Raw genomic sequence first — 54,829 nt, 5'->3', positions numbered from 1 at the left:
CGTCTGTACCAAAATAAGTAGTAGGAATGATGTTCTGAATTTGCGGTGTACCCGGCAAAGCATCCATTGTGTACGTGAATGCACCGAGTGCAATCGTTCCCGGGATCAGACGTTTTGGGATGTTCGCTTCACGGAAAATCGCTGCGGCAAACGGGTAGACAGCAAAGGCAACGACGAACAGCGAAACCCCGCCATACGTCAAAATCGAACATGCCAGCACGACAGCCAAAATCGCACGGTTGGAGCCCAGCGCCTTCACGATCGTATGGGCGATCGACGAAGCTGCTCCACTCAACTCCATGACTTTTCCGAAAATGGCACCCAGCAGAAAAATAGGGAAAAATGATTTCACATAGTTTGCTGCATTGGTCATGAACGTTTCCGTATAGCTTGGCAGAAGCGCGATTCCCGACAAAACGACCGCGAGCAGCGTAAAGATCGGGGCAAAGACGATAACAGGGTAGCCCCGGTACGCAAAAAACATCAAAAGGCCGAGCGCGATCACGATAGACAACACTTCAATGATCATAGGATTCTCCTTTCAGATTGCCCTCCAGCTTGGAGGCGCAGTGTTTATAATCACCGCAAAAGAAACCGCTTACAACCGTTTCTGAATTGCATGGATCGTGCCAACTCTGTCACCTTTTCGACAAATCCAGCATTCGCGCCACTTTGTAGTCACCGGGCACCGACACCCGAATGATAGCGCTTGCAAAATTTTCCGGATTTCCGGAATTATGCGTCCGCTTTTTTGGAATCTAGCAAAAAACCAGCCAAAAACAGCTCCGGCAAAATGTCAAAACCTTCTGCCGTCGACACCTTTCTCCTTTTTTCTATTCCGGAAACGCGGAATCTGGCAAAAATAATAGCCGGGAACTCGGCCTTGTCGCCCTGTCCCGGCTTTCAGTACGCATCCATTATTTCCGTTGGGAATACTTCTCCCACTTTTCATAAAAGCTGGACTTGCTGATTTGCAGCAACTTGGCTGCCTCCAGCTTGTTTCCGCCCGTTTGCTGCATCGCAAGCGCAAGCGCCTCCTGCTCCGTCTGTTCCATGAGCTGCTTTAAAGGCATAAGCTCTCTGAACGGCGCATCCGCCACAGGAACAACTGCCGTCTCGTCCGATGCCGGCAGCCAAATGTGCTCTTTTTTCAGCACATCGTCCTCCATCAGATGCAATGCTCTCTCCAGCACATTCCGCAGCTCGCGTACGTTCCCCGGCCAAGCATAGCCCCGCAGCACATTCCAGACCTCTTCGTCGATCACTTTGACCGTGATGCCTGTAGACTCGCCCAGTTGCTTGAGCAGGTTGGATACCAGCTCCGGCAAATCTTCCAGCCGCTCTCTCAGCGGAGGGATCGACAAGGTGACTACGTTCAGACGGTAGTAAAGGTCGGCGCGGAACTTCCCTTCCTTGATGCTCTGCAACAGATCGAGGTTCGTGGAAGCAATCACCCGCACGTCGATTGGCGTCGTCCGGACAGCGCCAACCCGCTCCACTTCCTTTTCCTGCAAAACGCGCAAAAGCTTGGCCTGCAAAGGCAGCGGCATATCCCCGATCTCATCGAGCAGAATCGTCCCGTGATTGGCCAGCTCGAACTTGCCCTTTTTCCCGCGGCGAACCGCTCCGGTGAACGCTCCTTCTTCATAGCCAAACAGCTCCGATTCCAGCAAAGTATCCGGGATCGCCGCACAGTTCACGCGAATGAACGGCCCCATCTTCCGTTTGCTCTGCGCGTGAATCGCGTGGGCAAACAGCTCCTTGCCTGTCCCGCTCTCCCCGGTAATCAATACCGTCGAATCGCTGGTCGCCACCTTTTGGGCAAATTTTTTCAGTTCCTGCAGCTTTTGGCTGTATCCGACGATCTGGTCAAAATGATAGGTCGCCCCCATCCTGCGCCGCAGTTCTTTCTTATAGTAAGTCAGCTCGTCCTTCAGCTGATCGACCATCGCAGCCAGGGCAGTCAGCTCCTGCACATCCTGAAACAGCACCGTTCCGAGTACAGCGATCACGTTGCCCTCGTCCATGATCGGAATGCGGTGGGCGATCATCTTTTGTCCCTTGATTTGCTGGATATCCGCAATCTCCGCTACACCTGCCTGGCCGACAATGTGCATCCGCGTATTTTCGATCACATCTGTAACGGGTTTGCCGATGACATCCTGCACGTTCAAAAATTCCCGATAGCTCCGGTTCATCAAAAGGATTTTGCCGTCCCTGTCCGTCACGATCATCGGCTCATGGGCATTCTCGAAGACGACCTCAAGCAACTTGCTGATTTGTTGGAGATTCCAATCCAACTGGGGCTCCCCCTTTGTCTGGTAGATCGCTTGAATGACAGCTCCTCATGATTCCATGAGCGACGGAAGCTGCGCCTGCATTTGTTTTGCCAAACGCTTGGGAGCTGCACACAAGTAACCCTCCAGCAAATAGTCCGCAAGCAGGCTGTAATCCGCAACGTTTTGGGCGCGAATGGAAACCCAGCCGTGGTGACCGATATACGGCGTCTTGTAAAAGTGCTCCTGGGCGAGCAACAGCTCTTGTGTCGTCTTGAGCACTTTGAAGGAGAGGGCGGGGCCTTCTGCGCCCCCCTCTCCCATAATGACAAACGGCTTGTCGCTTACCCGAAACGACGTATGCCCGAAGCCATCGACCTTTTCCGTCACTTCAGGCCAGCGGATCGCAAGCTCCCTGACCGCCGCTTCCATTTCCAGCCCTTCCTTGGACGTAATCCGCTCATGCGTCATCTGATCGCAACCCCCATCCTCTATCACCAATTTTCCTTGCCGCTTTTCCGCCGTTACGGCTGTTTCCTCATGATCCAATCTGTTCTGCGCTTGGCATCGGCTTTCCTTCTTTTACGCGATACAGCGGCAGTATAAAGCTCAGGCCAATCAAAAACAGAATCGCCGCGATTTCATACACAAGCATGAGGGAAAGATGCAGCTTCAGCACCCCTGCCACGCTCATCATGATCACCATGGAACCTGTAAACAGCGGGGTCAAAATGCCGTTTACCCGTCCGATAAAGGAGCTTTCCGTATATTTGAGCAGCATCGTATTGATCCCGATCTGAATGCACGGCAACAGCAATCCGGCCAAAAGCTGGGCGAGCAGCGTCAGCCACAAGTGAGTAGACACCCCGCATACGCCAAGGGCAACGGCATTGCCCAGCATTCCGAGAACGAGCAGCCTTTGCGGAGGCACATTTTTCGCCAGCGCCATCGTCAGCGCCCCTCCTACAATCATGCCCACACCTTGAACCATCAACAGCCATTGCAGGCTCTCCTTAGGCAGCTGGAGCTGTTCGGTCACCAGGAATATCGCCAGAGGCTGCACCATTCCTATACCTAGCCCCGCTGCCATGAAACAGATGCCCAACAAGGATAACACGCGACTTCTGAGCACATAGCGAATCCCGCTCGCCATCTCTTCCAGCAAGGCAGATTCCTGCCTTTCTCCCTCTTCCACCCGATCAGGCGGCAGCATGTACAGCACCCCGGCAGAAGCCAGAAAAGCAACGGCCGTAATCAGCATGGACACTTCCATCCCCCATTGCTGGAACACAAATGTACCCAAGATCGGCCCCAGAACCATAAAGATGGCAAAAAGCGTCTGATAGGCGGACATCCCTGCTTGCATCTGCTCCGCCGGAACGTGCAGCTTGAACAGCTTCATGCCCGATGGTTGGGAAAACTGCGAGAGCACGGCCGAAATCAGCGTTGCGAAAAAGATCGCCTTCCACGTTCCGAAGACAAACGTGACCAGTACGGCAATCACGGACAAGGCACTGAGCACATCGCACCAGACCATCGTTCGTTTCGGCCGCCAACGGTCAGCAAACGTTCCCGCGAGAAAAGAAAACAGAAAGATCGGCGCGTATTCCGCGACAGAAATCATGGAAACGGCGAACGGATCGCCTCCGGTATGGTCCATGACATACAGCAGTATGGCAAAATTGCGTACCCATATCCCGATTTGCAAGAACAAGCCCGACAACAAAATCGCCCGGACGTACCGGTTTTTAAGCATATTTGACATAAAAAAGCCTCCTTATCCATTTGCGATCTGGACAGGAGGCGTAGCATATCATCGTCAAAAAGACATAGAAACCCTCTGCAAAGAAACATCAAAGGCTCTACCATCGATTTGCCAATATGCACATACTACTCCCATCCAAAAAACGCATCGTCTTATCCGATTGTTTTTGTGGAAACAGGAGTTAGTAAATCATTGGCTTGATGGTCACCCTTTCTTGTAGAGTGTCCCAAGAGTACCACAAAAAGTAACTGCCTGACAAGAAAAAATGTTCCCCTCTTGTCCTGCGCTACGCTTTATCCACAAACGTGATCCGCTCGGCTGCCGGAACGCGCGGCTGCGGGCTTGGAATCGCTGCCGGATAGCCGATGTGCAGGTTACCCAGCACTTTTTCTCCCGGAGCAATGCCCATCGCCTCACGAAATTCCGGCTCGTGAATCCAAGGGTAAGTCTCCCAGGTCAGACCGATGCCTTTTTCCCACGCCAGCAAGCTGAAATTGTGGATGACGATGCTGGTGGACGCGAAATCATCCTGACGCTCGATCAGGTTGGGGCTTTCCTTCATAATAACTGTCATCAGCATCGGAATCGCCATGATTTTGTTGTAGAACTTTTCCCCTACTTCTTTCTTTTTGGCAGGGTCCACTTCGCGTTTTTCCTTCATGATCCGCACCGCTTCCGCGATTCTTCTGCGGCCTTCGCCATGCGTCACAATAAAACGCCACGGCTGGGTCATATGGTAGTTAGGCGCCCAGACCGCTGTATCCAACAGCTCGGCCACCAGAGCCGGGTCTACCTCGCGATTTTCAAAACGGTGAATCGAGCGGCGTTCTCTGATCAATTTTGCCAGTTCCATTTTCGTTCCTCCCTTTTTGCTTTCTCTCCCAAAATCAGAGGAGCGCCCCTTGCTCAAAGTGGCGCCCTCCTCCCGACTCTATCCAAATGGACTGCTTTTCTCTATTTTTTGGCTCTGCTAAGCAGATAGAAGAAATACGGCACCCCGATGATCGAGATGACAATGCCAACCGGCAGTTCAACCGGAGTGAATACGGTCTTGGCGATAAAGTCCGCCGCAATCACCATCAACATCCCGATTGTGCCGGATAGCGGCAAAACATGTCTGTGAGCAATACCCGTCAGGCGCTTGGCTATATGCGGAGCCATCAGACCGACAAAACCAATGCTGCCGGAAACGGAAACGCACGCGCTTACGATCCCGATACTGGACAGCAAGAGCCGATTGCGTTCTTTTTCCACCGACACCCCAAGGCTTTTCACCGATTCCTCGTTTAGCTGCATCAAGTCGAGAATATGCCCTTTGCGCAACAAGACAGGAACAAGCAGGATCAACCAGGGGAGCATTCCGCTAATATGCGTCCAGTTGGCGTTCCAGATGCTTCCGGTCAGCCAGACAGTAGCCATTTCAAAATCGTTCGGGTTCATTTTCAGCGACAAGTACAAAGCTACTGCTCCCAGCCCTGATCCGATCGCGATCCCGACCAGGATCAGCCTTTGCGGGTCAAGTGTTCCGTTGCGCCAGGCAAACATGTAAATCAACGCGGCGGCCAACAAGCCCCCGGCCAGACCAAACAGCGGCATTGCCATGATGGAGAACCAACTGGCATCCGTAAACTGTCCCTGGAAGAAAAACATGAATGCTACGACAGACGCACCTGCCCCGGCGTTGATCCCCAAAATCCCCGGATCAGCCAGACCATTGCGGGTAATGCCTTGAATGACAGCACCTGCAACACCCAAGCCATAGCCGACCAACGCTGCAATGACAATCCGCGGCAACCGAAATTCAAAAATAACGAGGTCCTGCTCAGGAGACGACCCGAGCCGCAACAAAGTGCGAACCACATCCATCACGGACATGTCGAACACGCCGTTTGTGATGCTAATGTAAGTTGCCAGTACAATCAGGATTATCTTGACTGTCAGAACCAGACGAAATCTGCTTCTGTTATCACGCATGCTTGCCTCCCCCTCTCTTGTAAATCAGATAGAGGAAGAACGGCACACCGATAAATGCGGTAACAACTCCAATTGGCGTCTCAAACGGGCTGTTCATGAAGCGGCTGAAGACGTCAGACAAGCCAAGGAAAACGGCTCCCATCACGCCTGCGCACGGAACAATCCAGCGATAGTCCAGGCCGACCAGGAAACGGGTCATATGGGGAATAATTAGCCCGACAAATCCGATTTTTCCGGCTAATGCTACCGAAATGCCTGTAAGAATAACGACAGCCGTCGTTGCCAGCACTTTGACCAAGACCGTCTTTTGTCCCAGACTGAGCGAGATTTCCTCCCCCAACGACAAAATCGTAATGGACTTGGACAAGAACAGAGCCATGATAATGCCGACGACAGCAAAAGGAACCGCCAGCCAAATCAGCCCCGGTTCAAGCTGATGCAACCGCGCGTTATACCAGAAGCTTACATTTTGCGAGACTTGAAAATAAGAAGCGATAGCCGCAGAGACACCGCTCAAAAACGTTCCCGTAATCGTCCCGATTACCGCCAAAGCGACAGGCGAAAATCCATTGGGCAACAGCCTGGACAATCCGAGTACCATCACAACTGCCAGCGCCGAACCAGCCAACGACATGAAAATCATTGTCGTATTCGACGAAGCAGGCATCAGCACCATGCACAAGGTAATGGCAAAGGCCGAACCATCGGATACCCCCATAATAGAGGGGGACGCGAGGTAGTTCCTCGTCATCCCCTGCATCAATGCTCCTGATATTGCCAAAAACGCTCCGATCATGAGTGCGCCCAACACTCGTGGCAAACGGGAATGCATAATGATTTGATGATTCACATTCCCTTCGTCAAACTGGAAGAGAGCTTGATAGACGGTGTATGCGTCAATCTGCTTAGCCCCGTACAGAATAGACAACACGATCACTAGCGCAATCGCTACGGGCGAAATCGCAAGTATGAGGATAGGTACTGCTTTTTTTGATTGCATGCGATTAACCTCGCCTACTATTACTTGGCAGACAATTTTTCAACAGCAGCTTTCAGGAAGTGTACTTTACTCCAAGCTGTTCCGCCTTGTGCGAGCGGATCAACCACGTTTACGAATACTTTGCCGTTTTTCACAGCGTTGATGCTCTTCCAGATCGGGTTGTTTTCCAAATCTTCCAGTGCTTTTGGATTGTCTTTGTTCTCATCCGCAGAGAATTGGACGAAAATGTAATCCGGGTTCATTTCGCTGAATTTCTCCAGCGAAACCACTTCTTGTGCCTTCGCTGCTTTTACTTCTGCTGGTGCTGTGAAACCCAATTCAGAGTAGAGGGATGGGTTGAAGAACACTTTTTCCGGATAAATGTTGATACTACCTTGGCGCAAACGGATTGCTACCACTTTCTTGTCTTTCACGCCCTCACCCAATTGAGTTTTTGCTGCCTCGACTTCTTTTTTGTAGTCGTCGATCACTTTTTGAGCCTCAGCTTGTTTGCCAGTCAATTCACCCAGCAAGAGCAGGTTTGCTTCCCAGTTGGTGGAAATGTGGGAAACCGGGAACGCTGTAGTGATTTTGGTCAATTTCTCAAAAGTTTCAGGCGGGAACTTGCTGCTGCCCAGAATGACTTCTGGTTTCATGGACACGATGCTTTCCAGGTTCAGCTGGATTTTCTCGCCAGTGGATTTTGCTTCTCCGGTGATCGGAGCAAACATCTCAGGGAACTTGCCACCGATGGAAATGGCCCCAACCGGTTTTACGCCGAGCACGAGCGCATCTTCCATGGACTCCATGCTGCCTGTGATAGCGATCCGTTCTACTTTGCTTGGGACAGTGTATTCTTTATCGAGGTATTTGATCGTGCGTGTCTCTTGTTTGGCACCCTCTTCAGCAGGTTTTTCCGCTGTTGTCGTAGTCGCAGCAGGTGTGGTGCTGTTGTTCGTGGCTGTGGAGTTTGCAGCCTGGTTGCCGCCGCACGCAGTCAGTGCAATTGCCAGCATGGCGATGCTAAGACCCAGATATACCTTTTTCATTACTTGAAAAGCCCCTCTCATATGTTTGTATATGATCTTTATTGATAACGATTATCATTCGTGATTATAATGCATCTGCTTATCCGCGACCATGGACGATATCCAGAATCGTCATGGACGATCTCCTGAAAATAGACGCAAGCATTGGTCAAGAACCCGATTATGGGCAAGGGCTGAATACTCTCGCCACGGATCGGAAGTAATCAGGTACGCCCGGTTGTTTCGCACCGCTTTCAAATCCCGCCACTGCGCAGACAGCTTCAACTGTTTGAAGGTTTCCAAAGTCTCGGCTTCCTGGCAAACGAGCATCAGCACCCTGTCAGGATTAAGCGCAGCCACATCGGCAAGCGATACGGTCTGATCGTAAACATCCTCTGTCGTAACAAAAGCCGGCTTCACTTGCAGCCCTTTGTAAAAAACCTCGTTCATGCTGCGATTGCAGTGCACAGTCAGCTCATTTTTGAACACGCGCAAAATGAGAAACGTTTCTTCCTCAAGCGTTTTTCGCAGCCCTTCCCGTCCTCTGGCCATTTTCTCGTCATAGGCAGCCAGCCAGTGTCTGGCCTCCACCGACTCTCCCAAAAAATCGCCGATCATCAGCAACTGCTCTCTCCATCCTTGCGCTTCGTATGGCACGAACAAAGTTGGCGCAATGCGAGCAAGCTGCTCGGTCTCCTGTTCATTGGCCTTGTCCAGCGAAATGATTACATCGGGCTTGGCTTCTTGCAGCATTTCGATGTTTGCCTTCCAGTTTTCATTCTGGCGAAACGCGCTCAGATGGACGGGGATGTCGTTTCGGTAGTTTTGGTAGTAATAGGCCGTCCATTTCGGATGCAGTGGAGCTGCGAACGGCATCATTTTCAATGCCAGCATCTGCCCAATGATCGGGGCGCGATAGGCGGCGATTTTGCGCTGGCGGCTTTTCATATAAAAGGTAGGCGAAACTCCCACCTCTTTTTTGAATTTGCGGCTGAAGTAAAACTCGTCGTTGTATCCTACCTGGTGAGCGATTTCACGCAGCTTTACGTGGGATTGCGCCATGAGCTGCTTCGCCCGGCTAATGCGCAGCTCCGTGACGTAATCCATCGCGGATACACCGTATGTTTTCTTGTACAAATCCACGAAGTATTTCGGGCTGACTTCGGCAATCCGGGCGAGCTGCTCAATCGTGATATTTTGCGAGTAATGCTCTTCCATGTAGGCACGTGCTCGTTCCAGCGCTGTAGCTGAATCTTGCGCCGTGAAATCGACGTTCTTCACGATGTGGTACCACATTTCTTGAAACATGGTCTGGCTGCGAAAACGGTCGATCCCGCCTGCCTGCTGCCATAGCTCTGCAATCGAATCGCAGTACAGCACAAGCTGCCCCGCGGAGCGGACAGATACTTCCCCCATTAATGGAAACTCGTGCTCTTCCCGCAATACGCGAAGACGTCTCCTTCTCTGCTTGGACTCGCTAAACGCGTCGAAGCGCATGACGTACATCTGCAATTCGTCAACCGAGTCTGGATCGATCCCGAACGTGCTCATCGGGGGGCATATATAAATCGCATCCTGACGCAACTGATGCTCGACATTTTCCAATCGCAAACGACCTCTCCCGCCGGTTACGATCAGCAATATGTGTGAATTTGTAAACTGTTGGCGCAGACGTTCATGCTCGTCTCCTTTTATCCAGGCAATATCGCGGAGCTTGAACATGACATCGGCCATCACATGCTCGGTAAACTCCTGGAACATCGCTTGTCTGTCATTCATCTTGGTCACACCTTCAGTCTTGCAGAATATTTCTTCACGGCTCTCTATGTACAAACAAATGGATCGATTGGTTTTTTGATAACAATTCTCATTTCTGTGCTAAAAGTATATCAAACTCATCCATCTCTTCCTATCTTCAATTATTAGCAGCGCCAACAGCGCCAAAAAAGCCCCACCTCCACAAAGCCGGGCTTTCTGACGCTGTATCATGCACCTGCGGGCCTTGTCATACGCTGCCCGCTTCGCTCATATATTTTACTATTTTGGCGACGTAGTGCTGCGTTTCTTCGGGAGCCAGCAACAGCCACTGTTTGTCCGCTTGCTGAGCGGCCATCCGAACGTGGTTTTTCCCCCAGTTGTACGCCCCTAGAGCCATGGGCAGATCGCCTGCAAATTCATGCAACAGCTCCTTGATGTACATGGCTCCGCCTACGATGTTTTGCCACGGATCGTTCCGATCCACGCCCAGCCCCTGCGCTGTCTTCTGCTTGAGCTGCATGATTCCGAACGCTCCTGCTGTACTCATGCCCGCATTTTGGCCGAAATCGGACTCTGCATAGGCGATTCCGTAGAGCAGACACGGATCGAGTTGAAACAGGCGCGCTGCTTTGTCCAGCCACTTTTTCACTCGCCTGCACTGCTCGTCATCTTCTGCGATTCGCTGCGGAATGCGCAAAAACTGGCCGATCTGGATCAGATCAGAGACGAGTCGGTTCGCCTCGCGCAGCCTCTCGATACTTATCCCGTAAGTCTGGGCAATTCCCCACAAACTCTCTCCTGGCTTGACCGCATGCACCATGTCTCTGCTGCAAATCGGCTGGCCCAGCCGCAAGAACTTTTCTTCTCGCTTCATAGATGCTGTCCTGTCGTTAGCGACAATCCCTTCCTCTACAAGCGTGCGTATGATAGATTGGGCGCGCTGTTCGTACGTATGGGCTTGAACCGTCCGCATCGCCTGTGCCTGAAGTTCCCTTCGCTCGCCGCTTTTTTCCATATAATATGAAAGCAATTCTGCTGTCTGTAGCGGAGACGAAGATGCCAGCATATCATGGCCGGGAGTAAAAATCCGCCTTAAACCGGAAGCTTCGCGCGCGAGCAACAAACTGCCGCACGCTGCGGCTTCCAGCATGCGTTGCGAAATATGCTGTTCGGACGATTGCAATTCGATCACGATGTCCGCTTCCTGATAGACCCGTCTTGCTTCCAGAGGACTTGGCTTAGACATCGTCCCGTTCTGCGGAATGCTCCAGCCAAAAAACGGCTGCATCTGCCCCCACTCTTTTCCATAAAAGCGAGCCGGGATGCGCTTCGCAAGCAGAGGCCAGATGAGCGTATGCAAAGCGTCAGCGAGCTCATGGCCCCACTGATGCCGATACATATAAGGAAACGGAGAAAATACAACTGCCACAGGTGTGCGCGATTTGTCGGGGGTTGGGCTTTCGCCTGAGCCATACCACTTGGGGTCGTAGCCAACATCCATGTGCGCCGCCCGGATTCCAGCCGCTTCGTAGCTCGGAATACTTTCTGGCGAGACGGTAAAAACAAAATCTGCCTGCATCCGCAAAGCTACAGGCAGTGACCACATATCCAAGAAAGCAGGATCTTGCTCTGCCCAGTAAATCAGAGGTACTCGCGCCTTTTTGGCTTGCTCGCCCGCATACGCTTGCTGCGTGGGAGTCAGCTCCGGCCCCCAGCCTGTCATCATGATGAAATCCGGTTGGAAGCGCTGGAGCAGCGCAGGCAGATTGGACTCCGTCAACAGCCCGGAAATCATCACTTGATGTCCGGCATCGCAAAAACCGTGCGGCAATCCGTGAAGGAGCGCCTGATTTTTTTCCAGAAACAAAATTCTCATGTGCTCCCTCCGCCGCTTTCGTTTGCTTCGCGGCTGCGCTCCCTGATTTTCAAGTATTGGTCGATGTAAATATCATAGGAAGTAAGCCCGTTCTCCTTCATGATGTGTTCGATCGTCACCCCGTAGGTTTGGGCAATTTTCCAGAGCGTATCTCCCCGGCGGACATCGTGCACTTCATAGCGTTCCCGGATTCGCTCCGGGTAGGAGATCAGCTCGCCTGGTCCAGTCGCAGTCTCGCTATCGGTGGACAAAATTCCTTGCGCTTGCAGCACCTGCACCATGTAATCTGCGCGGTGTTGATAGGACGCATGGCGAACAGCCCGTCTTCCTTGCTCCTGAATTTGTTTGCGTTCCTCCGGATGCTGCAAATAGTGCTCGATGATTTGCCGCGTCTCGTGAGATGTGGAAGCCGCGAGCAGGTCTTTTCCTGACGTGAACATGCTGCGGACTGCCAGTGTATCCTGTGTAACAAGGAAGCCTCCCGATCCCAAAATCTCATACGTCCGCTGTGTCAGCTGCGTCTCGTAGTTTTGCAGGCCAATGACGATGTCTGCCGAGCTGTACACCTTGTGGGCATCCGGGTAAGACAAATAACCGTGAATCCACTCTTGCGGGATGTCCAGCCCCAGATATGGTTTCATTTTGTCCCAGTCGCGGCCGTAAAAGTCGATGCGCATGTTGGCATGAAGCAGCGGACGAATGAGCGTAAACAGGGACACCAGCCGAAAATGGTCAGCATGCTGCTTGAAGACGTGCGGATACGCATTGGCAACAACGGCGATCGATGTACGATACGCATCCTCTGCCGGAACGGGACAATGAATGCTGGAATGGAATCCAAAATCCATGTGTGCCGCCTTGATCCCTCGTTGTGCGTAATAATCTACCCGCTCGGAGCAAATCGTAAAGACAAAGTCAGGTTGCACCCTTTGAATCAGCGGCATCGTAAAGCTCTCTGTAAACGTAGGGTCTTCTGTCGCCCAGTAAATGAGCGGAACATTCGCCTCATGCACATACCGATTAATCCAGTCCAGTTTGACAGCCGTTTGCTCAGGCCCCCAGCCGATGGCGATCACCAAATCTGGCTGAAACTCCCCGAGCATCTCGGGAATGTTTTGCTCCGTCAACGGCCCTGAAATCATCACATCGTGTCCTGAATCGCGAAATCCGTTTGGCAGCCCGTGAATCCACATGGGGTGGCTTTCCAAGAACAATACTCGCATTTTCTCACCTCGCCGTCCTTCCTTCCTGTTTCCGTTCCCTCAGGTTCCCTTGGCTCGGGCAAATGCCTGCAATTTTCCAAGCGCATACTGAATGAGTTTTTGATTTTGGCAGTCAATTCCGTAAAATAGTGTCCAAAAGCTGATCGTCTTGACGTAAAATGATGTTATGCGGTCAAAAAACACCGGGTCAGTCTCCCTGGTGTAATAGCTCAATACTTTGTGGGCAAAGGCTGCGCCGTACGCCCTGTAAATCCCGACAAAATCGTAGGCGGGGTCTCCTACTCCCATTGCGCCGAAGTCGATAATCCCGTTCAGCCGCCTTTTCTCGAAGTCGTAGAGCAGGTGCTCAGGCTTCAAATCGTTGTGCAACAGCGCCGGCTTGAACGCGAAGTAGTCCGGATTCGCCACAAACGCCTGAAAGGTCTGCCTGGTCCACTGTTGCAGCTCAAGAGGCATATAAGAAAAAGCCTTCCGTTCAATTCGCTTCAGAAGATTTTCGTAAAAAGCTTTGGTCAACGCCGGGTCAATCGCCTTGTCGAACGACTTTTCCAGCGGATAGGAATGCAGCCCGCTCAAAAATCCCCCAATCGCTTTGGCTACTTGCTCTTGTTCCTTGTCAGACAGTCCGCTCATCTCTTCACGAAAAAGCGGCTTCCCGTAAATCATCGGGTATCCGACGTACTTGATGTCGTCTGTCTGCGTGGAGGAATAGACAAACTGGGGAATCGCTACTGGTACCATTGGCCCTAGCAGCGGTAAAATTTGCATCTCCCGGCTGATGATCGCTTTCGCCTCCTCTGTCTTGGGGAAGCGGAAAATCATCTTTTCTCCTACGATGACGACAAAATTGCTCCAGCCTGTATCGTCCACGCGAAATGTTTCGTTTCGCAGCTCCGGATATCGGTCTTGCAGCAGCTTGCGCAAAGGCTCGAGTTGCACACGAAATACGCCCCTTTCCAGACCGCATTCATACTCAATTGATGTATTGTATGACTTGGCTTACGAAAGGCAACGATAAAAAAGCCCCTAATGAAGCCTGCCTAGCAACATTTGGGGTTTTGCCGATAGGTATGTGCTGAATAGAAAAAAATTTTTTAACAATACTCAGCAAATATAGTATAATGGTGATAATGATTTTCATTTTCGTAAAAATTCATACTAGAGAGATTGTTACACATAAATGGCGGGTTGTTTGATCACATCATCACGTTGGAAAGGGAGGATTCTATGGAAAAAGTTTTGGAAGTAAAGGACTTACACGTTTCATTTGACACGTATGCAGGTGAGGTAAAAGCAGTGCGGGGGGTTTCTTTCGACCTGCACAAAGGGGAAACGCTGGCTATCGTAGGTGAGTCCGGCTCCGGTAAATCCGTTACGTCTCAAGCACTTATGCGCCTTATTCCTTCTCCTCCGGGCCGTATTCCCAAAGGACAAGTCCTGTTTGAAGGCAGAGACTTGGTTACTTTGACAGAAAAAGAAATGCAGGATGTTCGCGGACGCGACATCTCGATGATTTTCCAAGATCCGATGACGTCGCTCAATCCGACGATGACGATCGGAAACCAAATTATGGAGAGCTTCATCAAACACCAGAAGCTGAGCCGCGCTGAAGCTCGCACACGCGCTGTCGAGCTGCTGGAGCTGGTTGGCATTCCGTTTGCCAAAGAGCGTGTCGATCAATATCCGCACCAATTCTCTGGAGGTATGCGTCAACGGATCGTCATTGCGATCGCGCTGGCCTGCAATCCGAAGCTGATCATTGCGGACGAGCCAACAACCGCGCTGGACGTGTCCATTCAGGCGCAAATTTTGGAGCTGCTGAAAGATATCCAGAAAAAAATGGGTACTTCCATCATCTTCATTACCCACGACCTCGGTGTCGTAGCGAATATGGCTGACCGTGTAGCGGTTATGTACGCTGGAAAAATTGTCGAGATCGGAAATGTCGATGAGATTTTCTACGATCCGAAGCATCCGTATACATGGGGGCTGCTTGGCTCCATGCCTAACCTCGATACGAGCGACGAAGAGCTGATGTCCATTCCTGGCTCCCCGCCAGACATGTTCAAGCCTCCTGTCGGCGATGCGTTCGCAGCACGCAACCCGTATGCGCTGCAAGTCGATCTGGAATTTGAGCCACCGATGTTCAAAATCTCGGAGACGCACTATGCTGCAACCTGGTTGTTGCATGAGATGGCTCCGCAAATCGATCCTCCTGCATCCGCAGTGAGACGCAAAACAGACAGCGACGAAAAGAAAGTCGAAGTGCAACGCCCGCAAGCAGCGAAATCGTATGACCAGCGCGAAAAGCTTGTAGAGGTCAAAGACCTGAAACAGCATTTCGATCTTGGCGGCGGCCATATTTTGAAAGCGGTTGACGGAATCAATTTTGACATCTACAAAGGCGAGATTTTCGGACTGGTAGGAGAATCCGGGTGTGGCAAGTCCACAACTGGCCGCACCATCCTCCGCCTGTACGATGCGACAGACGGCGAAGTGCTGTTCAAAGGCAAGAGTGTTCACGGCAAAAAAACAGGCGACGAGAAGAAATGGCTGAACCGCAAAATCCAGATGATTTTCCAGGACCCGTATTCGTCTCTGAATCCTCGCCTGACTGTATCCGATATTATTGCAGAAGGTCTGGATATTCACAAACTGGCTACCAAAGAGCAGCGCATCGCGAAAGTACACGAGCTGCTGGAAACAGTCGGTCTGAACCGCGAGCACGCCAACCGCTATCCGCATGAGTTCAGCGGTGGACAACGCCAACGCATTGGAATTGCCCGCGCTTTGGCTGTCGATCCCGAGTTCATTATCGCGGACGAGCCGATCTCTGCTCTGGACGTATCCATCCAGGCTCAGGTTATCAACCTGCTCAAACGTCTGCAAAAAGAAAAGGGCCTGACCTATTTGTTCATCGCCCATGACCTGTCGATGGTGAAATACATCAGTGACCGGATCGGCGTGATGTATCGCGGCAAAATCGTGGAGCTGGCGGAGAGCAACCGCTTGTACGAAAACCCGATTCACCCGTATACCAAGTCTCTGCTTTCGGCTATCCCTCTGCCAGACCCGGATTACGAGCGCAACCGCAAACGGATTGTTTTCGACGATCAGGAATACTTGCAGAACCAGACCGAAGAAAGAGTGCTGCGGGAAATCGAGCCAGGTCACTATGTCGCTTGCACGCAAAAAGAATTTGAGCGTTACGGCGGCGGCGTCCTGGTCTAAACGAGAACAAGCCTGCACCAACAAACGAAAAAGGGAGACGAGCCTTGATGGCTCTCTCCCTTTTCTTTTTGCCGTTCAGCGCATTACGGTTTCATTCTGAGCAAGCGCATGCTGTTTAAAATCACGATCAAAGCAGCGCCTGTATCGCTCAGTACAGCCAGCCACAAGGTCAACCAGCCCGGGAAAATCAGCACGAGTGCAACCAGCTTCACCACGATGGAAAACCAGATGTTTTGCTTGATGATCACAAGCGCTTTGCGACTGATTCTCACCGTATGCGGCAGCTTCTCCAGATTGTCGGCCATCAGCACGATATCTGCCGTTTCCATCGCGGTATCCGTGCCTGCCCCGCCCATGGCGATACCCAAGTCGGCGGTTGCCAGCGCAGGGGCGTCGTTGATTCCGTCGCCGACCATGGCGACGACTTTGCCCTCTTGTTGCAGCTTTTTCACTGCTTCGACCTTGTCCTGCGGAAGCAGCTCGGCAAAATAGCGATCGACTCCCGTCTGGGCCGCTACCTTTTTCGCTGTCCCGGCATTGTCGCCTGTCAGCATGATGATTTCGCTGATTCCGGCTGCTTTTATTTGACTGATCGCGCCAACCGTAATCTCGCGAATCGCATCTGCTACGGCAATCATGCCGAGCAGCTCGTGCTTCGTGCCAACCACAATCAGTGTGTTGCCTTCGACTTGCAAGGAAGCGATTTGTTCCTTCCAAGGACTCATGTCAATCCCCAGCTCTTCGAAAAGCGCCGGCTTCCCTGCGTAATAAACCACACCATCTACCGTCGCCTGCACGCCTTTTCCTACCAGCGCCTGATAATCGTCGCCCGCTCGTGCCGCTATCTGCTTTTGCTTGGCGTAAGCGACAATCGCCTGGGCAATCGGGTGGTTGGAGCGCTCTTCCATCGTCCGGGCAATGGCAAGGATGACGTCCTCCGCCTCTCCCACTGCCACCACCTGAGTCACGCGCGGCTTGCCTTCTGTCAGCGTGCCTGTTTTGTCAAAAGCAATCGCTTCAATCGCTCCTGCCTTCTCCAAAAAAGTCCCGCCTTTAATCAGCACGCCATTTCTGGCGGCATTCCCGATCGCGGAAACAATGGCAACTGGCGTCGAGATAACCAACGCGCAAGGGCAGGCAACCACAAGCAGCTCCAATGCCTTGTAAAACCATTCTCCCCATGTGCCAAAGCCAAACAGCGGAGGAAACACAATCACGAGCAAGGCGAGAATCAGCACGATCGGCGTATACATGGCGGCAAACTTGTCGACAAACGCCTGCGTCGGAGCTTTTTTCTCCTGAGCCTCTTCCACCAGGTGAATGATTCGCGCAATCGCTGTATCTGCGACGAGCTTCGTCACTTTGATTTCCAAAGCGCCGCTTTCGTTCACGCTGCCTGCAAATACGACGTCGCCAGCCTGTTTGTCGACGGGAATGGACTCCCCTGTAATCGGAGCCTGGTTCACGCTGGAATGACCCGCCAATATATCGCCGTCGAGCGGAATTTTCTCTCCCGGCTTGACCACGATCACATCGCCTACGCCAATCTCTTCTACGGACATCCGGGTCAGCGTCTCGCCTTTTTTCACCCACGCTTCCGGCGGAGCGAGATCCATCAAATTGCGGATCGAGTCGCGCGTTTTTTCGATCGACTTCGTTTGCAGCAAATTGCCGATTGAGAACAACCAGACAACCGTTGCCCCTTCCAGCCACTCTCCGATCAGAGCAGCCCCAATCGCAGCAACTGACATCAGTACGTTCATGTCCAGCGACTTGCTTTTGATCGCGTAAAAAGCACTGCGCGCCGGACGATAGCCGCCGCTAATAATGGCGAGTGCGTAAAGAATCGTGCTGACCGATGCGTCCAAGCTGGTCAAGGAGCTTGCGAAGCCAAGCGCCAGAAAAACTCCGGAAAGAGTCGTGAGCAGCGTGCCCGCCTGATCTTTTTTGACCGCCTCACCAGACGTTCTGCGCTCCAGCCGCTGGGCGCTGTACCCCGCCTTGGCGACTTCCCTGATCACCGCGTCATCCTGCAAGCCGTCAGAGACAAGCTGCATTTTTCCGGTTGAAAAATTAACACTGACATCCTTCACCGCTGGAAGCGTCCGCATGTGCCTTTCCAGCGACTTGGCGCACGAGCTGCAATCCATGCCGTGCACACTGTAGACAATCGCCTTTCCGGACAGAGCGGCCGTACCGTCAGAGGCAACGGCAGCCGCAGACTCCAGCACTGTGAGTGTTTTTTTGCCATGGGTATGTTCTGAGCTGCAATGGTGCCCGCTGCAGCACCCGTCATGTTTTTGTTCATTTGCCATATGCTCTCACCTATTTCCCAAGCATCTATTTTCCCCAACTCATCTGAATATATCCAACAAACATTCAAACAAACATTTAATTATTATATTATCGGATACCAGTTCCTGGTTCAAGATTCAATTTAGAGTTTTTCGCCTATTTATTTGACAAATTCAGGAACGGGAGATGATGAAGGGCTTCGGTGTGGCGGGGAAATGCTGAGTGGCGGATTGAAGGCTTGCTTGGGGAGCTGCTTGATCGAAAAAGCTTGCTTGGGGTAATGCTTTGTAGATTGCGTCATCGGTACTTTAGGTGTGGCGAGGAAAGAGACGAATCGCTGTAGCTTCTTGGGATACCCGCTGGGGGCCTGGACTGCACGGCTCCGGGGAAAAAGCGAAACCGCGTCAAAAGCAGCCGCTCACAGATGCAGATTCACGTTGACGCTTAAAACCGTGTTTCGCTTTTTCCTCGGAACCTCGGTCGGTATCCCAAAGAGCTTTCGCGGATTCGTCTCTTTCCTCGTCAGGAGCTGGTTGTGGTCATCGGGGGTTTCAAGGAAAAATGTCAAATACGAAAAGCTTGATTGGGTTGACCTTCGTAGTCTGCGTCATCGGTACTTTAGGTGTGGCGAGGAAAGAGACGAATCGCTGTAGCTTCTTGGGATACCCGCTGGGGGCCTGGACTGCACGGCTCCGGGGAAAAGCGAAACCGCGTCAAAAGCAGCCGCTCACAGATGCAGATTCACGTTGACGCTTAAAACCGTGTTTCGCTTTTTCCTCGGAACCTCAGTCGGTATCCCAAAGAGCTTTCTCGCATTTCGTCTCTTTCCTCGTCAGCGGCTGGTTGTGGTCGGCGCGGGTTTCAAAGAAAAATACCAATGCCAAAAAGCTTGTTTGAGCTGACGCTTTGTAGTCTGCGTCATCGGTACTTTAGCGGTGGTGATCGGGGTTTCAAAAAAGCCCAGAAACAGGAGTAAGAGTCTTCTTGAAGACAGTGCTTCATGCAACACCTTTATGGAAAGCTCGTTCATTTCCTGCCCTGGATTTTTCCCCCCTGATCAACCATCCAAAAGCGATGTCCGACTAAAGTTAAACGTTGGCCGAGGAAACAGGAGAAACAAGCGAAAGGGCTTTGGGACTCCTTCCGAGACGGAGGTGAAAAAGGAAAACACGCCTTTAAGCGGCAACGTGCGTCCACTTCCTCGATCTCGCTGCTTTTGACGCGGTTTTCCTTTTTCGCCGGAGACGGGCAGTCCGCGCTTCCCCGCGAGAGGCCCACGTCCCTACAGCGGTTTCTCCTGTTTTCTCCCTCCACCACAGCCGCGATCAACAACCGTACTTAGCCCCCAGACACTAAATAAAAAAGCTCCCCACAATGGCGGAGAGCCTTTCTTCGCTACTTCATCTGCTTTTGGGAGACAGCGACGGGAGTTGTTTGCCAACGTTCGCCGCAATCGAGACAAACGCATTTGACTACTTTTTTCCTTTCCAGATACATCCTGACCGCAAACAGGATAAACGCACCCATCAAGCCGAGAAACAAGAAAATAACAGGCGTGCCTTGTACCGATATGCCAATGAGGGCAAGGACGATCAGCACCGCTGCGTAAATCACAACATACAGCCGACGGTTGATCGCTTCCGTATAGTCGACTTTTTTGGAATGACACTTGGTACACTTTTGTTGGAAACTCATCGTTCTCTCTCCCTGTTTTATGCTCTTTTCGTAAAGAGTGTTGCGTTACGAAAAGCCCGTGAGTTGACAGGCATCATCACCATGCCTATCTTGGCATGCATTCAACGGCAACAAACGTTCCCTATAGAGAACTACCCTTATTCTGCCAATCCTTTACGGCCAATGTCAATAACAACATCTTTGCAAAAAGAGTATACACAAAAAAAGGGAGAGACACCACCAAGACTCCCGCGACATAGCGATCTGCCCGGTAGCAGCGCCCTATTCAGCCTCTGTCACCGAGTAACAGGCAACCCACGCCTTCTCCATTCGTCAAAGCCGCCGCTCAGATTTTGCACTTGTAAAAAACCGTTTGCTTTCAGCAAGCTTACGCCAATCGCCGACCTTCTGCCGCTCTTGCATTGCACCAGTATTGGCTTGTCACGCGGCAAGTCCTGCATGCGCTGCGGCAAATAGCCGAGCATGATGCGCTTCGCGCCCGGGATCTGCCCCTCTGCCAGCTCTTTTTCGTAACGAACGTCAATCACGTATAGCTCCCCTGCCCGAACCTGCTCTTCCACCGCTTCTGGCGTGACTTCCTGATACTGCTCAAAAGCAACAGACTGTTCTGCAAGCTGTTCTCCCCTGCCAAGCTCCATCGTGCCCTTTACCTGATCCAGCCCGATCGACTGCAAATCGTACAAAACGGCGGGAACAAGCTGCGTCTCGGCCAGCACAAAAATCGGGCGCTCGTAATCGAGCAGCCACCCGGCCCACGTAGGGAACGACTTGTCGCAGGGCAGATTGATGGTGCCCGGCACATGCTTTTGGGCGAACGCTTCTGCCGGACGGACGTCTATGACTACTCCCTGCTGCTTCCATTCTTCCAGCACGCCAATGGAAGCTTCCGCCTGCACAGGTGCCGCTATCGCTTGCAGCGGTTGTGGCCCGACTTTGTTCAGATGTTTCATCATCGCAAAGTATGTAGGAGGCTCAGGCTGGCCCTGGAGCAATTGCTGCACAAACTCCTCTTCACGCTCATGCTGCAACGCCCAGTTCGTACGTTTTTCATAGCCAACCGTCGAAGACTGCACAGCCCCGATTGCTTTGCCGCACGCACTGCCTGCCCCATGCCCCGGCCACACTTGCAAATAGTCAGGAAGCTGCTTGAACCGCTGTAACGAGTGAAACATCTTTCTCGCCATCTCGTCAGCCGAGCCGCTTACGTTAGCCGCCTTTTCCAGCAAATCGGGACGCCCAATGTCACCGACAAACACAAAATCGCCCGTAAAAATGCCCATCGGTTCCGTGTCCGGCCAGCCTCTGTCTGTCAAAAGCAGGGCAATATGCTCTGGCGTATGCCCCGGTGTATGCAGGACTTCGAACGTCAGATGACCGATGCGGAATGTTTCCCCGTCGCGCAGCAAGCGGTGCTCGTACTGGGCTGCATACTGATACTTCCAGTCCGGCCCGCCTTCGTCTGACAAATACAGCGTCGCTCCCAATCTTTCCCCGATTTCCCTTACTCCCGAGAGGAAATCGGCATGAATATGGGTTTCCGTCGCAGCGACAATCTTCAGTCCATTTGCTTTCGCTGCCTGTACATACGGCTCAATATGGCGCGCCGGATCAATCACGATCGCTTCCCCTGTTGCCTGGCAGCCTACCAAATAAGATGCCTGGGCGAGTTTTTCATCGTAAAAATATTTAAGCAGCATGAAAATCAGCCTCCTGTCTTTTATCAAGCAGCCATCCGCTCGCGTGGTCCTACAACTTTCCCGGAAGCATGCCGTGCCAGTACATCCGCGGGAGCAGCTCTTTTTTCAGCCAATACATGCTTAACCGTTCCTTGGATTGGTCAAAAGGGAATGTCTCGCGCGGATTCAGCTCGTAATCAAATTCAGCCAGGATCAATTTGCCGTAACCAGTGACGAGCGGGCACGATGTATAGCCGTCGTATCGCTCGGTCATCGGTTTTCCTTCAAGGAGCGACAAGACGTTTTGCACGACGACTGGTGCTTGCTTGCGAATCGCCGCCCCTGTTTTGGAGGTAGGCAAGTTGGTGCAATCGCCTATGCCAAAGATGTTGGGGAAGCGAGCATGCTGCAGGGTGAACGGATCGACATCGACCCAGCCGTCAGCGGCAGCGAGCGGACTGTGCTTGATAAAATCCGGCGCACTCATCGGCGGCACGACATGGATCATCTCGTACGGCATGGCTACTTGCGCTTTTGTGTCCAGGTTCTCGAAAATGGCTTGCTTTTTATCCGCGACGATTTCTACGAGATTATGCTTGAAGATCGTCTCAATCTGTTTTCTTTCAATGACTTTTTGCAAGGCTTCCGCGTATTTTTTCACACCGAAAATAGCCGCTGCGCCGGAGACAAAACGCACGGTCGAGCGGGAGCGCACCTTTGTTTTGCGAAAGGAATCGTCAGCGAGGTACATGATTTTCTGCGGTGCTCCGCCGCATTTCACAGGAGTGTTCGGGTTGGTAAACAGCGCGTTGCCTCCCTGAAAATGGCGAATTTGCTCCCACGTGCTCTCGACGTAGTCATACGAGTAATTGCTGCACACCCCATGCTTGCCGATGCTTTCCTTCAGTCCCTTTACCTTACCCCAATCGATCTGGATGCCAGCGGCGACAACCAGAAAATCATAATGCACAGCTGTTCCCGACGCTGTCATGACGGTATTGTTTTGGGGCAAAAATTTGGTGACGGCATCCTGTACCCAGACCGCTCCTTTGGGAATCACGGAGGCTTCGTCGCGCTCCGTCGACTCCCGGCTGACGACACCCGCACCTGCCAGTGTCCACAACGGCTGATAATAGTGCTTGCTTGCAGGATCAATGATGGCGATCTGGCCGATTAACGCGCGTGATTGGCGCAGCAGACGCGCCGCAACCGATATGCCTGCACTGCCTCCGCCTACAATCACTAGCTTGTAACGTGTCCTTTGCGTTGCTTCCATCACGCTCACCCCTCCTTGTATTGGATGAGAAACAACCCTTCGCCTATTCATATGGCAAGAGACAAGCCAAGTTGCTTGATCAAGCAAAAAACGATGCTGCCAAACTTTTTCATCCAAAAATACGGGGCTGCCCCCTGATCAGTGCGCCGCTATCTTTTCTCTTTTCATGTGAATGTCTATAATAGTAGGACATTGTAGTGGGCAAGAGGTGATTATAACGATGGACGACATCTGTGAAATTCAATGTTACGACGAAGAAAAGGTCAGTCGCTTGAAGCCGCACGCTGGCGAATCATTAGGGGTAGCGAAAATATTCAAAGCGCTGGCGGACGACACCCGGGCGAAAATCATTCATATTCTGTCCATGGAAGACGAGCTTTGCGTCTGCGACGTGGCAGCCATCATCGGCAGTTCCATCGCCAACACCTCGCATCATTTGCGGCTTCTTCGCAATATGGGGTTGGCCAAGTACCGCAAGGAAGGCAAGCTCGTCTTTTACTCGCTCGACGATGACCATGTGCGCCACTTGATCCTCGCGGGCGTAGAGCACGCAAAAGAACAGAAAACGAATGTCCGAGCTACCTGATGGCTCGGTTTTTTATTTTTCCATGCGCCTGTTGCGCATGCGCAAAGAGTTCAGCACTACCGACAGCGAACTGAACGCCATGGCGATGCCCGCAAGCCACGGAGCCAAAAAGCCAAGCATCGTCGCCGGGATGGCAATGGCATTGTAAAAAAACGCCCAAAACAAGTTTTGCCGAATATTTTTCATCGCCATTTGGCTTAGCCTGATGGCGTGGACAACGCCGCGTACCTCTCCGTGCATGATGATGACATCTGCCGAGTCTTTGGAAATGTCGGCTCCGGTGCCCAAGGCAATGCCGACACTGGCTGCGGACAGGGCTGGCGCATCGTTGATCCCGTCGCCGACCATGGCGACTTTTTTCCCTTTTGCTTGCAGCTCCCAGATCAACTCCGCTTTTTGCGCAGGCAGCACCCCGGCGTACACTTGCCCGATGCTGGCCTGTCTTGCCACGCTTGCCGCCGTATGCGGATTGTCTCCGGTAATCATGATGATTTCCTTGCCCATTTTTCTCAGTTGGGCGACTGCTTTTTTCGCGTCTCGCTTCAATTGATCCGACAGCACCACGTATCCAGCCAAACGCCCGTCAATGCCGACCAGCAGCACCATTTTTCCTTCCGCCCCGTGAAGCTCCACCTGACTTTGCAAAGGGGCGATGTCCATGTTTTTTCGGGTCAGCAGCTTGGAAGATCCGACTACAACCGTATGGCCTTCCACAGTCGCCTCGATCCCATAGCCGGGAAGGGATGCGAAGGACGTAGCTGCCGGAATGGACAAGCCTTGTTTTTTGGCATGAGCCACGATGGTTGCCGCCAACGGATGCTCAGAGGTCAACTCCGCCCCGGCCACCAGACGCAAAAACGCCGCCTCGCTCCATCCGCGTGTATTAATCCCGACGACCTGATGAGTCCCTCGGGTCAATGTTCCCGTTTTGTCAAACACAACCGTATCGACCTTTTGCAGCACTTCCAAAAATTTTCCCTGCTTGAACAAAATGCCCATCTGTGCCGCCCGCCCAGACACCACCAGGATCGACATGGGCGTAGCCAGACCGAGTGCGCACGGGCAAGCGATGATCAGGACAGCGATCGCCTTTTCCAGCGCGCCGCCCAAATCTTGCGCGGTAAAGACGTAGTACCAGGCAACAAAAGTGATCACGGCAATCGCGATGATAATCGGCACGAACACGTCCGTGATTTCATCCGCCACTCTCTGGATCGGGGCTTTGGACAGCTGCGCTTCCTCCACAGTGCGAATCACTTGCGTCAGCGCGGTATCCTCGCCTACTTTTGTCGCTTTTACCTTGAGCCAGCCGCTCTGGTTCAACGTGGCGCCGATTACGGAATGGCCGCCCCATTTTTCCACAGGCAGACTCTCTCCGGTAAACATCGACTGATCGACGCTCGCGTGCCCTTCCAGCACGATTCCGTCTGTCGGAATCCGCTCGCCTGGCTTGACGATGAAAATATCGCCCGTTGCCAGCTCTGCTACCGGAACAGCCCGCACCTCATCGCCGCGCAGGACATGCGCCATCGTCGGTTGAAGCTGGTGAAGCTGTCCGATGGCATTTTTCGTCCGGTCTTTCGCCATCGCCTCCAAATATTTGCCCAGGAGCAGAAACGTAAAAATGACGGCGCAAGACTCGTAGTAAACCGTCAGACCGTGACTCTCCTGCCCGATGGTCGTAAACGTCAAATAGTGACTGTACAAAAAGGCGGTCGAGGTGCTCAGCACAACCAGCACGTCCATATTGGCGGAACGGTTTTTCAACGCGTTCCACGCCCCGATGTAAAACGACTGCCCGATAAACAGCTGGATCGGCAGCGTCAGTGCAAACTGAAACAGCGGCAGAAGAAACAAGCTCGGCACCCAGATGAATGACAGGACGGAAAAGTGCGCCGCCATCGCCCACAAAAGCGGGATCGTCAAAATAGCCGAGAAAATAAACCGCCGAAGCAGCAGCTTTTTTTCCTCCTGAAGCTCTGCTTGCTTCAAACTCGCGGAAAAACCGAGCTGTTCAATCTTGGTCATGATCTCCTGATCGTTGGTTTGCGCAGGATCAAAGGCTACCCGAGCCTTGTTGGTCGTCAGATTGACGTGGACTTCCTGGACGCCCTGAACTTTTCGCAGCCGCTTTTCAATCCGGTTGGCGCACGCTGCACAAGTCATCCCTGTGACCTGATACGTTTGGTTGATGGTCATGAAAAACTCCCCTTCAGCTTCCGTACATGCCCTCATGTCCAACCTATGCGGCAGGACAATTCAGTAGAAGATGAAGTATGAATGGCAACTGTCATGAATACGATAGGGAAGCTTGTAACTCATGGGAAAGTGGTGAGAATGCTGCGAAAATCCGGATTCTTTCGGCTGTCGTCCCTGCTGTTGTCCGTTCTCCTTGCACTCGTTGGCTGCGCTTCTGCGGATCATGCTGAACACGCCAGCACTGCTCTCGCACAAAAAACAGATACGCCAATGCTTGCGGAGCTGTCCATCCCGTTGCAGGTCGAGCTTGATCCGGCTCCGGCGAAAAACGTGAAAGAAAACACGCTGCGCATTACCGTGCCAGCCGAGCATGCAGCCAAGCTGGCCAACGCAAAAGTCTCCGTGTCCCTGACCATGCCCAATATGGACCACGGCGCTATCGTCTTTGAAGCGACGCAGGAAAAAGCAGGCGAATACGTCGCGCAAATCGTGCCGACCATGCTGGGAGAATGGCTGGCTACGATTACTTTCGAGATGGACGGCACAGCCATGAGCACAGCGTATTCTTTTGAAGTGGAGCCATAATAGTTAAAAGCATCGTAATGACTACCACAGCCACGGATTGACGGTGGGAATCCAGCCGTTGATGGTCATTCCCCGCAAGACGGACAATATCCCGATGCAGAGCGCAAGAGCGTTGCCCATGACCATCACCTTGGAGCGAAATGCTTTCGACAAAACCAGTGAAAACAACGCGATTGCCACGAGCGCGGGCAAAGTGCCCAAGCCAAACACGCCCAAGGTCGTCATCCCTTGCAGGACGCTGCCAGTAGCGGCGGCTTTCATGTGCATCGTATACGTCAGTCCGCAGGGCAAAAAGCCCAGCAGCAGTCCGCTTGCCAGCACAGGCACTGTTCCCTGCCGCTCTTTTTGCAATTGCAACAGCTTTTGCGCGGCGGGGAGTTTGAGCGGACTGTATTTGTCCAAAGGCAGCGCCACTTTTTTGACGACCCAGAGAATGATCAACAGCCCTCCGGCGATATTGGCAATTCCCTGCAATCCGACTACGACTCCTGCCGCATTCACAAACGATCCGACAAAGCCCATAAATGCGCCTACGGCCATGTACGTCACAATTCGCCCCGTATTGTATGCCAGGATCGTTTGCGCAAGCGACGCTTTGGATTGAAGCGTCATGGTGGACATGATCCCGCCGCACATCCCGATGCAGTGAGGAGCGCTGATCAAGCCTGTCACAAAGACGAGCCAGTAGTCGTACAGTCCAGCATTCATCCCGCAGCCCCTTTTTTTCCATTATTTTCACGCTCATGCAATGACGCATCCTTTTCCTAACGTAATGGCTGCGGCTAGTATTTATGACTTCGCGGCAAATGAAAACGCCCCCGGCTTGTCTTACTTGCGGGGGCGTTCCTGGGCTGGCAAAGTGACCTTGATGGTCGTGCCGACTCCTGTTTGGCTGTCGATTTCGATGCTGCCTTTTGCAACCTGGACAATTTTCTGGACGATGGCTAAACCGAGTCCGCTGCCTGTCGCTTCCCGGTTGCGGGACTTGTCGCCTTTGTAAAAGCGCTCGAAAATGTGCTGGCGCTCCTCCTCCGAAATGCCGATCCCTGTATCGCGGATGATGACGGCGATGTCGGGCGATTGCTGAATCGAGACAAAGATGGTGCCATGCGGCGGAGTAAACTTGATGCTGTTGGACAGCAAATTGATCCATACTTGATTGAACAGCTGCTTGTCTGCGGTGACGAGTGTGTCCGGCAGTTCCAGCTCTAGCTCCAGCTTTTTCTGCTGCCATTGGCGTTCCAGCAGCAGTACGACTTGTCGCAACTGCTCGTCCAGCCGATATTCGCTCGGCTCGTACAAGCCCGTTTCCTTGTCCAGCGAAGCGAGCGTCAAAAGCTGCTTGCTCAGTGAGGAGAGTCGCCTGCTCTCTTCCTCGATAATCGCCAAATACTCCGCCTTTTGCGCCTCTGGCATGCCGCCGCTGCGGATCGCCTGGGAAAATCCCTGGATGGAAGCAAGCGGAGACTGGATTTCGTGCGAGACGTTGGAAACAAACTCTTGGCGCATGTCATCGAGCTGCTTCAACGATTCTGTCATCTGCGCAAAGTTGGCCGCCAGCTCCCCGATTTCGTCTCGGCGCGAGATGTCGAGCTGGATTTCGTACTCGCCTTCCGCCAGCTTTTTCGTCGCCTGGCTCAGTTTTTGGATCGGCCGAACCAAATAGCGGGTGAATATCAGAATAAACATCAAGCTGAGCAAAAACATGGCGACAAGCAACACGGCAAACATCACATGGACCTCGCCAAACTGCTGCTCGATGCTGGGCCGCACAAACAAGGCGTATTTCCGTCCTTCTGCTTCCAGCGGCAAACCGATGCTGTTTTTCAGCGTATTTTCAAAAAATCCGGTAACGAACAATCCGTGTTGTTCTTCGGCGATTCCTCTGTACGTTTCCCCGGCAAGCACCTTTTGCACGATCTGCGGCTCAATCTGCTGGTCGCGGAAAGGCGCTCCGAACGTTTGGACTTGTCCGTTCTCGTCTACGAGATACAGCTGAAAATTGAGATTGGCTACATGGGTCATAAAGGCAGGCAAGTCCATACTGGCGGCATTATGCTCGTACAAATCGATGATCTGCTGTCCGATCCGGGTAATTTTTTGTTCATTGTACGTGCGCATGTTGCGCTGGTAATATTCGTTGGCAAGGAGAAAGCCAAGCGTCCCGCTGACGATGACAATCGCGACGAACATGAGCACGACCCGAAAGTAGAGGGATCTCATCCGCCGCGCACCTCCAGCTTGTAGCCGAGGCCGCGAACAGTGGAAATGACAAAGTCATCGGTCTTGTCCGTAAATTTTTCCCGCAGCCGTTTGATGTGGACATCGATCGTGCGGCTGTCGCTCTCGTTATCTCCTCCCCACACCAAATCCAGCAGTTGATCCCGCGTAAAAGTCCGGTCGGGAAAACTGGCGAGCTGGGCGAGCAGTTCAAACTCCTTGAGAGGGAGATGCATGACTTCGTCTTTGATTTTTACAACGTGGCTCATCCGGTCGATGACGGTGTCATGCATGACAATGACCTGCTTGCTGACCATCTGGTAGCGGCGCAGCAAAGCCCTGATCCGATACAGCAATTCCGTCGGCTCGAACGGCTTGGTGAGGTAGTCGTCCGTTCCGGCCAAAAATCCTTTTTCCTTGTCCCTTACTTCGCCTTTTGCCGTCAGCATGATGACGGGAATATCGTAGTATTCGCGGATCTCCTTGCACAGCTCCCAGCCGTTTTTCCCCGGCATCATCACATCGACGATCGCCAACTGAACTTTTTCCTGCTCAAGCAAAACGGATGCCTGGCTCCCATCTGCGGCAGCCAGCACGCGGTATCCTTCTTTTTCCAAATAAAATCTCAGCAGTTCACGAATGTGCGCATCGTCATCTGCGACCAAGATCGTCATTTTCATCAGGCTTCTCCCCTTGCCGTGTCTATCTCAAGGCTGATGATCTGATTATAACGGGTAGCATCTCCCGCGATGCAGTCCCTTACGCAATTTTTCCGGTTCAGTTCCGTTGCGGAAAAAGGGACGCAAGGTTGCATTCATCAGTATAGTTAGGGAATATGAACGGCAGATGAACAAAAAGCCATCGCTGCCTAAGCAACAATGGCCTTCGATTCTTATTGGTTAAACGTCTCTGCAAACCAGTTGGCGGAAGCGTCCACTTCCATCCTGGTCAACTGGTGACCGTATGACTCCCAGTGCAAAGTCACATCGGCCCCAGCCGCTGCCAACAGCTGCTTCAGCTCCTCCGACTCCTCGGGAGAGCAAATCGGGTCGTTCGTTCCCGCCCCGATGAACACCGGGATGCCGCTCATGTCAGGCAGGGGAATCCCGCGCCTTGGCACCATCGGATGATACAGCACCGCCCCGCGCAACGAATTGGCGTAATGGAACAGCAAGCTTCCGGCAATGTTCGCTCCGTTGGAATATCCGACTGCGACGATATTCTCCCTGTCCAACTGGTAGTTGACCGCTGCCTGATTCAAAAATTCATGCAGCTCCTCCGTGCGGAACACCAAATCTTCCTCATCGAACACACCCTCTGCCAGGCGACGGAAAAACCGGGGCATGCCGTTTTCCAGGACGTTGCCTCTGACGCTGAGAATAGAAGCGCCGGGATGAATCAGCTCAGCCAGCGGCACGAGATCGTTTTCGTCCCCTCCTGTTCCATGCAACAGCAACAGAGTGGGGGCTGCGAGATCGCTTCCTTTTCGAAAAATGTGTTTCATTCCTTGTCCTCCGCAAGCACGCGCACGGCAATCGGCGGCAGTCCCTGCTCGATCTCGGCGCGATGTGGTTCATACCATTCGGGCAGCATCAGCTTTTCACCGAGCGACTCGAATGGCTCGTCTCGTTCAAAGCCTGGCGGGTCAGTGGCAATCTCAAACAAAATCTCGCCTGGCTCGCGGAAATAGATGGCGTGGAAATACTGCCGATCAATAATATCGGTAGGATGGAAGCCAGACTGCGCCACTCGCGATTGCCACAAGCGGTGATCCTGGTCATCCTTGGCCCGCCAAGCGATATGGTGCACAGTTCCTGCTCCGCCTGCGCCTCTCGGCATTGGCTCGGCGTTGACATCAATGATATTGCCCAGGTCGCCGGGTGCCTGGAAGCGGACAAGCCCGTTTTCTTCGCCGACTCGGGTCAGGCCCATCAGCTTTTCCAACACTTCCATCGTGTGCTTCGGCGCAACGCTGTACAGAATCGCCCCACCGAATCCTTTGATTGCCTTGTCAGCGGGAATACCTCCAAACGTCCACTGGCTCGCGGGGCCGCCTTCGCGCTCGACAATCTCCAGTTGCAAACCGTCCTTGTCGGCAAATTGCAGATAGATTTCCTGGAAGCGCTCTACGCGGCGATACTCCACCTGGAACTTGTCGAGACGCTTTTCCCAAAAATCGAGCGAGCCGACAGGAACGAGAAAAGTAGTGTAGCCGACTTGTCCACCGCCTATGCGGCCATGTCGCGCCGTTTCCCACGGGAAGAAAGTAATCGCCGTTCCGGGACTGCCCACCTCGTTGCCGAAGTACAGATGGTACACTTCGGGGGCATCGAAGTTGATCGTTTTTTTGACCAGTCGCAGACCGAGAATGCCTGCGTAAAAATCAACGTTATCCTGTGCATTTTTGACAAAGGCTGTAATATGATGAATACCTGCTGTTTGTTGAGACATAGCTGATGACCTCCTTCATATATTTTTGCTTCTATTTCTCGATTATTCGGCCTGGAATGTGTTGTAGCTGACGAACTCCCCTACCGGCTTGCGGTACCCTCTCACGCGTTGGCTCGCTGTATCTTCTTTTCCGATCGTAATCATCATCGTCGGCACATAACGATCCGGAATGCGCAAAATATCGCGGACTGCCTCCGGATCAAAGCCGATCATCGGGCACGTGTCCCAGCCCTTGTCTTTGGCGGCAAGCATGAAGAGCATGGCCGACAGGCTCGCATTGCGAATCGCTTCATCCCGTTTGAACTGATCTCCACCAGCTTCGTAGAAGGAATGGACAGACGATACAGTTTGATCGTATTCGCGCTGATCCATGACTCCCAAATGCAGCAGCCCCTCGTGGATTGGCCCCACATTTTTGTACGCCTCCAGATCGCCGAGCACCAAGATGACAGCGGACGCAGTTTTTACCTTATACTGTCTCTGTGCTGCTTCATATACTCGTTCCTTTGTCTCTGGCTCGGTCACGATCACATAGTGCGCGTGCTGGAGATTAAAAGCGGATGGGGCAAATTTGACGAGCGACATGATCTCCTCAAGTTCAGCTGTCGTAATAGATTCAGTAGGGATAAATTTATTGGCAGATCTCCGGTTTTTCACTAATGCAGTAAACTCGCTCATTTTGATTTCCTCCTCGACATCACCGAATGGTGTGTGCCATTATCATCATTTTTAAAAATCTTTAATTTAAGATATTAACACAAAAAACAACTTAACGATTGCCCTTGAGGATACTGACTGCAACAAACTTGGTTGGTCGAGAAGCTGATGAGCGCGTGCAGTAAATATCTTTAATTTAAGATAATTATAGAGCCAGCATGACTCGTTGTCAACCTTTCGGGCCAGAAGAAAGTTTTTCTCCCGGCCCTGCTTCATCTATCGGGGCAATTCGCTTACAGAAACCTGCAAATCCGCTTCTTTTGGCAGCCATGCCCGCATTTGTTCCCATTTAAACAACTGTTCAATATGGTACACGCCTTGCGGAAAATCTTCCGAGTAGAGTGTTTTAGCTGCAAATGCGGCCACTTTTGCCGTCATATATGACTGGTCGCGCCCTTGCAATTGACACGTCGCCATTGCCGCGTGATTGCCCGCTTTTCCCCGTGCCTCGATCTTGATGGCAAATAGATCGTCTCCCCATTTCCAGCGCAAAAACGATTCCACGACGGCTTTCCGCACGGTTGGTCTTTTAAGCAGTCGGCAAATTCCGCTGCGGCGAAACGCAGCCACTGCTCTCGTCACCCACTCCTGATCAAAACAAAGCCGTGTGGAGACTGACGCTACACCGAGCGTTCCGGCGAGTGTCTGCTGATCGGAAAAAGGGAAGCGGTACGCTTTCTTTTTCCCCAGTTTTGCTCCGAAATCGACCAGTTTGCCGTCTGTCATGCTCTCTACGCTCACCCGGCGATGATCTTGCGTCACATCATAGCGCGTGCACAGATGGTCTACGGTCCATTCCATCGCCGCCTTGCCGTGCCGATCTCCCAAACCGAGCATGATGAAAATATCCAGCTCCGTCACTTCTTCCAGCAAACGATGCGCATGGGCTGCGAGCAGATTCGTCAAGCCCGGCGCAAGTCCGATACTGAGCACGGCAGTTCCTGTAACCTTCGCTTGGGAACGCCTGCCCCATTGCTCCAGGCGGGTCAAAAAGGCACCGGATGCAGACACATCGATGTAGTGCGTTCCGCTCAAAAGGCACTGCTCGGCGAATGCCGTATCATGCTGGTCCAGACACATCACCACCAGCTTTACTTCCGCAAGCAGCTCCTGCTCTGGCGGCTGTCGAAGATCGAACGCGAGAGGGCGCACTTTCCCCGCTGTTTCCCGGCAAAAAGCCTCGGCCTTTTCCATGCTGCGCCCGGCGGCATACACCTGGCCTGGATACAGCTCCCCGAGTTCCTTGCAGATCGTTGCCCCTACATGTCCGTAACCGCCCACCACCAGGATTTTTTGTTTTTTCATGCGCCTCGTCCTCTCTTCTGTAAAAGCTTCTCGGCCCTGCCCCCTGCGTGGACTGGAACGATTGAAGCCTGGCATCCGTCTGGTCGCTATCCGTTTGCTCGCTTTTTCCGGTCGTTGCTACGGGTCGCATACCCCCAGATGCACAGGCAGCATAAGCTGAGCCAGCCGCCCATGATGAACACGGTTTTGTACGCTTCCAAATCTGGTTGCGCCCCTGCTGTTTGTCCGTTCATCATCCCCAGGCCAAGTGCCGCGCCTGTCACCAGTCCTGCGTTTCGGGTGAGCGCGATCATGCCCCCGACTGCCCCGGCATGCTCCAGCGGAACGTGCTTCATGATGTAACTGTTGTTTGGCGAGGCGATCAGCCCCATCCCGGCGCCCACCAGCGCAATCGCTGCGATCAGTTCAACCGCGGACATGTGCCCAAGCCATACTCCCAAAGCGGCCAGTCCTGCTCCCATGCTCCCCAGTCCGGCCAGTACAACGGCTTGAGCCTGATAACGGTCGGCGGCCCAGCCCCCAAGCGGCCCCGTCAATGCCAGCAGCAGAGGGTACGCTGTGAGCAGATAGCCAGCTGACAGAGAAGACATTTTCGCATAATCAAGCAGGTAGAACGGCATAACGACCAAAACCAGGTTGGCCAACACGAACGAAGCAAAACTGATCAAAAGCCCTGTCGAGACAGCAGGAAGCCGAAAAACCGCGACAGGCAAAAACGGCTCTGCCTGATGGCGTCCTCGCCAGATCAACAGCCAGAGCACGACGATGGCAAGGCCGTAAAGCATGATTTGCCGCGCCGATAGCCAGCCCCATTCATTTCCGCCAGAAATCGCAAAAATCAGGGAACTGACTGCAATCGTGAACAAGCCCGAGCCAAAAACATCGATTGATTTCGCCTGTTTTTTCGGCAAGTGAACAGGAATGTAGCGAAACGCAAGCACAGTCGCTACAACCGCTACCGGAACATGCGCGAGAAACAGCCATTCCCAGCTGAGTACGGAAGCAATAAATCCGCCTGCAATCGGGCCAGTCATCCCGCCGAGCGCTACAGCCGTGCTCATGATCCCAAGCGCTCTCCCACGCACTTCCTTTGGGAGCAGCAGTGTAATCAGAGCGATATTCGTAGCCTGAAACATCGCCGCACCGACGGCTTGCACGACCCGCAGGACAAGCAGTGTGGCAATCGTCGTCGAACATGCGACGAGAACCGAGCTGATGGTAAAGAGCAAAAAGCCGTAGTTGTGAAGCATCCGGTGGCCGTATCGGTCACCGAGCTTGCCCATGACGGGAAGCAGCGAAGCGATGACGAGCAAATATCCGGTCGTAATCCATTGGGCCACTCCCAACTCCGTCTGAAACAGTTGCGTAAAAGAAGGCAGCGACACGTTGACGACTCCTGCCGTGAAATGCGACAAAAAAGCTCCAAGGCAGATCGCTGTCATCATGCAAAAGCGCTGTTTCGCACTCATAAGCGTCTGAAACTGCACGCCTGTTTGCATCATCATCACCTGCTACTTTTGACCGCGAACCAGGCATTGATCAGATAAGAACCGAAGTAGCGCGAGCTGTGCTCGAACCCAGCCTCTTCCATCAGCTCTTGCACTTGGCAGGCTGGGATCGGATCAGATTCTTGGCCCATGGAGGCCGCAAAACGCTCCCACTCGGCAAGAGAAATGCCGTTGTCGGTCATATGCGTGCGCCAGGCTTGCATTTGCATGGCAAACGCCTGCGACTGCGGATCGCCAGCAATGGCTGCGAGACAAAACGGGGCACCTGGCTTCAGCCGTGCCGCAATCTGCTGCAACAGCTCTCTTTTTGCGGCAAGACCTTTGACAAAATGAAGCACGAGCAGACATGTCGCCGCATCGTAGACTGTCTGTTCCGGCAGCACGTCGACCGTTCCTTCGTGCAAAACCGTACGCGCAGCCAAGTCCGCGCCAGCCGTTCTGTGCCGGGCGCGTTCGAGCATTTGTGCGGATGGATCAACACCTGTAAACGTCCAATGCTCATGTTTTGCTCCCAGTGTCACGATTTCCTGACCGCCGCCAGCGCCTACAACAAGGATGTGCTCCTGCTCTCCGGTTTGCGGCAGCTTTGCTCCCAGCAGGCGCTCCGTCATTTCGTACAAGTAGGCGTACCCGGGAATTTTCAGCGCGATTGTCTGCTCATATTTCGCTACTTCCGGATGGTGCCAGCTTAAAGGCCGCTGTTTTTCTGTCATCTGTCTCTCTCCCGTCTTTTCCTGTCGTCAATTGCCAAAGCCTCCGTTGATCTGCTTGCGAGAAGTACGTGCCGCCATGTTGCTCCACCGAAGCTGCCGTTACATCAGCCAAAATGTTCATTGGCCTACATCCCAGCACAACAATGCGCGTTCCGAGAGCGAGCGCTTCGTCCAGATCGTGTGTCACGAGCAAAACGGTCGGCTGCTCGCTTTCCCACAGCTTCCTGAACAACTGGTGCATGCCAGCTCGTGTAGCAGCGTCCAGACTTTGAAAAGGCTCATCCATAAACAACAGTCCAGGCCGCGCGGCAAAAGCGCGAACGACCGACACACGCTGCCGCATCCCGCCGCTCAACTGGTCAGGGTATGCATGCAGCACCGCACTCAAATCAGCAGCATCCAGCATGGCAAGCACCCGCTCTTGTTCTTGCTCTTGCCGTTGCTCCAACACCCACAGGACGTTTTCTAGCACCGTCTTCTCAGGCAGAAGGCGCGGTTCCTGAAAAACGTAGCCCAGCCGTTCCCCTTCATCGCGCGAAATGACTCCCTGCGCAGGCCGGATCAGCCCGGCAGCCATTTTCAGCAGAGTCGTTTTGCCAATCCCCGATGTTCCCATCAGGCACGTCACTTGACCTTTGGCTGCCTCCAGCGAAAAGTTATCGAAAAGCAGCCGACCAGCTCCATATTTCAACGAGATTCCTGTAAATCGCATGCGGCGCTCCCCCTCCTTTCGCGCGGCCGGGTGATTTTGCGCACGAGCACTTCCAAAGCCATCCCCAACAAGGCAACGAGCAATGTCCAGGCCATCACTTCTTCCGTTTTCAAGTAAATGCGCGCTGTGTTCATCGAAGCTCCGATCCCCGTCTGTCCGCTGATCAGCTCCGCCATGACGATCGTTTTCCAGCCCATGCCGACGCTGACGGTAAGCGCAGCCGACCAGAACGGAGCGAGCGCTGGCAAAATAATATCCACGAGCTGCTTGCGGCGATTGACCGAAAAGACGCGCGCCATCTCTAGCAGCTCCTTGGGCAATTGCCGCACGCCCTGCAAGGAATTGAAAAAGAAGAGCGGAAACAGGGCGAGTGCCACGACGAAAATTTGCGCCCCGCCATTCACCCCGAGCCAGAGAATGGCAAGCAGCATCCAGGAAACGGGGGGAACTGCCTGCAACACGGAAACGGCCGGGCTAACCAGCTTGAACACCAGCTCTTGTGCGCCTGCGAAGACGCCAAGCCCGGTTCCAAGCAAAAAAGCGATACCGAAGCCCGCTGCGAGCCTGAGAAACGAGTAGAGCAGCGGCTCCATCAGGCGGCCTTTTTCGTATAAGCCAATCAACGTCTGCAAGCTCTCCCACGGCCCCGGCAAAATGACAGGAGGATACACGCGGGACAGCCCCTCCCAAGTCAAAAGCAACAGCAAGTACGTAAGGCCGCTCGGCCAATTGTTACGAGCCGTAGTAAAAATCGGCATCTGGCACTGATCCTCCAATCGAATCGGGAGCGATTTGCAACAGAACGCCCAGGTAACGCTCCACTTCCGGTTTGGCTGTCTGCGCGTCCTTATAAAGCAGCGTAATTTTGGGCAGAGCAGAAGCCAGCACCGCCTCTGGCATGCCAAACTCTTCTGCCGCGATTTTCAATGTCTCGCCCGCTTGCTGGTTGACCTGCCGGACAGCCTCCTGATACGACTGTTCGAAGCGGGCGATATCCGCTGCATGCGTTTTGGCCCAGTCGCGATTGACGAAAACGGCCGTTTGCGGCAAGTCTTGTCCGAACTCAGCCTGCCACTCTTTTTGAAAATCGACGACTTCGCTCACTTTCCCTTTTGTTTTCATCCGCAAGCCACTCAGTACAGGCTCAGGCAACACAGCGTGCTTGATTGTGCCCGCCGCCAGTTGCTGCATGATGTCCGGAATTACGCCGTAGGCCAGGTTCACTTTGCCTTGCAGTCCTTTTTTGGCAAGCAGATGTTGCGTCAAAATATCGGGCGGCCCGCTTTGCCCCGGGATATAGACCGTCTCGTTGCTCAATTGCGAAAGCTCGCGCACGTTTGGGTCAAGTGAAATCAAATACATCGAGCCGTACGTGTTGACGTGAAGCAGCTGGATCGGCATTCCCTTTGCGTACAGATTGGCCCCGACATTGATCGGAGCAGCGTACAATGGCGCTTCATTGCCCTGTATGCCAGCCAGCAGTTGCTCTATGGAATCCCATTTGGCTATTTGGAACGTACCGTCTGCCTCTGTCTTTTCCATATAGACGGCAGGAATCAGAGACGGTGCCTTGGGCGTAAGCAGCGTGATCGCGGCAGGGCTGGCAGCAGGCCCCGGCTGCTCGGCTATGTTAGTTGCCGTGTTCGTTGTGGCGCAACCAGTCAAAAGAATCAGCGCAGCCAGACTGCTTGCAAACATGCGGGTAGCGTGGCGGTAAATGGATTTCATAGCAATTCTCCAACTCCTCGTTGACTTTTGGCATCTCTTCATTAAGAATTATTCTCAATTATAGAGATGCACGATAGGAGCACCATCCCACAAATATGGGATTTTTCTGCGAATCCGCTGAATCTATACGCACAGGAGAGCACAGATGAATGCAAAATGGGAAGCAAGCAAACGAAAACTGCTGACTCTGGCAAAGCGGCATTCCTCTTCTCAGGACTACCGGACGGCGCTTTTGCAGGAGCTGCGGGAGTTCGTGCCTTTTGACGGGGCGTGCTGCACGGCGGTAGACCCGCAGACGCTTCTGTCTACAGGGGCCATAACCGAGGACGGGATTGAGGCGATTCATCACGGGATTTTTGAATATGAGTACCTGCGTGAAGACTTCAATCGGTACGATCAGTTGAGCCAGTCAGCAGAAGCGGTCGCCACGCTTCATCAGGCAACCGGAGGCGAGCTTGTGCGCAGCGCGCGTTACCGCCATGTCCTGTTCCCTGCCGGATTTGCCGATGAACTGCGTGCGGCGCTCAAGTACGATGGAGCTTGCTGGGGATTTTTGACGTTGTTTCGCTTTCAGGGGCGGCCTTTTTTTAGCGAGGAAGAGCGCGAGTGGATGGCGGAACTGGCACCGTTGATCGCCTACCAGCTGCGAAAAACGAGCCTGTCCCTGCCTGCCGAGGAGACTTCCTGGATGGAGGAAGAGACGGGGATTTTGCTCATGTCTGATCAATTGGCGATCCAATCGGCCAACACGACCGCAGACAGATGGCTCTCGCTTTTGCGCAAGTGGGAGTCGATCGATCGCCGCACCTTGCCGCGACCAGTGCGCGCTGTCTGCTCCCGGGCGTTGGCGCAATTGAACGAGTCTGACCCGAAAGCGTCCATGGCAAAAGTGTGCATCCGCATGCCTGATGGCCCTTATGTCGCGATTCAAGCAAGTCCGCTGCACGGCCAGGACGGCGCTGTCCATCTGGCGGTTTTGTTCAGCCCGGCCAAGCCAGCCGATATTCTTCCGATTGTGTGCGAGGCTTACGGATTGTCCGAGCGTGAAAAGCAGCTGCTCGCTCTGATCGTGCGCGGCTTCTCTACCAAAGAGCTTGCGCACAGGCTGCACATCTCTGCCTACACGGTGCAGGATCATTTGAAGTCGATTTTCGTGAAAACAGGCGTATCCAGCAGACGCGAGTTGATCTGGCAGCTGTTTTCGAGATTCGGCGTGGAGGCAAGCGAAGGGAAATGAACAGCAGCCTGGTCGCACCACTATTCCGGTGCAATCAGGCTGCTTTGTTGTTGCGATCATGTCATCTGATAAATCTGGATCAGGTTCCCGCACGTATCGTTCAAAACGGCGAGGATCACGTTTCCAGCCTCGGTCGGAGGCGTCTTGAAAACTACGCCGAGCTGAGTCAAGCGCTCGTACTCTTTGTTGACGTCACTCACTTCAAACGCCGTCGCAGGGATGTTTTGCTCAAAAATCGCTTTTTGGTAGGTCGATGCAGCCGGATTTCCGTTCGGCTCCAGAAGCAACTGTACACCGTCCGGCTCTTCCGGAGACACCACTGTCAGCCACTTGGCCCCTCCCATCGGAATGTCCATTTTGGTCACGAAACCGAGTATCTCCGTATAAAACTTTTGCGCCTTTTCCTGATCGTCTACAAACACACTCGCCAAACTGATTCGCATAAGGAACCTCCTGATTACTTTTCAGCCTATTTCGCTACTGTACCCCCGATGGGCTGCTTTCCTACCTACCTGTCTTTGGGCAAGGCAAGATGAAAAATCCATTCCTCGTCATACACGACAAAAGCTCGCTGCTCGGCATTCGCTTGCGAGACCGCAACGACGTCAACTGGCAGCGAAGTATAAATAGCCTGCTCTTCCGGCAAGCAATAAGCGGCGATAGCAGGAAAGTCGTCTTGCTCATACGGTCTGATCCAAAATCCATTCGCTACAGTCATGGAAGCTCCCTTCTATTCCTGGCACGCCTCTCTCAGCTTCTGATCGAGCACCTGAAAGACGCTTGCCAGCTTTTCTGCGGGAACGTTCGCATAGCGATCGCCTATGCTCACTTCGTAGTAGCTGGAATGCTCGTCTACCTTCCGCGCATAATGGGAGATTCCTACGCCTGTCTCCTCGCAAATGGAAAGAAGAATTTGCTCGAAACGCTCTTTGGGCAAACGGACATGCACATGGAACATGTTTGATACAGGTACGGCAGGGATGGTGGTGACACCGTGGCATTGGTTGTATCTGCTGGCGAGGTCTTTGGCCTGCTCGTAATACTCGCCGAACTTGCCCTTTCTCGCTTCAAAGTTGGCTTCGGCAGTCAAAATGTACGGATACAAGCTGATCAGATCGCCGCCATGGCGCCTTTTCCAGATCACGGCCTCTTTCGTGAAAGTCTCGTCTCCGGCCAAAATCGCTCCGGCGATGCCGCCGACTCCTTTGTACATCGAGATATAGACACTATCGAACAACGCGCATACTTCCTCGGCCGTTTTCTGATAGTATGGCAAAATTTCCAGAAGCCTTGCCCCATCCATATGCAAGCGGATGCCTTTTTCCTTGCAGTGGCGCGAGATTGCTTGCAACTCCTCGTAGGACGGCAGTTGTCCGCCGATTTCACGCTGCGGGAGTTCCAACAGCAGGCAGGAAATCTCCTCCGTCATGCCGAGGACATCGTCCAGCGCAATTACCCGGTGTTTGTCCGCAAGCAGCACCGCGTCGATGCCGTGGAGCTTGCGCAGCCCTTCCTCTTCATGAATCTCCAGATGGCAAAGCGGATGGTACGCCACCCGGTTGATGCCTTTTTCCTCGGACCAGATGCGCATGGCGATTTGCTGTGCCATCGTACCGCTCGGGAAAAAGACGGCGGATTCTTTTCCTAAATATTTTGCCATTTTACGCTGAAAATTCTCGATGACCGCTCCCGTTCCGTACACATCCGCCTGGAGGTCGCCATCCAGCTCCTGAAAAACAAGCTGCAATTGGCGGATATCTCTCTTGCTGTGCCCAGCTAACTGATAGGTCGTCTGATTGAATGCTTGCAGCAACGTTTTCTGATCTTCCATGTCGACAGGTCCCCTTTTTCCAGCTGAGTAGGCTGCGATTGTTTGCATGCGGCTTTGCCATGCCCCTTCTTCCAAGATACCATATCTTTTTCGCAGCCTTCTCAAAATTATTGCTTCAAGTGCAATTGACGGTATTCGCTGGGGGTGCTCCCTGTCGTCTTTTTGAACAGCGTAATGAAGTACGGCGTGTTTGGCATGCCGACCTCCGTGGAAATCGCGGCGATTGACTTGTTTGATTGAGCCAAAAGCTCTTTTGCCTTGTCCAGCCGTTTCTGCTGAATGTATTCCACAGGCGTCATTTCCTTGATTCGCTTGAACGTGCGATGCAAATGGTAGGGGCTGCCGTGGCACATGTCTGCCAGATGGGCCAAGCTCAGCTTTTCGGTGTAGTGAGAGTCGATATATTGCGTCATTTGTGCGACCCACTCGCGATCCGGCAGGCGCTGACCCGTCGGCTTGCACCTTTTGCACGGGCGAAACTCCTCGCGAATCGCCTCGCTCGCCTGTTCAAATATCCGCACATTTCCCCATCTCGGCGGCTTCGACTTGCACGATGGGCGACAAAAAATGCCCGTCGTCTTCACCGCGTAAAAAAACTGCTGATCATAGGTCGCATCGTTATTGATGATGGCTTGCCATCGCTCCTCAGTAATCCCAAGCTCCATGTTGCCCACCTCCACCGTCATTATACCCCCAAGCGAACCGCTTCGTGCTCGGTTGTAAATAAAATAGCAAGATAACGAAATGACAGTCCAGCTTTTCTTGCGATACAACTAAGAGAGTGCCAAAAGGAGGCTGTTTGATGATGAATACAAACAAACGAATATATACGGAATTGCCACGCCAATGTCTACCTGCCAACGCTTGGGTCGATAATAAGAAGGAACTGATCCTGCATACCGAACAACCTTTTTCATTTTCCCAAAACCTCCATTACTTGTCGCGCAGCAACAACGAGTGCCTGTACCAGATTGAAGGAGATCGGCTGTACAAAGCGATTCCTGTTGACGGCGACATCCCTGTCGTAGAAATTCGCGACGACGATGACGGGCAGCTGTCTGTTCGTTTTCTCGGAGACGCTCCGCCGCCAAATGTACGCGCCCAAGTAGCGCAGTACGTTTACGACTGGTTTGATCTGGGAACCAATCTGACAAAGTTTTACGACCTGGCCCAAAACGATGCCTTGTTAAAAAACGCTGTCGCTTCTTACTACGGGCTGAAAAATATGGGCATCCCCGACCTGTTTGAAGCGATGAGCTGGGGCATTATCGGACAGCAAATCAACCTGACGTATGCCTATACGTTGAAAAGACGTCTCGTGGAAAGCTTCGGGCAACGGGTCGAGCACGCAGGGCGAACTTTTTGGGTGCATCCTGCGCCGCAAGTGATCGCCGAACTTACCGTGCAAGACCTGGAAGCGCTGCGGATGACCACGAAAAAGTGCGAGTATTTGATCGGTGTTGCACAACTCATCGTTGAAGGGAAACTATCGAAAGAGCTATTATGGGACGGAGGAGATTGTAAAAAGGCGGAGAAAAAGCTGATCAGCATTCGCGGGATTGGTCCGTGGACAGCCAACTATGTCCTCATGCGCTGTCTGAGGATGCCGTCTGCTTTTCCGATCGACGATGTCGGCCTGCACAATGCCATCAAATATGTTCAGGGTACGGAGACAAAACCGACCAAAGCCGAAATTCTGGCGCTGTCCAGCAGTTGGACAGGCTGGGAGTCTTACGCCACCTTTTACTTATGGCGTTTTCTCTACTAACCAAAGGAGGTTTCACTCGCATGCTGAAAATAGGCTCGCACGTTTCCTTCTCCGGCAAAGGTCTGCTCAATGCCGCAGAAGAAGCCGCCACCTACGGCTCTAGCACGTTCATGATTTATACGGGAGCGCCGCAAAATACAAGACGCAAACCGATCGAAGACCAATACATTGAAGAAGGCAAAGCTGTCATGGCCAAAGAGGGCGTCGAGGAAATTGTCGTGCACGCCCCTTACATTATCAATCTCGGCTCCTATAAAGAAGACACGTTTGAACTGGCTGTCCGCTTTTTGCAAGAAGAAATTCGCCGGACTGACTACATCGGCGTCAAAAACATCGTGCTCCATCCCGGCGCCTATACCGACAAGGACGCGGAGTACGGCATTGCCAGAATCGCCGAGGGCTTGAATGAAGTTCTCGCCGGCGTGAAAGACACTGACGTCAAGATCGCGCTGGAAACCATGGCCGGAAAAGGAACCGAGATCGGACGCAGCTTCGAAGAACTCGCCGCGATCATCGAAAAAGTCGAAGACAACAGCAAGCTCGCCGTCTGCATGGATACGTGCCACATTCACGATGCGGGCTACGATATCGTCAACGATTTTGACGGTGTGCTGGAGCAGTTTGACCGCACCATCGGCCTGGACCGCCTGAGTGTCGTTCACCTGAACGACAGCAAAAACTTCCGCGGCGCCGGAAAAGACCGCCATGCGCCAATCGGTGCCGGGCTGATCGGCTTTGACGCGATGAACTACATCGTCAATCACGACAAAATCCGCCACCTGCCGCTCGTTCTGGAAACACCGTGGATCGGAAAAGAAAAAGGCAAGGAGCGCCCGATGTACAAAGCCGAGATCGCCCTGCTGCGCGGCGAGATCGAACAGCGCTTCGGCGACGAATTTATGGATCACGTGGAGCGGCTGGACTATTTCTTCCGCAAGCAAGATGTGACCAGACGCGAATATGTCGTCGGCATCTGGGATCTGTTGAAAAACGACGCGAAAGCCAAAAAAGCGGACGGTCGCGAGCCGATGGAACGACTGTACGACATGGCGCACGAAGCACGCTTGTTCCCGGAGCTTTCCGAGGAAGAGCTGAATCAACGCCTGACCGCCTGGTTTGCCATCCCGAAATTCTCGTAAGCCAGGCCGCATGAATCTCTCTGGCAGATTCGGCCTGAACAGCGGTGCAGCCAAAGAAAAAACGTACTTGCTTCTCGGAAGCGACGGTCGGTTGTATCGAAGCCAAACTCCGGGTACAATCGGTGGCTATCGGCGGAAAAAAATATACGGACGGCTGGACTGCCCCTCCGCTCTGCGTGCCATCGCACGGGGAGGATATGTAGCCCATCGCGTATTTTTCGCTGACGAAAAGACCGCTGTCGCTGCGGGCTATCGGCCCTGTGCAGTTTGCCTGCCTGACAAATACGCTCTGTGGAAAGCGGACCGCTCCCTATAAACTGCTGGAAGCGACATGCGACCGCTGTGTATTCATGCATTTCCTACAGCTACAGTAAATCCTACACGCCAAAAAGCTGGCCCGTGCCGATGACGGAAGCCAGCTTTTTGGCTTTTTGCTTTCTTCGCTGCTTTACTCGTTCACGCTGCCAGACACGCCATTTTTGTGCAAAAGGGGAACAGGCGGAATGACTCGGAAATACGGGACGCTCGTGACGATGGAGATACCCGCTTCCCGCAACACGGCTGCCATCTCTTCCGCTTCCTGCGCCGGAATGTCGCCCAAGGCAAAAGCATGACTGATCGCAACTCGCCCCTGCAAACCAGCCTCCGTGGTCATGGCTGCCAGCCGCTTCATGGTGAACGTGCCGAGATGACCGTGGTCGTGCAAATGCAAATCGATACCCGCCCCCGCTTCGACAGCCAAATCGACCATCTGATAGAGCGACTCTTCAATGTCCTGATCGACTGTCGCCGGGTCCACGCCGCCGACGTGTGTCGCCCCTTGCCGCAGCGCTTCCCTGACGAGTCCTTTCGCCTTGGTGCGCAACAGCCCGTGCTGCGGGAACGCGACGATTTCGTGCGTCAGCCGATCCGCATACGTCGCAAGCGCCGCCTGAACCTGCTCCAGGTTGGAGATTCCTACTTTCGGATAAATGTCTACATGAGTACGCACATAGGTGGAGCCGTATGACAGCAGGACAGCAAGGAAGTTTTCCGCTCGTTCCTTGGTGGACGTCGCAAGCCCCGGCAAAATCCGCTTTTCGATCTCGCAGCGCTCGATCACGTTTGCGGCCGGGATCACTGCCCGCCATTCCTCGCCCAACAGTGTCTTGTCCAGGTGGACGTGCTTTTCCAGCAAGGTCGGCATAGCCAACAGCCCTCTGGCGTCTTCCCGCTCGATGCTATCCTCGCTCAGCTCGTCAGCAGCAGACACGATCCGGGCGTTACTTGCGATTCTCAGCGCACAACTGATAGCCCCAGCCCCAGACGGTCGTAATCATCCCCGCCGCTTCCGGGGAGCGCTGGGACAGCTTTTTTCTGATTTTCCGCACGTGGGCGTCAACCGTGCGGGAATCCCGCTCGGTTTCGTCATTCCAGACATTTTGCAGCAAATCTTCCCGCGAAAACGTCTCATTGGGATGCAGCGCGAGAAAATACAGCAGCTCAAACTCTTTGGGAGCCAGTCCCACTGTTTTTCCGCTGACCGTGACCCGATGAGCCAGCGGTTCGATCAAAAGGTCAGGATAGGAGATCGCCACAGGAGAGCCGCTGCTTTTTTTGCCTGTTTCTTGTAGACTGGCAGTCCGATGCAGGATGGCCTTGATTCTGTATACAAGCTCGTGCGGGCTGAACGGCTTGACGACATAATCATCGGCTCCCGCCTCAAAACCTCGCAAGCGGTCAGCCTGCTCCCCTCTGGCCGATACGATGACAATCGGCACCGGATCTGTTTCGCGCAGACGCAAGCACAGCTCGATCCCGTCCATACCGGGCATCATGAGATCGAGTATGATGAGGTCATAATCGATCTGTTTGACCAGTTTCAACGCTGCGAATCCGTCCTCTGCCTCATCCACGACATATCCCGCATTTTCCAGATACATGCGCAAAATACGCCTGATTCGCTCCTCGTCGTCCACGATCAAGATTGTAGCAGGATGATCTCCCATGACGCTCTCCCTCCTCGCTTTTGCAACTGCTCCCTACGCTCCCAAAAATCGCTTGGCCGCAGGAATCCGCCTGATGACAAGCAAATCGACAAGCAGCACGGCAACCAGGGAAATGCCCACCAGCGGAAAAAACAGTCCAAACGCGATGATGATGGCTGCGACGCCTTTCATCAGCTTGTAGTTTTTCGGCAAAGCTGGCGCTCCCAGCTTGCCAGCCGGCTTGCGTTTCCACCACATGATCAGCCCGGTAAGCGAAATGCCTACCAAGCCGAGGCAAGTCAATGCCGCCAAAAGCTGGTTCGGCCAGCCGAAAAAGCGTCCCTCGTGCAAAGCGATGCCGATTTCGATTGCTTTTGCCATTGTCCCGTAATCGGCAAAACGCAAGTCAGCGAGCACCTTGCCGCTGTATTGATCGATGTGCAGCGTCGCGTTATCTACCGGAGATTTCGGGAAAACCGACACGGTGTAGACGCCTTTTTCTCCTTCGGGCAGATTGATCGTATATCCGGCAGGGACTTTGCGCTCAGTAGCAATGTTGACTACTTGTTCCAACGGCAATGTTTGTACTCCGCCTTTTTGAGCGGATTCCGGCACGGGCATGTTTTCGGCAGCCCACGATACTTCGGCAACAGCCTTTGTCGGGATCACCGACTCCGGTACGCTACCCCACAGTTGGTCGGGGTAGCCGGATTGTGCGGAAGTGGCTGCCTTGTTGACGTAATCGCCCCAGACGCCAGACCACGGCAAGCCTGTCATGATCAGTACAGCGGTAAACAAAGAGAGCCAGAAAGCGGGCACAGCATGCAAATCCCGCCAGAAAATGCGTTTTCCTTGCGTGAATCTCGGGATCAGCGTTCCGTACAGCGATTTTGTGTTGCGCGGCCACCACAGATAGACTCCGGTTACGAGCAAAATCATTCCCCAACAGGCTGACAGCTCGATAATCCGGTCGCCTGTTTTCCCTGCCATCAGCTCGCCGTGAAGTTTTTTCATGACTTGCATGAGCTTGTTCTGATCATTCAGATCGCCGACGATTTTGCCGTCAAACGGACTGACGAAGACAGTTTTGCTGACCTTGTGTTCGACAATGCCGACCTCAGCCGTTCGTGTCGGCTCATCAGACGGACGGTAGCGTGTGATGACGGCTTCCGGATAAGCCTGTCTTACTGCCTCAACCTGCATGGTCGGCGATACAGCCGTATGTCCCGCCGCGACATAGTAAAGGTCCTTGTACATCCACGCTTCAATCTGCGGCTTGTACAAATAAATTCCGCCAGTGATAGCTAATAAAATCAGAAAAGGAGCAAAAATAATACCTGCGTAAAAATGCCACCGCCAGATCGCCACATACAAGCGTTTTTCCTTTTGTGGCTCCTCTGTTGCTTCTTGCTGATACGTTTGCGGCATCGCCATATACCCGCGTTCCCCCTCGTACTGATGATTTTACGAAATTGAGTATATGACGATTGCCCGTTTCGCTACATGACTCAACCTGGCTATTTTGGGCATGAATATGTGTCGGAAGATTGACAAGTTTCAGTTCCCGCTTCCCAAAAAGAAAAGGATATAGAGGCGGCTCTATACCCTTTTTCTGTATCGATTAAAAATCAAAGTTGTCCGGATCTGGACCGACGCGATGATTTTCATTCAAGCCGTCGATCAGCTCCATATCTTCTTTTGTCAGCTCAAAATCAAACACCGAGGCATTCTCGACAATGCGCTGTTCTTTTGTCGATTTCGGAATCGTCACAACGCCATGCTGCAAGTCCCAGCGCAAGATGATTTGGGCAATCGATTTTTGGTACTTCTCAGCGATCCCTTTCAGGACAGGATTGTCCAGCAATTGGCCCTGCATCAGCGGCGACCACGCTTCAAACTGGATGCCCTGCTCCCGGCAGTAGGCGCGCAGCTCTGTTTGGGACAGTCGCGGATGGAACTCCACCTGGTTGACCATCGGCTTGATTTCGGCGTCCTTGAGCAGCTCTTCGAGATGATGAATGTGGAAGTTGCTCACTCCGATCGCCTTGACGCGCCCTGCTTTGTACAAAGTTTCCAGCGCTCTCCACGCCTCTTTGAATTTGCCTTCCACCGGCCAGTGAATCAAGTACAGATCGAGGTAATCCAGCCCCAGCTTGTTCAGGCTCGTTTCGTAGGCAGCCAAGGCGGATTCGTAGCCAAGGTCGGCGTTCCACACTTTTGACGTCACAAAAAGGTCTTCTCTCGCCAAGCCCGCTTCTTTCAGGCCAGCGACAATGCCGCGTCCGACACCTTCTTCGTTCTCGTAAATCGCCGCCGTGTCGATGCTCCGGTAGCCGTGCCGGATCGCAGCTTTTACGGCGTTTTCCAGCTCCGATCCTTCCGCGACTTTAAATACGCCAAGGCCCAGCCAAGGCATTTTCACGCCGTTGTACAGTGTGGTAGTCTCTTGCAAATGCTTTGCCATGATTAATTTCCTCCATCCCTATTGTCTATTTATGAAAGACAGTCTACAGTAGTCAAATATGCGGGGTACGGTTTGACAAGTGCTATTATGAGAGACAATAGCCAAAAGAGAAAGTACGTACTTTTTTGTGCGATAGGTACTAAAAAGTGCCTATGCATGCAGGAGGGAACCGTTCTTGAAAAAGAAGTACAACATTTCAGTCGAAGCCACACTCGAAGTTATCGGCGGCAAATGGAAGTGCGTCATTCTTTGCCATCTGACGCACGGGAAAAAACGCACGAGCGAGTTGAAGCGGCTCATGCCCGGCATCACGCAAAAAATGCTCACCCAACAGCTACGCGAGCTGGAAGACGATGGGATTATCAACCGGATCACTTACAATCAGGTTCCGCCAAAGGTCGAGTACGAGCTGAGCGAGTACGGCTGGAGCCTGAAAAGCATTTTGGACGCGTTATGCGCCTGGGGTGAACAGCATATTATCAAGGAGTACGGGGACAAATATGCTGTATTGGAAGACAGCATTCTCAATAAATAACAACCGCGGCACCCCCATTCATGTGATTGAGAAAAGGATAGGTTCACCTTGGAAGCAACCGCATCTCCTGTTTTGCGCCAGTTGGGCAGCTCTGCCCTGCTGCTGTCGCCGCTGGGGCTTGGCTGCTGGCAGTTCAGCAACGGCAATGACATGGTCTACTCCTTTTCCTCGGTTGCCAGTGAAATGCGGGAAATGGTCGGCGAACTTTCGCGAGTCTGGTCTGAAAAAGACGTTGCCGCTCATCGAAGTGTTGGACGAACTGGCAGACAAATACGCGTCCTCCTCCACACAAAAAGCAGGCTGTGATCCGCGAGTAGATCACAGCCTGCTTCGTTTTTTCAAGAACGCAGCCAATCAACGGCGCGCTTTTTCCCGTTTTCCGCTGATGGCAGTAAGAATCGCCGCCCCCAACACCATCACTCCGCCGATCCACGGCGTATGAATCAAGCCCAGCGAATCTACGACGATTCCCCCTACAAAAGCTCCGATGGCGATTCCGAGATTGAACGCAGCAATATTGATCGCAGACGCCACATCCACCGCGCCGGGAACGTATTTTTCCGCGAGCTGCACCACGTATACTTGCAGCCCTGGCACATTCATGAACGCCAGCAAGCCCATCAACATAATCGTAATCGTGCCTGCCACCTTGAACGGCGCGGTAAACGTAAGAATGAGCAAAATGACTGCCTGAACCACAAACATGAAGAACAACGCTCGCAGCGGATTTTTGTCGGCTGCCCTCCCTCCGACTGTGTTACCGATGGCAATAGCGATGCCGTACACAAGCAAAATCAGACTGACGACATTGGCATGATAGCCTGTGATCTCTTCCAAAAGCGGCGTCAAAAACGTAAAGGTGACAAACGTTCCGCCGTAACCGAGTGCCGTAATGGCGAAGGCCAGCAACAATCGGCTATTTGTGATAATTTTCACTTGGTCTTTCAGCGAGGCAAGCTTGCCTGTTTTCAACTGGCTGGGAACGAGTATCGCGGTCGCCACCAAAGCAATCAGGCCAAGGATGGCTACGCCCCAAAACGTCGCTCTCCAGCCAAACATTTGACCAATAAACGTTCCCAAAGGCACACCTGTAACCGTGGCGACCGTCAATCCGGTAAACATCGTCGCGATCGCACTTGCCCGTTTATTTTCAGGCACCAGGTCTGCCGCAATGGTCGAGCCAATGGAAAAGAAGACACCATGGGAAAAGGCCGTGATGAAACGGGCAATGAGCAGCAAAGCAAAGCTTGATGACAGCGCAGCGACGCTGTTTCCGACGATGAAGACCACCATTAGCAAAAGCAGCAGCGTCTTGCGCGGGATTCGGCTGGTCAGCGCGGTAATGATCGGCGCTCCCACAGCCACGCCCAGCGCGTAGCCGGAAATCAAAAGTCCGGCGAGCGTGATCGTTACATGCAAATCTTGCGCGACAGTAGACAACAGACCGACAATGACAAACTCCGTCGTTCCAATGCCAAATGCACTGATTGCGAGAGCAAGTAAAGCGAGCGTGGAGTTTTTCGCACCTTTTTCATGCTGCTCTCGGTTGATAGCTGTGCTCATGATGAAAACATCCTCCTGTTATTTTACTTGCCAGTCATTCGGCAGGGCCCTTGCGCATCATGATTGGCGAATATGTTGTGTTGCTGATTGCCATTATCGAGCATGCGAGCTTTTAGCGGAAGTACGTACTTTTTAGTAGCATAGGCACAAAAAAGTGCCTTAGGCGCGCCGGATAAATCTGTTCAAGCCTGCCTGGCCCGCGTTCCCTTTGCACAAAAAAACGTCTCTCGGCCCTTTATAACTGGCCGGTGAGACGCTCTGACGACAGCTGGCTTAAAAATCGTTTGGTTCGTTCATGACTTGGCGCAGAAAAAAGCCGAGCTGGCGGGCCTTCTTCAATGATCCTGCCATCGTGCATGACGACGACTCGGTCTGCCACTTCGCGGGCAAAGCCCATCTCGTGCGTCACCACGATCATCGTCATACAGCAAAATAAAAGATGATCAGTCAAAAGGTGATCATGTGGATTGTAAGTAGCAAAAAGCTAATGAAATTTTAGCACTAAAAACAGGAAAAAATGAGTGAGCATAAGCGTAGTCAAATTAATAGAATTAATTTAGCAAATAGCATTGACATACAAAATAAAAAATGTAAAATTTTTCATAAAAAGTTATCTACTTACACTTCGGGACAAAAAGGTAAGTTTTTCGCAATTTCCATCCTGTTTATATCATTACAATTTTAATTTAGGAGGACTTTATGAAAAAGTTACTGAGCGCTTTTGCTATCTTTGCATTAATATCCAGCCCATTAAGTATCGTGAATGCTGAATCAGAGTACAACAATGAGGAAATTCAAAAAGTTGCCTTAGCAAGTGGGAAAAGCGAACAAGAGGTAATCAAATTGCTGAACCAGAGACAAGAACGACTCAAACAGACAAGGGAGAACTGGTCGAAAATCATCCAAAAACAACGTGAAGAATTTAAGGACGAAGTAGACAAACAGAAAGCCAACCTAGGGAAAAAGAATGAAAAGGTTGAGATGATCCGTATTATTACGTCAATCGATCCTAAATTTGAGAAACAGAACTTCTCTTACAATGAAGAATCTGGGGAACTTCAGTTGGAAACGACATCTGGAACCGGGCAGATTGGCACTTATGGCGATATACTGATTACACTTGATTCTGGATCAGAAAGTTCAGGTACGTTTTACGGAGGTCATGCTGCTATTGTATCTGAGGATAGCAACTCCTGGACTATAGAGTCGTTCGCAAAAGGGTGGAGTCCGCAAGCGCCGAAAATTGACGGCGTTTATTGGCACATAAATGACTGGGCAAATCGATACGATACTGTGGCAGGATATCACGTAAAAAAAGCTTCTTTATCCGACTACACTGACGCTGCACTATACGCTGAGGACAACTTGTACAAACCTTACAACTTTAATTACTTCGACAAATGGGACACTACATCTTTCTACTGCTCACAAATAGTCTGGCGTGCATGGTATAACCAAGGCTTTAACCTAGATTCTGATGGCGGAGATGAAGTATGGCCAGAAGATATTGCTAATTCTTCGAAGGTTATCCCATTCTACAGTGCTGGTATCTAAAAGCACAAGAAAGGTAGGAAAATCCCGTATTTTCCTACCTTTCTGTCTATATTAAAAAGGAGAGTCTATGAGAAGTAAATATTTACGTTTTAAATTTTTTCTGTTAGTTTTTGGAGTTACAGGTGTTTTAAGTATAATAATGTTAAGCACCGGACAACTTTCATATAAGATTAATAAAAATGCAGAAAATTACATAATACTTCGCACTTCATTTATAGAGAACAAAAGTAAATTAGAGATATATTCTGAAGACAAAAAAATAAATGAAGAGAGTATTGACCAAGGAGCATTAAATAGTCTTATTAAGCATAAGAATGATTTTTATATTTCTTCTAGATATAAAGGCGATTACTATATTCTTTCTAAAAATGGGCGGTTAATTAAGAAAAGAATTGAGTCAGGAAAAGGAATTACAAATACATTCTATAACAATGATAAAATTACATTTATCACCAACTGGGGGCAAAAAAAAGAGAAGGGAATTATTTCTTACACGAGTGGAATATATTTACTTAACGCTAAAAGTGAACCTGTCGAATTTGTTCTAAATAATGGATTTTTCACAAGCGGAACCTTTTTTAATAATCATATATATGTATTAACATTTGACCCAACAGTTAAAGAAGAGCAAATATTAAAAGTAAATTTCAATGGTGAAATAGTAAAAAAATTTGTACTTGGCAGATCTCCCCGATTTGAGTTCAGATCCATTACCACAAGTAACGATTTGATATATATGTATTCTAATGATGGAAAATTGCTATTTATAGATACAGCAGATAATCTTCAAGAGATACCCCTTACAAACGGAACTGGTAAAGTATTTAAAATATTTCCTGCTTACCAAGGAATACATGTGCTGTTCTATAATGGAGTTTTTATTCAGATAAAACAAAATAAGGTCAATAGTGTCTTGAAATTGCAAAATGAATCAAATGAGCATTTAATTAGTATCCAATCCAAAATTAAAGGCAAAGTATTACACGTTCTATATACATTTGATAAAGCATATTACGGAAAATCCTATAAATATGAAGGACTTATTCGGCAATATAGCATCGATGATGGCTCTGTATTAGCTAATTTTTATCTTGAGAAACTAGATAATCTAAGATTAGTTGACTTCGATATAACCAATAATTAGATAGTTCAAAAAAGTAATTTGTTGTTTAACAATTCGCTTCAAAGGAAGTGGAATTATGGAATTTTTAATATTTATTGGTTCTTATTTAATTGCATTTCATATACTTTCTATAATTATCACTGGGTGTTTACGTTTTTTTTTACCAAAGATTCATTTTCTTGTCCTTTTATTCACTAATGCGATGCTAGGGATTCTGTTCCTAAAATATTTTGCATTGACTTGGTCAATTTCATTTCTATTTATTAATTTGCTTACTGCATCTATTGGAATGGGAATCGCGAGCTTGCTTAGAAAATTAATTCATAATTTCAGGGAGGACTGAGGAGATCAACATACGTAATTTACTATTGAGCCTATACAATGCTCTTCCAGATTAACGTGTCAAAAAATTACGTAATGGGGCTGCTATTTTCTTCGTTACTTGGCAGTTTGTTGAACCAAGAGCATGCTCTATATTGGGCAACATATATACTTCATTCAGTTATGAGCCACAACCTGTCGTGATGTTGAAAGTTGTGGCTCCTTCCTTTTTTGCTCCCAACTGCTGTTACAAACCTTAAACGTGAACGCTGTCTCTACTTCACTTCCTCTATCTCTCACCTGAACGCTAACCTTCAAAATTCCCCCACAGATGGCTTCGTTTGTATTCTTCAATCACTTTCCTGCTTCATCCTATCGTCTCCACATATATATTCTTCAACAGGACTGTCGACTTCCCTATAGTTACTTTATATTTTCAAACTTTCAAAAATCATCAGTGAGCTTCTCTCTTTAAGTCCCCCATGAATTCGGACACACTTAGTTGGGAAAGAATGCTGACCAGTATTAATATGATTTGCGCAAGCTTCCTCTACAACTACTTCTCCCCTTTTCGCTCGTACAGCTCCCACAAGAGTTTTCCTGCTTTCGATTTCATTTGCCGTAAATCACCTGTCTTCCGTATTTCAGAGCAAATACAATATCGTATTACAGTTCAATGTGCATGCTAAGCTAAACTACTTTTGTCCATCCGTTGGTTTCCTTAATTCATGTAAGCAGTTGGCAGACCAGTTCTCAGTGCATCATTGATTTAACAGGTTTCATTTCCGCTCTTATCTTTATTTTGCGAATGAGCATTATAAAAACTCTAAGAAAAAGTGTCGTTCTACACACTCTCATCCCAGCTCCAATTTTCTCATAGTCGCATCCAACGGCAACATTCCTACCAAACACGCCTTTACCCATGCTTCACAGCTGCTTCCTCCGCGCGCGAGATGGCGCGAATATGCGCCGAGCGCAACGAACGATAACCCAATCCCGCGATCAGCATGGCCAAAACTCCCGCCACAATCGCCACCATGAAGCCTGCGTGGGAACCGAACCCGTCGATCACCCAGCCCGCTGCCGCAGAACCGAACGCCACGCCAATCCCCAAGCCTGTAATAGCCCATGTCATGCCTTCTGTCACCATCGATCGCGGGACAATTTTTTCCACCAGCCCCATCGTCACAATCATCGTTGGCGCCACTGACAGGCCAGCGAAGAACACGACGATGGCGAGGGAGAAGAGGTTGCTCACCAAAAACAGCGGCAGCATCATGACCATGCACAGCGCGACTGCCTGTAAAAATTGTCGGTGCAAAGGCGCTTTCAGACTGAGCGTACCGTACACAAGCCCAGCCAGGCACGAGCCGACTGCGTATATCGATAGCACGATGCTCGCAGCGACTTTGTTGCCCTGTTCCTCGGCAAAAGCTACCGTGACGACATCCACCGCGCCAAAAATGACACCCATGGCTGCGAGCGTAAACACCAGTGCCTGCAAGGAGCCGAGCTTGATGACGCTCCCTTTTTCCTCAGGATCAATAGGGC

The 54,829-nt window shown here is 51.9% G+C and carries 49 protein-coding genes and 2 pseudogenes (2 of these 51 only partly in view); 11 read left to right on the top strand and 40 right to left on the bottom strand.

Going from position 1 to position 54,829, the window contains the following annotated elements:
• The 12 genes from HP435_RS02265 to HP435_RS02210 form a co-directional block, all read right to left on the bottom strand.
• Positions 1-529: the 5' end (the start) of a GntP family permease gene (locus HP435_RS02265; protein ID WP_122962217.1), read on the bottom strand. Its footprint begins 854 nt before the window's first position; only the first 529 of its 1,383 coding nucleotides appear in the window; it begins with the start codon at positions 527-529; the stop codon falls past the left edge of the window.
• Positions 530-917: 388 nt separating this feature from the next.
• The gene (locus HP435_RS02260) at positions 918-2,300 is read right to left on the bottom strand and encodes a sigma-54 interaction domain-containing protein (protein WP_122962216.1); all 1,383 of its coding nucleotides are present in this window, start codon (positions 2,298-2,300) and stop codon (positions 918-920) included.
• 45 nt (positions 2,301-2,345) lie between these two features.
• On the bottom strand, positions 2,346-2,825 hold the full coding sequence (locus tag HP435_RS02255) for an MmcQ/YjbR family DNA-binding protein (protein WP_229049794.1): 480 nt from the start codon (positions 2,823-2,825) through the stop codon (positions 2,346-2,348).
• Positions 2,815-4,041, bottom strand: coding sequence for an MFS transporter (locus HP435_RS02250; protein ID WP_173597936.1), 1,227 nt, complete (start codon positions 4,039-4,041; stop codon positions 2,815-2,817). Before HP435_RS02250 ends, HP435_RS02255 begins: the two co-directional genes overlap by 11 nt.
• Positions 4,042-4,327: 286 nt before the next feature.
• A complete protein-coding gene (locus HP435_RS02245) occupies positions 4,328-4,894 on the bottom strand; it encodes a nitroreductase family protein (protein ID WP_173600148.1) in 567 nt (188 codons plus the stop codon).
• Positions 4,895-4,995: 101 nt separating this feature from the next.
• Positions 4,996-6,015, bottom strand: a complete 1,020-nt coding sequence (locus tag HP435_RS02240; protein ID WP_122962214.1) for a FecCD family ABC transporter permease — start codon at positions 6,013-6,015, stop codon at positions 4,996-4,998.
• Positions 6,008-7,015 (bottom strand): FecCD family ABC transporter permease, encoded by a 1,008-nt coding sequence (locus tag HP435_RS02235; RefSeq protein ID WP_122962213.1) that lies wholly within the window; start codon positions 7,013-7,015, stop codon positions 6,008-6,010. The genes HP435_RS02240 and HP435_RS02235 overlap by 8 nt, the downstream gene beginning before the upstream one ends.
• A gap of 20 nt (positions 7,016-7,035) precedes the next feature.
• Positions 7,036-8,043: an iron-hydroxamate ABC transporter substrate-binding protein gene (locus HP435_RS02230; RefSeq protein ID WP_122962212.1), complete on the bottom strand. Its 1,008-nt coding sequence runs from the start codon at positions 8,041-8,043 to the stop codon at positions 7,036-7,038.
• A 111-nt stretch (positions 8,044-8,154) separates the two neighbouring features.
• The gene (locus tag HP435_RS02225) at positions 8,155-9,801 is read right to left on the bottom strand and encodes an AraC family transcriptional regulator (RefSeq protein ID WP_122962211.1); all 1,647 of its coding nucleotides are present in this window, start codon (positions 9,799-9,801) and stop codon (positions 8,155-8,157) included.
• Between the two features lie 226 nt (positions 9,802-10,027).
• Positions 10,028-11,656, bottom strand: a complete 1,629-nt coding sequence (locus HP435_RS02220; protein WP_173600149.1) for a DUF3880 domain-containing protein — start codon at positions 11,654-11,656, stop codon at positions 10,028-10,030.
• The gene (locus HP435_RS02215) at positions 11,653-12,879 is read right to left on the bottom strand and encodes a DUF3880 domain-containing protein (RefSeq protein ID WP_173600150.1); all 1,227 of its coding nucleotides are present in this window, start codon (positions 12,877-12,879) and stop codon (positions 11,653-11,655) included. The genes HP435_RS02220 and HP435_RS02215 overlap by 4 nt, the downstream gene beginning before the upstream one ends.
• A 39-nt stretch (positions 12,880-12,918) precedes the next feature.
• A complete protein-coding gene (locus tag HP435_RS02210) occupies positions 12,919-13,818 on the bottom strand; it encodes a phosphotransferase family protein (protein WP_122962208.1) in 900 nt (299 codons plus the stop codon).
• A gap of 288 nt (positions 13,819-14,106) precedes the next feature.
• Between HP435_RS02210 and HP435_RS29195 the strand changes: the two genes are divergently transcribed.
• Positions 14,107-16,110: an ABC transporter ATP-binding protein gene (locus tag HP435_RS29195; protein WP_173600151.1), complete on the top strand. Its 2,004-nt coding sequence runs from the start codon at positions 14,107-14,109 to the stop codon at positions 16,108-16,110.
• An 83-nt stretch (positions 16,111-16,193) separates the two neighbouring features.
• Here HP435_RS29195 and HP435_RS02195 read toward each other — a convergent pair whose 3' ends face one another.
• From HP435_RS02195 to HP435_RS02180, 4 genes are all read right to left on the bottom strand, one after another.
• A complete protein-coding gene (locus HP435_RS02195) occupies positions 16,194-18,425 on the bottom strand; it encodes a heavy metal translocating P-type ATPase (protein WP_173600152.1) in 2,232 nt (743 codons plus the stop codon).
• A gap of 1,375 nt (positions 18,426-19,800) precedes the next feature.
• Positions 19,801-20,100 (bottom strand): hypothetical protein, encoded by a 300-nt coding sequence (locus HP435_RS02190; RefSeq protein ID WP_063229105.1) that lies wholly within the window; start codon positions 20,098-20,100, stop codon positions 19,801-19,803.
• 275 nt (positions 20,101-20,375) lie between these two features.
• Complete coding sequence (locus HP435_RS02185; RefSeq protein ID WP_173599716.1) at positions 20,376-21,797, bottom strand: MBL fold metallo-hydrolase; 1,422 nt, start codon at positions 21,795-21,797, stop codon at positions 20,376-20,378.
• Between the two features lie 49 nt (positions 21,798-21,846).
• On the bottom strand, positions 21,847-23,052 hold the full coding sequence (locus tag HP435_RS02180; RefSeq protein ID WP_173599720.1) for an FAD/NAD(P)-binding oxidoreductase: 1,206 nt from the start codon (positions 23,050-23,052) through the stop codon (positions 21,847-21,849).
• A gap of 220 nt (positions 23,053-23,272) precedes the next feature.
• On the opposite strand from HP435_RS02180, the gene HP435_RS02175 reads away from it, so the two are divergent.
• On the top strand, positions 23,273-23,638 hold the full coding sequence (locus HP435_RS02175) for an ArsR/SmtB family transcription factor (protein WP_122962203.1): 366 nt from the start codon (positions 23,273-23,275) through the stop codon (positions 23,636-23,638).
• A gap of 12 nt (positions 23,639-23,650) precedes the next feature.
• On the opposite strand, the gene HP435_RS02170 is transcribed toward HP435_RS02175, so the two are convergent.
• A complete protein-coding gene (locus tag HP435_RS02170) occupies positions 23,651-25,837 on the bottom strand; it encodes a heavy metal translocating P-type ATPase (RefSeq protein WP_173599715.1) in 2,187 nt (728 codons plus the stop codon).
• Between the two features lie 138 nt (positions 25,838-25,975).
• Here HP435_RS02170 and HP435_RS02165 point away from each other — a divergent pair, with 138 nt between their 5' ends.
• Complete coding sequence (locus HP435_RS02165) at positions 25,976-26,422, top strand: FixH family protein (protein WP_173599714.1); 447 nt, start codon at positions 25,976-25,978, stop codon at positions 26,420-26,422.
• 21 nt (positions 26,423-26,443) lie between these two features.
• Here the strand turns inward: HP435_RS02165 and HP435_RS02160 are convergent, their stop codons facing one another.
• From HP435_RS02160 to HP435_RS02105, 12 genes are all read right to left on the bottom strand, one after another.
• Positions 26,444-27,130: a sulfite exporter TauE/SafE family protein gene (locus tag HP435_RS02160; protein WP_173599713.1), complete on the bottom strand. Its 687-nt coding sequence runs from the start codon at positions 27,128-27,130 to the stop codon at positions 26,444-26,446.
• A 120-nt stretch (positions 27,131-27,250) separates the two neighbouring features.
• Positions 27,251-28,645 (bottom strand): sensor histidine kinase, encoded by a 1,395-nt coding sequence (locus HP435_RS02155; RefSeq protein WP_173599712.1) that lies wholly within the window; start codon positions 28,643-28,645, stop codon positions 27,251-27,253.
• Positions 28,642-29,322 carry a response regulator transcription factor gene (locus tag HP435_RS02150; protein ID WP_173599711.1) on the bottom strand — a complete coding sequence of 227 codons (681 nt, stop codon included), beginning with the start codon at positions 29,320-29,322 and terminating at the stop codon, positions 28,642-28,644. Before HP435_RS02150 ends, HP435_RS02155 begins: the two co-directional genes overlap by 4 nt.
• A gap of 212 nt (positions 29,323-29,534) precedes the next feature.
• Positions 29,535-30,146: an alpha/beta hydrolase gene (locus HP435_RS02145; RefSeq protein ID WP_122962197.1), complete on the bottom strand. Its 612-nt coding sequence runs from the start codon at positions 30,144-30,146 to the stop codon at positions 29,535-29,537.
• A complete protein-coding gene (locus HP435_RS02140; RefSeq protein ID WP_122962196.1) occupies positions 30,143-31,093 on the bottom strand; it encodes a ring-cleaving dioxygenase in 951 nt (316 codons plus the stop codon). Before HP435_RS02140 ends, HP435_RS02145 begins: the two co-directional genes overlap by 4 nt.
• 42 nt (positions 31,094-31,135) lie before the next feature.
• The gene (locus HP435_RS02135; RefSeq protein WP_122962195.1) at positions 31,136-31,771 is read right to left on the bottom strand and encodes a nitroreductase family protein; all 636 of its coding nucleotides are present in this window, start codon (positions 31,769-31,771) and stop codon (positions 31,136-31,138) included.
• Between the two features lie 255 nt (positions 31,772-32,026).
• The gene (locus HP435_RS02130) at positions 32,027-33,115 is read right to left on the bottom strand and encodes a saccharopine dehydrogenase family protein (protein ID WP_173599710.1); all 1,089 of its coding nucleotides are present in this window, start codon (positions 33,113-33,115) and stop codon (positions 32,027-32,029) included.
• A gap of 86 nt (positions 33,116-33,201) precedes the next feature.
• Positions 33,202-34,620 (bottom strand): MFS transporter, encoded by a 1,419-nt coding sequence (locus tag HP435_RS02125; protein ID WP_229049793.1) that lies wholly within the window; start codon positions 34,618-34,620, stop codon positions 33,202-33,204.
• Positions 34,620-35,336, bottom strand: a complete 717-nt coding sequence (locus tag HP435_RS02120) for a class I SAM-dependent methyltransferase (RefSeq protein ID WP_122962193.1) — start codon at positions 35,334-35,336, stop codon at positions 34,620-34,622. The genes HP435_RS02125 and HP435_RS02120 overlap by 1 nt, the downstream gene beginning before the upstream one ends.
• Positions 35,281-36,048, bottom strand: a complete 768-nt coding sequence (locus HP435_RS02115) for an ABC transporter ATP-binding protein (protein ID WP_122962192.1) — start codon at positions 36,046-36,048, stop codon at positions 35,281-35,283. Before HP435_RS02115 ends, HP435_RS02120 begins: the two co-directional genes overlap by 56 nt.
• The gene (locus tag HP435_RS02110; RefSeq protein WP_122962191.1) at positions 36,024-36,806 is read right to left on the bottom strand and encodes an ABC transporter permease; all 783 of its coding nucleotides are present in this window, start codon (positions 36,804-36,806) and stop codon (positions 36,024-36,026) included. The genes HP435_RS02115 and HP435_RS02110 overlap by 25 nt, the downstream gene beginning before the upstream one ends.
• Entirely contained in the window at positions 36,781-37,776 is a 996-nt protein-coding gene (locus HP435_RS02105; protein WP_173599709.1) for an ABC transporter substrate-binding protein, read from the bottom strand. The genes HP435_RS02110 and HP435_RS02105 overlap by 26 nt, the downstream gene beginning before the upstream one ends.
• A gap of 145 nt (positions 37,777-37,921) precedes the next feature.
• Between HP435_RS02105 and HP435_RS02100 the strand changes: the two genes are divergently transcribed.
• The gene (locus tag HP435_RS02100; protein ID WP_122962189.1) at positions 37,922-39,013 is read left to right on the top strand and encodes a helix-turn-helix transcriptional regulator; all 1,092 of its coding nucleotides are present in this window, start codon (positions 37,922-37,924) and stop codon (positions 39,011-39,013) included.
• A gap of 56 nt (positions 39,014-39,069) precedes the next feature.
• Here the strand turns inward: HP435_RS02100 and HP435_RS02095 are convergent, their stop codons facing one another.
• The 4 genes from HP435_RS02095 to HP435_RS02080 all read right to left on the bottom strand — a co-directional run bounded on the left by HP435_RS02095 (position 39,070) and on the right by HP435_RS02080 (position 41,509).
• Positions 39,070-39,456, bottom strand: coding sequence for a VOC family protein (locus HP435_RS02095; protein ID WP_173599708.1), 387 nt, complete (start codon positions 39,454-39,456; stop codon positions 39,070-39,072).
• A 65-nt stretch (positions 39,457-39,521) separates the two neighbouring features.
• Positions 39,522-39,731, bottom strand: a complete 210-nt coding sequence (locus HP435_RS02090; RefSeq protein WP_173599707.1) for a hypothetical protein — start codon at positions 39,729-39,731, stop codon at positions 39,522-39,524.
• 12 nt (positions 39,732-39,743) lie between these two features.
• Positions 39,744-40,844, bottom strand: a complete 1,101-nt coding sequence (locus HP435_RS02085; protein ID WP_173599706.1) for a threonine aldolase family protein — start codon at positions 40,842-40,844, stop codon at positions 39,744-39,746.
• 107 nt (positions 40,845-40,951) lie between these two features.
• Positions 40,952-41,509 carry a bifunctional transcriptional activator/DNA repair enzyme AdaA gene (locus HP435_RS02080; RefSeq protein ID WP_122962185.1) on the bottom strand — a complete coding sequence of 186 codons (558 nt, stop codon included), beginning with the start codon at positions 41,507-41,509 and terminating at the stop codon, positions 40,952-40,954.
• Positions 41,510-41,646: 137 nt separating this feature from the next.
• Between HP435_RS02080 and HP435_RS02075 the strand changes: the two genes are divergently transcribed.
• The 3 genes from HP435_RS02075 to HP435_RS02065 are packed head-to-tail and all read left to right on the top strand — an operon-like array spanning position 41,647 to position 44,067.
• On the top strand, positions 41,647-42,612 hold the full coding sequence (locus HP435_RS02075) for a DNA-3-methyladenine glycosylase family protein (protein ID WP_173599705.1): 966 nt from the start codon (positions 41,647-41,649) through the stop codon (positions 42,610-42,612).
• A gap of 20 nt (positions 42,613-42,632) precedes the next feature.
• Positions 42,633-43,751 (top strand): deoxyribonuclease IV, encoded by a 1,119-nt coding sequence (locus tag HP435_RS02070; protein WP_173597912.1) that lies wholly within the window; start codon positions 42,633-42,635, stop codon positions 43,749-43,751.
• Between the two features lie 10 nt (positions 43,752-43,761).
• A complete protein-coding gene (locus tag HP435_RS02065; RefSeq protein WP_173597911.1) occupies positions 43,762-44,067 on the top strand; it encodes an Ada metal-binding domain-containing protein in 306 nt (101 codons plus the stop codon).
• A gap of 141 nt (positions 44,068-44,208) precedes the next feature.
• Here HP435_RS02065 and HP435_RS02060 read toward each other — a convergent pair.
• The 4 genes and pseudogenes from HP435_RS02060 to HP435_RS02045 form a co-directional block, all read right to left on the bottom strand.
• Positions 44,209-44,970: pseudogene (locus HP435_RS02060) on the bottom strand (amidohydrolase family protein); the annotation flags it as partial.
• Positions 44,971-45,013: 43 nt separating this feature from the next.
• Positions 45,014-45,739: a response regulator transcription factor gene (locus tag HP435_RS02055; RefSeq protein ID WP_122962181.1), complete on the bottom strand. Its 726-nt coding sequence runs from the start codon at positions 45,737-45,739 to the stop codon at positions 45,014-45,016.
• A 33-nt stretch (positions 45,740-45,772) separates the two neighbouring features.
• Complete coding sequence (locus HP435_RS02050; protein WP_122962180.1) at positions 45,773-47,152, bottom strand: PepSY-associated TM helix domain-containing protein; 1,380 nt, start codon at positions 47,150-47,152, stop codon at positions 45,773-45,775.
• Between the two features lie 187 nt (positions 47,153-47,339).
• Entirely contained in the window at positions 47,340-48,182 is an 843-nt protein-coding gene (locus HP435_RS02045) for an aldo/keto reductase (RefSeq protein ID WP_122962179.1), read from the bottom strand.
• 175 nt (positions 48,183-48,357) lie between these two features.
• Here HP435_RS02045 and HP435_RS02040 point away from each other — a divergent pair, with 175 nt between their 5' ends.
• A complete protein-coding gene (locus HP435_RS02040; protein WP_122962178.1) occupies positions 48,358-48,717 on the top strand; it encodes a winged helix-turn-helix transcriptional regulator in 360 nt (119 codons plus the stop codon).
• Positions 48,718-48,765: 48 nt separating this feature from the next.
• Positions 48,766-49,023 (top strand): hypothetical protein, encoded by a 258-nt coding sequence (locus tag HP435_RS02035; RefSeq protein ID WP_229049792.1) that lies wholly within the window; start codon positions 48,766-48,768, stop codon positions 49,021-49,023.
• 48 nt (positions 49,024-49,071) lie between these two features.
• Here the strand turns inward: HP435_RS02035 and HP435_RS02030 are convergent, their stop codons facing one another.
• Both HP435_RS02030 and HP435_RS02025 read right to left on the bottom strand, forming a co-directional pair.
• On the bottom strand, positions 49,072-50,280 hold the full coding sequence (locus HP435_RS02030; RefSeq protein WP_173597910.1) for an MFS transporter: 1,209 nt from the start codon (positions 50,278-50,280) through the stop codon (positions 49,072-49,074).
• Between the two features lie 235 nt (positions 50,281-50,515).
• Positions 50,516-50,704, bottom strand: a pseudogene (locus HP435_RS02025) (hypothetical protein); the annotation flags it as partial.
• Between the two features lie 275 nt (positions 50,705-50,979).
• On the opposite strand from HP435_RS02025, the gene HP435_RS02020 reads away from it, so the two are divergent.
• Both HP435_RS02020 and HP435_RS02015 read left to right on the top strand, forming a co-directional pair.
• Complete coding sequence (locus HP435_RS02020; RefSeq protein ID WP_122962176.1) at positions 50,980-51,834, top strand: YiiX/YebB-like N1pC/P60 family cysteine hydrolase; 855 nt, start codon at positions 50,980-50,982, stop codon at positions 51,832-51,834.
• A 67-nt stretch (positions 51,835-51,901) separates the two neighbouring features.
• The gene (locus HP435_RS02015; protein WP_122962175.1) at positions 51,902-52,978 is read left to right on the top strand and encodes a hypothetical protein; all 1,077 of its coding nucleotides are present in this window, start codon (positions 51,902-51,904) and stop codon (positions 52,976-52,978) included.
• A gap of 1,216 nt (positions 52,979-54,194) precedes the next feature.
• On the opposite strand, the gene HP435_RS02010 is transcribed toward HP435_RS02015, so the two are convergent.
• Positions 54,195-54,829 carry the 3' portion of an MFS transporter gene (locus HP435_RS02010; RefSeq protein ID WP_122962173.1) on the bottom strand. Its footprint extends 592 nt past the window's final position, so only the last 635 of its 1,227 coding nucleotides appear in the window; its start codon lies beyond the right edge, outside the window; the stop codon is at positions 54,195-54,197.

The sequence above is a fragment of the Brevibacillus sp. HD3.3A genome (assembly GCF_013284375.2).
GTDB classification, from domain to species: domain Bacteria; phylum Bacillota; class Bacilli; order Brevibacillales; family Brevibacillaceae; genus Brevibacillus; species Brevibacillus parabrevis.
The sequence above is the reverse complement of the archived record's forward strand: the minus strand, read 5'-3'. Positions and strand labels throughout refer to the sequence as shown.

Bases quoted from the DNA above. Each gene is read 5' to 3' on its own strand.
- HP435_RS02250 (WP_173597936.1), bottom strand. From the start codon at position 4,041: ATGTCAAATATGCTTAAAAACCGGTACGTCCGGGCGATTTTGTTGTCG.
- HP435_RS02245 (WP_173600148.1), bottom strand. From the start codon at position 4,894: ATGGAACTGGCAAAATTGATCAGAGAACGCCGCTCGATTCACCGTTTT.
- HP435_RS02240 (WP_122962214.1), bottom strand. From the start codon at position 6,015: ATGCGTGATAACAGAAGCAGATTTCGTCTGGTTCTGACAGTCAAGATA.
- HP435_RS02235 (WP_122962213.1), bottom strand. From the start codon at position 7,015: ATGCAATCAAAAAAAGCAGTACCTATCCTCATACTTGCGATTTCGCCC.
- HP435_RS02230 (WP_122962212.1), bottom strand. From the start codon at position 8,043: ATGAAAAAGGTATATCTGGGTCTTAGCATCGCCATGCTGGCAATTGCA.
- HP435_RS02225 (WP_122962211.1), bottom strand. From the start codon at position 9,801: ATGAATGACAGACAAGCGATGTTCCAGGAGTTTACCGAGCATGTGATG.
- HP435_RS02220 (WP_173600149.1), bottom strand. From the start codon at position 11,656: ATGAGAATTTTGTTTCTGGAAAAAAATCAGGCGCTCCTTCACGGATTG.
- HP435_RS02215 (WP_173600150.1), bottom strand. From the start codon at position 12,879: ATGCGAGTATTGTTCTTGGAAAGCCACCCCATGTGGATTCACGGGCTG.
- HP435_RS29195 (WP_173600151.1), top strand. From the start codon at position 14,107: ATGGAAAAAGTTTTGGAAGTAAAGGACTTACACGTTTCATTTGACACG.
- HP435_RS02195 (WP_173600152.1), bottom strand. From the start codon at position 18,425: ATGGCAAATGAACAAAAACATGACGGGTGCTGCAGCGGGCACCATTGC.
- HP435_RS02190 (WP_063229105.1), bottom strand. From the start codon at position 20,100: ATGAGTTTCCAACAAAAGTGTACCAAGTGTCATTCCAAAAAAGTCGAC.
- HP435_RS02185 (WP_173599716.1), bottom strand. From the start codon at position 21,797: ATGCTGCTTAAATATTTTTACGATGAAAAACTCGCCCAGGCATCTTAT.
- HP435_RS02180 (WP_173599720.1), bottom strand. From the start codon at position 23,052: ATGGAAGCAACGCAAAGGACACGTTACAAGCTAGTGATTGTAGGCGGA.
- HP435_RS02175 (WP_122962203.1), top strand. From the start codon at position 23,273: ATGGACGACATCTGTGAAATTCAATGTTACGACGAAGAAAAGGTCAGT.
- HP435_RS02170 (WP_173599715.1), bottom strand. From the start codon at position 25,837: ATGACCATCAACCAAACGTATCAGGTCACAGGGATGACTTGTGCAGCG.
- HP435_RS02165 (WP_173599714.1), top strand. From the start codon at position 25,976: ATGCTGCGAAAATCCGGATTCTTTCGGCTGTCGTCCCTGCTGTTGTCC.
- HP435_RS02160 (WP_173599713.1), bottom strand. From the start codon at position 27,130: ATGAATGCTGGACTGTACGACTACTGGCTCGTCTTTGTGACAGGCTTG.
- HP435_RS02155 (WP_173599712.1), bottom strand. From the start codon at position 28,645: ATGAGATCCCTCTACTTTCGGGTCGTGCTCATGTTCGTCGCGATTGTC.
- HP435_RS02150 (WP_173599711.1), bottom strand. From the start codon at position 29,322: ATGAAAATGACGATCTTGGTCGCAGATGACGATGCGCACATTCGTGAA.
- HP435_RS02145 (WP_122962197.1), bottom strand. From the start codon at position 30,146: ATGAAACACATTTTTCGAAAAGGAAGCGATCTCGCAGCCCCCACTCTG.
- HP435_RS02140 (WP_122962196.1), bottom strand. From the start codon at position 31,093: ATGTCTCAACAAACAGCAGGTATTCATCATATTACAGCCTTTGTCAAA.
- HP435_RS02135 (WP_122962195.1), bottom strand. From the start codon at position 31,771: ATGAGCGAGTTTACTGCATTAGTGAAAAACCGGAGATCTGCCAATAAA.
- HP435_RS02130 (WP_173599710.1), bottom strand. From the start codon at position 33,115: ATGAAAAAACAAAAAATCCTGGTGGTGGGCGGTTACGGACATGTAGGG.
- HP435_RS02125 (WP_229049793.1), bottom strand. From the start codon at position 34,620: ATGATGATGCAAACAGGCGTGCAGTTTCAGACGCTTATGAGTGCGAAA.
- HP435_RS02120 (WP_122962193.1), bottom strand. From the start codon at position 35,336: ATGACAGAAAAACAGCGGCCTTTAAGCTGGCACCATCCGGAAGTAGCG.
- HP435_RS02115 (WP_122962192.1), bottom strand. From the start codon at position 36,048: ATGCGATTTACAGGAATCTCGTTGAAATATGGAGCTGGTCGGCTGCTT.
- HP435_RS02110 (WP_122962191.1), bottom strand. From the start codon at position 36,806: ATGCCGATTTTTACTACGGCTCGTAACAATTGGCCGAGCGGCCTTACG.
- HP435_RS02105 (WP_173599709.1), bottom strand. From the start codon at position 37,776: ATGAAATCCATTTACCGCCACGCTACCCGCATGTTTGCAAGCAGTCTG.
- HP435_RS02100 (WP_122962189.1), top strand. From the start codon at position 37,922: ATGAATGCAAAATGGGAAGCAAGCAAACGAAAACTGCTGACTCTGGCA.
- HP435_RS02095 (WP_173599708.1), bottom strand. From the start codon at position 39,456: ATGCGAATCAGTTTGGCGAGTGTGTTTGTAGACGATCAGGAAAAGGCG.
- HP435_RS02090 (WP_173599707.1), bottom strand. From the start codon at position 39,731: ATGACTGTAGCGAATGGATTTTGGATCAGACCGTATGAGCAAGACGAC.
- HP435_RS02085 (WP_173599706.1), bottom strand. From the start codon at position 40,844: ATGGAAGATCAGAAAACGTTGCTGCAAGCATTCAATCAGACGACCTAT.
- HP435_RS02080 (WP_122962185.1), bottom strand. From the start codon at position 41,509: ATGGAGCTTGGGATTACTGAGGAGCGATGGCAAGCCATCATCAATAAC.
- HP435_RS02075 (WP_173599705.1), top strand. From the start codon at position 41,647: ATGATGAATACAAACAAACGAATATATACGGAATTGCCACGCCAATGT.
- HP435_RS02070 (WP_173597912.1), top strand. From the start codon at position 42,633: ATGCTGAAAATAGGCTCGCACGTTTCCTTCTCCGGCAAAGGTCTGCTC.
- HP435_RS02065 (WP_173597911.1), top strand. From the start codon at position 43,762: ATGAATCTCTCTGGCAGATTCGGCCTGAACAGCGGTGCAGCCAAAGAA.
- HP435_RS02055 (WP_122962181.1), bottom strand. From the start codon at position 45,739: ATGGGAGATCATCCTGCTACAATCTTGATCGTGGACGACGAGGAGCGA.
- HP435_RS02050 (WP_122962180.1), bottom strand. From the start codon at position 47,152: ATGGCGATGCCGCAAACGTATCAGCAAGAAGCAACAGAGGAGCCACAA.
- HP435_RS02045 (WP_122962179.1), bottom strand. From the start codon at position 48,182: ATGGCAAAGCATTTGCAAGAGACTACCACACTGTACAACGGCGTGAAA.
- HP435_RS02030 (WP_173597910.1), bottom strand. From the start codon at position 50,280: ATGAGCACAGCTATCAACCGAGAGCAGCATGAAAAAGGTGCGAAAAAC.
- HP435_RS02020 (WP_122962176.1), top strand. From the start codon at position 50,980: ATGAAAAAGTTACTGAGCGCTTTTGCTATCTTTGCATTAATATCCAGC.
- HP435_RS02015 (WP_122962175.1), top strand. From the start codon at position 51,902: ATGAGAAGTAAATATTTACGTTTTAAATTTTTTCTGTTAGTTTTTGGA.